This is a genomic window from Streptomyces sp. 142MFCol3.1, from assembly GCF_000424945.1.
Lineage (GTDB): Bacteria > Actinomycetota > Actinomycetes > Streptomycetales > Streptomycetaceae > Streptomyces > Streptomyces siamensis.
On record NZ_AUKV01000035.1, the window covers coordinates 1 to 57,671 of the forward strand.

The 57,671-nt window shown below is 69.6% G+C and carries 44 protein-coding genes; 18 read left to right on the forward strand and 26 right to left on the reverse strand.

Features of this window, described 5'->3' with window-relative positions; all coding sequences use genetic code 11:
- Positions 1-455, reverse strand: a 455-nt coding sequence (locus H305_RS48095; protein WP_234021373.1) for an AAA family ATPase, incomplete at its 3' end; no start/stop codon positions are given.
- A 206-nt stretch (positions 456-661) separates the two neighbouring features.
- On the opposite strand from H305_RS48095, the gene H305_RS0136335 reads away from it, so the two are divergent.
- Positions 662-1,669 carry a DNA polymerase Y family protein gene (locus H305_RS0136335; RefSeq protein WP_051371356.1) on the forward strand — a complete coding sequence of 336 codons (1,008 nt, stop codon included), beginning with the start codon at positions 662-664 and terminating at the stop codon, positions 1,667-1,669.
- 388 nt (positions 1,670-2,057) lie between these two features.
- Here the strand turns inward: H305_RS0136335 and H305_RS0136345 are convergent, their stop codons facing one another.
- Positions 2,058-2,957: an NADP-dependent oxidoreductase gene (locus H305_RS0136345; protein WP_051371359.1), complete on the reverse strand. Its 900-nt coding sequence runs from the start codon at positions 2,955-2,957 to the stop codon at positions 2,058-2,060.
- A 324-nt stretch (positions 2,958-3,281) separates the two neighbouring features.
- Here H305_RS0136345 and H305_RS53665 point away from each other — a divergent pair, with 324 nt between their 5' ends.
- The gene (locus H305_RS53665; RefSeq protein ID WP_158690643.1) at positions 3,282-3,428 is read left to right on the forward strand and encodes a hypothetical protein; all 147 of its coding nucleotides are present in this window, start codon (positions 3,282-3,284) and stop codon (positions 3,426-3,428) included.
- 228 nt (positions 3,429-3,656) lie between these two features.
- On the opposite strand, the gene H305_RS0136355 is transcribed toward H305_RS53665, so the two are convergent.
- The 3 genes from H305_RS0136355 to map all read right to left on the reverse strand — a co-directional run bounded on the left by H305_RS0136355 (position 3,657) and on the right by map (position 5,068).
- Positions 3,657-3,908: a type II toxin-antitoxin system RelE family toxin gene (locus tag H305_RS0136355; RefSeq protein ID WP_028804778.1), complete on the reverse strand. Its 252-nt coding sequence runs from the start codon at positions 3,906-3,908 to the stop codon at positions 3,657-3,659.
- Entirely contained in the window at positions 3,905-4,162 is a 258-nt protein-coding gene (locus H305_RS0136360; RefSeq protein WP_028804779.1) for a type II toxin-antitoxin system Phd/YefM family antitoxin, read from the reverse strand. The genes H305_RS0136355 and H305_RS0136360 overlap by 4 nt, the downstream gene beginning before the upstream one ends.
- Before the next feature lie 123 nt (positions 4,163-4,285).
- Positions 4,286-5,068, reverse strand: a complete 783-nt coding sequence (gene map / locus H305_RS0136365) for a type I methionyl aminopeptidase (RefSeq protein WP_028804780.1) — start codon at positions 5,066-5,068, stop codon at positions 4,286-4,288.
- Positions 5,069-5,134: 66 nt separating this feature from the next.
- Here map and H305_RS0136370 point away from each other — a divergent pair, with 66 nt between their 5' ends.
- Entirely contained in the window at positions 5,135-5,440 is a 306-nt protein-coding gene (locus tag H305_RS0136370) for a helix-turn-helix domain-containing protein (RefSeq protein ID WP_028804781.1), read from the forward strand.
- A 1,030-nt stretch (positions 5,441-6,470) separates the two neighbouring features.
- The gene (locus H305_RS0136375; protein ID WP_028804782.1) at positions 6,471-6,908 is read left to right on the forward strand and encodes a cupin domain-containing protein; all 438 of its coding nucleotides are present in this window, start codon (positions 6,471-6,473) and stop codon (positions 6,906-6,908) included.
- A 663-nt stretch (positions 6,909-7,571) separates the two neighbouring features.
- Here the strand turns inward: H305_RS0136375 and H305_RS0136380 are convergent.
- From H305_RS0136380 to H305_RS0136390, 3 genes are all read right to left on the reverse strand, one after another.
- Complete coding sequence (locus H305_RS0136380) at positions 7,572-8,159, reverse strand: hypothetical protein (RefSeq protein ID WP_028804783.1); 588 nt, start codon at positions 8,157-8,159, stop codon at positions 7,572-7,574.
- A 13-nt stretch (positions 8,160-8,172) separates the two neighbouring features.
- A complete protein-coding gene (locus tag H305_RS0136385; RefSeq protein ID WP_028804784.1) occupies positions 8,173-8,787 on the reverse strand; it encodes an RNA polymerase sigma factor in 615 nt (204 codons plus the stop codon).
- Between the two features lie 152 nt (positions 8,788-8,939).
- Positions 8,940-12,302, reverse strand: a complete 3,363-nt coding sequence (locus H305_RS0136390) for a CHAT domain-containing protein (RefSeq protein WP_028804785.1) — start codon at positions 12,300-12,302, stop codon at positions 8,940-8,942.
- 351 nt (positions 12,303-12,653) lie between these two features.
- Here H305_RS0136390 and H305_RS0136395 point away from each other — a divergent pair, with 351 nt between their 5' ends.
- Positions 12,654-13,937 (forward strand): S1 RNA-binding domain-containing protein, encoded by a 1,284-nt coding sequence (locus H305_RS0136395; protein ID WP_028804786.1) that lies wholly within the window; start codon positions 12,654-12,656, stop codon positions 13,935-13,937.
- Between the two features lie 268 nt (positions 13,938-14,205).
- On the opposite strand, the gene H305_RS0136400 is transcribed toward H305_RS0136395, so the two are convergent.
- Positions 14,206-14,637 (reverse strand): hypothetical protein, encoded by a 432-nt coding sequence (locus H305_RS0136400; protein WP_028804787.1) that lies wholly within the window; start codon positions 14,635-14,637, stop codon positions 14,206-14,208.
- A 1,039-nt stretch (positions 14,638-15,676) separates the two neighbouring features.
- Here H305_RS0136400 and H305_RS0136405 point away from each other — a divergent pair.
- Positions 15,677-16,021, forward strand: a complete 345-nt coding sequence (locus tag H305_RS0136405; protein WP_037766492.1) for a CU044_2847 family protein — start codon at positions 15,677-15,679, stop codon at positions 16,019-16,021.
- Positions 16,021-18,948 carry a S1 family peptidase gene (locus H305_RS0136410; protein ID WP_028804789.1) on the forward strand — a complete coding sequence of 976 codons (2,928 nt, stop codon included), beginning with the start codon at positions 16,021-16,023 and terminating at the stop codon, positions 18,946-18,948. Before H305_RS0136405 ends, H305_RS0136410 begins: the two co-directional genes overlap by 1 nt.
- Here H305_RS0136410 and glgX read toward each other — a convergent pair.
- The 6 genes from glgX to H305_RS0136440 form a co-directional block, all read right to left on the reverse strand.
- A complete protein-coding gene (gene glgX / locus H305_RS0136415) occupies positions 18,911-21,016 on the reverse strand; it encodes a glycogen debranching protein GlgX (protein WP_028804790.1) in 2,106 nt (701 codons plus the stop codon). The two genes, H305_RS0136410 and glgX, sit on opposite strands and share 38 nt — an antisense overlap.
- Before the next feature lie 379 nt (positions 21,017-21,395).
- Positions 21,396-22,328, reverse strand: coding sequence for a Gfo/Idh/MocA family protein (locus H305_RS0136420; protein ID WP_051371362.1), 933 nt, complete (start codon positions 22,326-22,328; stop codon positions 21,396-21,398).
- Positions 22,328-23,542 (reverse strand): ROK family transcriptional regulator, encoded by a 1,215-nt coding sequence (locus H305_RS0136425; protein WP_028804792.1) that lies wholly within the window; start codon positions 23,540-23,542, stop codon positions 22,328-22,330. Before H305_RS0136425 ends, H305_RS0136420 begins: the two co-directional genes overlap by 1 nt.
- A 3-nt stretch (positions 23,543-23,545) precedes the next feature.
- A complete protein-coding gene (locus H305_RS0136430) occupies positions 23,546-24,430 on the reverse strand; it encodes a carbohydrate ABC transporter permease (RefSeq protein WP_028804793.1) in 885 nt (294 codons plus the stop codon).
- Positions 24,427-25,446 (reverse strand): carbohydrate ABC transporter permease, encoded by a 1,020-nt coding sequence (locus tag H305_RS0136435; protein ID WP_028804794.1) that lies wholly within the window; start codon positions 25,444-25,446, stop codon positions 24,427-24,429. Before H305_RS0136435 ends, H305_RS0136430 begins: the two co-directional genes overlap by 4 nt.
- A 31-nt stretch (positions 25,447-25,477) precedes the next feature.
- Positions 25,478-26,881 (reverse strand): ABC transporter substrate-binding protein, encoded by a 1,404-nt coding sequence (locus tag H305_RS0136440; protein ID WP_028804795.1) that lies wholly within the window; start codon positions 26,879-26,881, stop codon positions 25,478-25,480.
- Between the two features lie 125 nt (positions 26,882-27,006).
- Here H305_RS0136440 and H305_RS0136445 point away from each other — a divergent pair, with 125 nt between their 5' ends.
- From H305_RS0136445 to H305_RS0136460, 4 genes are read left to right on the forward strand one after another with little or no spacing between them, the layout of a single operon-like run.
- On the forward strand, positions 27,007-28,053 hold the full coding sequence (locus tag H305_RS0136445; RefSeq protein WP_028804796.1) for a zinc-dependent alcohol dehydrogenase: 1,047 nt from the start codon (positions 27,007-27,009) through the stop codon (positions 28,051-28,053).
- Positions 28,054-28,064: 11 nt separating this feature from the next.
- A complete protein-coding gene (locus tag H305_RS0136450; protein WP_028804797.1) occupies positions 28,065-28,865 on the forward strand; it encodes a sugar phosphate isomerase/epimerase family protein in 801 nt (266 codons plus the stop codon).
- Complete coding sequence (locus tag H305_RS0136455; protein ID WP_037766496.1) at positions 28,862-30,226, forward strand: MGH1-like glycoside hydrolase domain-containing protein; 1,365 nt, start codon at positions 28,862-28,864, stop codon at positions 30,224-30,226. The genes H305_RS0136450 and H305_RS0136455 overlap by 4 nt, the downstream gene beginning before the upstream one ends.
- Entirely contained in the window at positions 30,223-32,172 is a 1,950-nt protein-coding gene (locus H305_RS0136460) for a glycogen debranching N-terminal domain-containing protein (RefSeq protein ID WP_028804799.1), read from the forward strand. The genes H305_RS0136455 and H305_RS0136460 overlap by 4 nt, the downstream gene beginning before the upstream one ends.
- 336 nt (positions 32,173-32,508) lie before the next feature.
- Here H305_RS0136460 and H305_RS0136465 read toward each other — a convergent pair whose 3' ends face one another.
- From H305_RS0136465 to H305_RS0136480, 4 genes are all read right to left on the reverse strand, one after another.
- Positions 32,509-33,429, reverse strand: a complete 921-nt coding sequence (locus H305_RS0136465; RefSeq protein ID WP_028804800.1) for an ABC transporter ATP-binding protein — start codon at positions 33,427-33,429, stop codon at positions 32,509-32,511.
- Positions 33,426-36,263, reverse strand: a complete 2,838-nt coding sequence (locus H305_RS0136470) for a hypothetical protein (RefSeq protein WP_028804801.1) — start codon at positions 36,261-36,263, stop codon at positions 33,426-33,428. Before H305_RS0136470 ends, H305_RS0136465 begins: the two co-directional genes overlap by 4 nt.
- Complete coding sequence (locus H305_RS0136475) at positions 36,260-39,598, reverse strand: ABC transporter permease (RefSeq protein WP_051371364.1); 3,339 nt, start codon at positions 39,596-39,598, stop codon at positions 36,260-36,262. The genes H305_RS0136470 and H305_RS0136475 overlap by 4 nt, the downstream gene beginning before the upstream one ends.
- A 539-nt stretch (positions 39,599-40,137) precedes the next feature.
- On the reverse strand, positions 40,138-41,166 hold the full coding sequence (locus tag H305_RS0136480; RefSeq protein ID WP_028804803.1) for a LacI family DNA-binding transcriptional regulator: 1,029 nt from the start codon (positions 41,164-41,166) through the stop codon (positions 40,138-40,140).
- 425 nt (positions 41,167-41,591) lie between these two features.
- On the opposite strand from H305_RS0136480, the gene H305_RS0136485 reads away from it, so the two are divergent.
- From H305_RS0136485 to H305_RS0136505, 4 genes are all read left to right on the forward strand, one after another.
- The gene (locus tag H305_RS0136485) at positions 41,592-42,926 is read left to right on the forward strand and encodes an extracellular solute-binding protein (RefSeq protein WP_028804804.1); all 1,335 of its coding nucleotides are present in this window, start codon (positions 41,592-41,594) and stop codon (positions 42,924-42,926) included.
- Positions 42,923-43,825 (forward strand): carbohydrate ABC transporter permease, encoded by a 903-nt coding sequence (locus tag H305_RS0136490; protein ID WP_028804805.1) that lies wholly within the window; start codon positions 42,923-42,925, stop codon positions 43,823-43,825. Before H305_RS0136485 ends, H305_RS0136490 begins: the two co-directional genes overlap by 4 nt.
- Before the next feature lies 1 nt (position 43,826).
- Positions 43,827-44,723, forward strand: a complete 897-nt coding sequence (locus H305_RS0136495) for a carbohydrate ABC transporter permease (RefSeq protein WP_028804806.1) — start codon at positions 43,827-43,829, stop codon at positions 44,721-44,723.
- A gap of 149 nt (positions 44,724-44,872) precedes the next feature.
- Positions 44,873-47,254: a glycoside hydrolase family 3 N-terminal domain-containing protein gene (locus tag H305_RS0136505; protein ID WP_028804807.1), complete on the forward strand. Its 2,382-nt coding sequence runs from the start codon at positions 44,873-44,875 to the stop codon at positions 47,252-47,254.
- Positions 47,255-47,560: 306 nt separating this feature from the next.
- Here the strand turns inward: H305_RS0136505 and H305_RS0136510 are convergent, their stop codons facing one another.
- Positions 47,561-48,409 (reverse strand): helix-turn-helix transcriptional regulator, encoded by an 849-nt coding sequence (locus H305_RS0136510; RefSeq protein WP_028804808.1) that lies wholly within the window; start codon positions 48,407-48,409, stop codon positions 47,561-47,563.
- 136 nt (positions 48,410-48,545) lie between these two features.
- Here H305_RS0136510 and H305_RS0136515 point away from each other — a divergent pair, with 136 nt between their 5' ends.
- Entirely contained in the window at positions 48,546-49,400 is an 855-nt protein-coding gene (locus H305_RS0136515; RefSeq protein ID WP_028804809.1) for an NAD-dependent epimerase/dehydratase family protein, read from the forward strand.
- A 475-nt stretch (positions 49,401-49,875) separates the two neighbouring features.
- Here the strand turns inward: H305_RS0136515 and H305_RS0136525 are convergent, their stop codons facing one another.
- Both H305_RS0136525 and H305_RS0136530 read right to left on the reverse strand, forming a co-directional pair.
- The gene (locus tag H305_RS0136525) at positions 49,876-51,063 is read right to left on the reverse strand and encodes a fumarylacetoacetate hydrolase family protein (protein WP_028804811.1); all 1,188 of its coding nucleotides are present in this window, start codon (positions 51,061-51,063) and stop codon (positions 49,876-49,878) included.
- Between the two features lie 47 nt (positions 51,064-51,110).
- Complete coding sequence (locus H305_RS0136530) at positions 51,111-52,847, reverse strand: IlvD/Edd family dehydratase (RefSeq protein WP_028804812.1); 1,737 nt, start codon at positions 52,845-52,847, stop codon at positions 51,111-51,113.
- A 103-nt stretch (positions 52,848-52,950) separates the two neighbouring features.
- Here H305_RS0136530 and H305_RS0136535 point away from each other — a divergent pair, with 103 nt between their 5' ends.
- The gene (locus tag H305_RS0136535; RefSeq protein WP_028804813.1) at positions 52,951-53,691 is read left to right on the forward strand and encodes a FadR/GntR family transcriptional regulator; all 741 of its coding nucleotides are present in this window, start codon (positions 52,951-52,953) and stop codon (positions 53,689-53,691) included.
- A 388-nt stretch (positions 53,692-54,079) separates the two neighbouring features.
- Here the strand turns inward: H305_RS0136535 and H305_RS0136540 are convergent, their stop codons facing one another.
- The 3 genes from H305_RS0136540 to H305_RS0136550 form a co-directional block, all read right to left on the reverse strand.
- Positions 54,080-54,457, reverse strand: coding sequence for a hypothetical protein (locus H305_RS0136540; RefSeq protein WP_028804814.1), 378 nt, complete (start codon positions 54,455-54,457; stop codon positions 54,080-54,082).
- Between the two features lie 4 nt (positions 54,458-54,461).
- Positions 54,462-54,713, reverse strand: coding sequence for a hypothetical protein (locus H305_RS0136545; protein ID WP_028804815.1), 252 nt, complete (start codon positions 54,711-54,713; stop codon positions 54,462-54,464).
- Positions 54,714-55,218: 505 nt separating this feature from the next.
- Positions 55,219-56,217: an SDR family NAD(P)-dependent oxidoreductase gene (locus H305_RS0136550; RefSeq protein WP_051371366.1), complete on the reverse strand. Its 999-nt coding sequence runs from the start codon at positions 56,215-56,217 to the stop codon at positions 55,219-55,221.
- Positions 56,218-56,301: 84 nt separating this feature from the next.
- On the opposite strand from H305_RS0136550, the gene H305_RS0136555 reads away from it, so the two are divergent.
- Complete coding sequence (locus H305_RS0136555) at positions 56,302-57,207, forward strand: AraC family transcriptional regulator (RefSeq protein WP_028804817.1); 906 nt, start codon at positions 56,302-56,304, stop codon at positions 57,205-57,207.
- A gap of 57 nt (positions 57,208-57,264) precedes the next feature.
- Here H305_RS0136555 and H305_RS48100 read toward each other — a convergent pair whose 3' ends face one another.
- Positions 57,265-57,669 (reverse strand): hypothetical protein, encoded by a 405-nt coding sequence (locus H305_RS48100; protein WP_199791509.1) that lies wholly within the window; start codon positions 57,667-57,669, stop codon positions 57,265-57,267.
- Between the last annotated feature and the right edge of the window lie 2 nt (positions 57,670-57,671).

The following is a 57,671-nucleotide window of genomic DNA, read 5'->3' on the forward strand; positions in this document are numbered from 1 at the left end:
GTGGCGAACACGAGGCCGAGGGGCTCCGCACCGACGCGGTGCGCCACGAACGTCAACGCCTGGGCCGAACCGGGATCGAGCCACTGGGCGTCGTCGATCACACAGATCAGCGGTTGGCGGGCCGCCGCCTCGGACAACAAGCCCAAGGTGGCCAGGCCCAGCATGAAGCGCTTGGGCGCCGCTCCCGTCCGCAGCCCGAATGCCGCAGCCAGGGCGTCCTGCTGCGGTCCGGGCAGGTGCTCCAGCGTGCCCAGAAACGGCGCGCAGACCTGGTGCAACACCCCGAACGGCAGCTCTGCCTCCGCTTCCACCCCGGCCGCGCGCACCACGCGGAAGCCGACCGCGGTCGAAGCCATGTGATCGAGCAGCGCGGACTTGCCGATACCGGCCTCACCGCGTACCACAAGAGCGCCACCTCGACCGGCCTTGACGGCATCCTGCCAGCGGTCGAACAACGCACATTCAGCACGCCGACCCAGGAAAACCGGGGGACGCCCCGACCACACCATGCTTCCAATCTAGCCGCGACATCCAGTCCACACCTCTGCGACCTGGGCTTCTCCCGTCGAACGCAGCCGGTGGCCGAGACGGGACGCGCGCGTGGCCGCTGCAAGCGTGTTCGATTTTTGTTCGATATCGTGTGGGGGGAGGTGAGCGCGGGATGAGCACGTGGTCGACAAGAGACCGGCAGGGCGTGGTGATGCATGTGCGCTGCCCGGACCGGCTGCCCGAGGACACCTACCGGCAGGTGCTGGAGCTGCTTGCGGAGCTCTCGCCGGTGGTGCAGGCCCTGCCGCCCACCGCGGCGCTGGTCGACCTGCGCGGCGCGCTGCGCTACCACGGCGCCGACGGCCGCCGCCTGGCAGAGGTGCTGCGCGTGCGGACGATCGCCCGGCTCGGCGTCGACATCCGGGTCGGCATCGGCCCGAGCATCACGGTCGCCGCGACCGCCTCCGCCCAGGTACCGCGCCCCGGCGGGGTACTCGCGATCGCCGCGGAACAGGCCACCGACTGGCTGGCGCGCCTGCCGGTGCAAGCCCTGCACGGCATCGGCCCCCGCCAGGCCGCCGTACTGACCGACTACGGCATCCACTCGGTCGGCCTGCTCTCCGCGATCGAGCCGGCCACCGTCCAGCGCCTGCTCGGCGGCAAGGCCGGCCGCCTCGCCACCGACCGGGCCCGCGGCATCGACCCCCGCCCCGTCGTCCCGCGCGCCCTGCCCCCGACCGCGACCGTGCGCTGCTCGTTCGACCGGCACACCCTGGACGGCGCCACCGTGCGTGCCGCCCTGCTGGACCTGGTGATGCAGCTCGGCACCCGGCTGCGCGGCCGCGGCCAGGCCGCCCGCGCCCTCACCCTGACGCTCAAGTTCGCCGGTGGCACCAGCTGGGACAAGACGCGTCGCCTGCGTGAGCCGTCGGCGCATGACGACGACCTGCGCCACCTCGCCTACCAACTGATCGACGCCGCAGGCCTGCAGCGCGGCCGCCTGACCGCACTCGCCCTGAAAGCCGAGGACCTCATCGCCGCCGACCAGGTCGCCGAACAGATCAGCCTCGATACCGCCCGCGAAGCCCGACTGGCCGCCGAAACGGCCATCGACCGGGTCCGCGACAAGTTCGGCCCCCGCGTCATCGGCCCCGCAGCCGTCTACCGCCGCGCCTGCTGAACGTGAGCGGCCCCCGATCCTCTGGCGCAGAGGCGCGGGCTCTTGCTGCTCGACCCGCCCCGGCCCCGCCCACCAGCTGCCGCACTGGCCCTACCTGCAGGCCGTCGATGCCGCCCTCACCGCTCGCAGCATCCCGCCCGCAGCGGTGCGCGCCGACCGCACCAGCCGCGAGCCGGGCGAGACCATGTACATGGTCCTCATCTGGGACGTCAGCCGCACGGCCGGCCAGCACGGTGTACGCCCCCGCTGGGTCGAGGGGGAAGGCTGGTCCTGTGCCCGCACCGGCGCCAACCCGCGCATCCGCACACCGCGCAGCCCTGCCCCGACGTATCGATCGCGCCTGGCGGGCACCGTGGCCCACATCGGGATCGGGCGGTGCCCGGGCGGGTCATCCTTGGGTGAGCACGATCTTCTTGCCGCCGGCCCCTCCGGTGACCACCCGGGCGAACGCAGCCGGTCCCTCGCTCAGTGGCAGGGGTTGCGGTGCGAGTTTCAAGGTTCCCGCGGCGGCCTGCTCCGCCAGCCGGGCCAGCTGCGCGGCGTTGGGTTCGACGTAGAGGTCCCAACTCGTGATGCCTCGTTCCTCCGCAGGCGCGTCCGAGGTCAGCGAGCACAGCCGGCCGCGGTCCCGCACCAAGGGCAGGGCGGCGTCCGCCGTGCCGGAGGCGATGATGAGGGCGGCGTCGAACCCGCCGCCTGCCTTGGCCGGCCAGTTCGGGTCGTGGTAGTCGACGACCTCCACCGCGCCCAGACCCAGCAGGCGCTCTGCGGCGCCGGCCGACGCGGTCGCGGTCACCTCGATGCCCTGGGCTGCGGCGAGCTGGATGGCCAGGGCACCGGTGGCCCCGCCCCCGTTGGTGACCAGGAGCCGCTGACCCCGGGCGAGGTCCAGCTTCTCCAGGGCCTGCACCGCGGTGAGTCCGTTGACCGGCAGCGCCGCCGCGCGCACAGCGTCCAGCCCGGGTGGGCAGGCTGCCGCGTGATCCGCGTTGATCAGGACGCGTTCGGCCCAGAAGCCGCTTCCCCCGGGCAGCGGGGCCTCGTGTGCGAGCACCCGGTCGCCTGCGGCAAACCCGCTGACATTTGCGCCGGCGGCCAGCACCTTGCCCGCGCCCTCCACTCCCAGCGCCGCCGGGGGGCGCAGCCCCACGTCCCAGCTACCGCCGTTGAGCAGTTCGTCCCACGGGCCGACACCGGCTGCCTCAACCGCCACCAGGATCTGACCGGGCCCGGGAGATGACGGCTCGGGCAACTCCAGCAGGCCGACTTCCTGCCCGGCCCCGGACACTCCACACGCCTTCACAGCAGATCCCCGTTCTCTCACGCAGTCCGGCCGACCAAGAGGCGCGGGCCGCAAACCCAAAGCAGACAGCAGCGTCGACCGCAGGATCCCCGACAGAGGCCGCTCGTGGTCCCAGCCGTATCGGTGCCGAGCCTATGCGGCAAGTGACTTGGACTTGTGGTCCATTTGAAGCGTGTCCACCTGGGCCAACTGCGCAATGGATCGGCACCTGGACCTTGGGGAGGGCCGGGGCGTACGGCGTCGTGTTCGAGTACGAAGCGTCGGCCATGCTGCAGGAGCGGCTCCAGTGCGTCCCGCAGCCCATCCGACATGCCCCCCGGAGACGTCCCTCTATCGAAGTGGACGCTCAACTCCCGCCCCAGACACGGCGATCAGCGCGAGCAGCTGCACGGCATGGTCGTGTATGGAGCCGACGCGCGCGCCCTGATCGTGAAGGCTGTCGACGCATTGCACTGACCCCGGATTGGCGCAGTGGCACGGCACTCAGCCTCCCCGGTGTGGCGCCGCCTGGGCTTCACCCATGCCATGCCCGCACGCGCGGGGATGGGTCCGGCCGGCAGAGCAATCCCGCCCAGGACCTGACTGCTCCCTGCAAGCACGGGGGGTGGTTCCTGGAGGGCCTCAGTCATATCTCCCGGGGGCTCTGCCCCTCCGGGACCTGCGGGATGGGTTGTGCCGGTGGGGTTAGGGGGTGCGGCCGATGTGGATGATGACGATGGTGATGGTGGTGTCGGTGATTTCGTACAGGACGCGGTAGCGGCCTACGTGCATGCGGCGCAGGTCGGGGGAGCCGTATGCAGTGTTGCCGTCGGGGCGGGGATTGTCGGCGAGCAGGTCGACGGCGTCCATGAGTTGGCGCAGGCCGTCGGGGTCGTCTTTGAGGAACCGGGCGGCCGTGTTGATGGCGGGCTCGTCCCAGGTGATCTTGTAGATCAAGAAGTCGACCCCAGTCCGAGGCGGGTGCGTACCTCGTCATGGGGGGTGGAGGACGTATGGCCTTCGGCCTGCCGGATCCGGTATTGAGCCAGAGCGAGGGCGTCCTCCAGGTCGGCGAGCTCCTGGGGGTTGATCAATACGGCAGCCGGCTGTCCGTGATCGGTGATGGTGATGCGTTCGCGTGCGTGGGAGGCCCGGCGTACCAGTTGGCCGAAGCGGGCCCGCGCCTCCGTGATCGGCAGCGTTTCGCTCATGTACAGAACTGTACACTTTCTGGGCGAGGGTGGGGGAGGAGTTGCGCACAGCCGGCCGACCTGCCCGACGGGAAGGTCCCGACCGCCGGGTACGGGTCGCTGGAGGCTGTCGCCTGCGCCCTCTTATGGCCGTGCCTGCGTGGGCAGGGTGAGAACTTCGGCTCCGTTGTCGGTGATGGCGATGGTGTGCTCGCTGTGCGCGGTCCGGCAGCCTGTCGCGCTGCGCAGCGTCCAACCGTCGGCGTCGGTGACGAGGGTGGCAGTGTCGGCCATGACCCAGGGCTCCAGGGCGAGCAGCAGTCCGGGGCGCAGCTTGTATCCGCGGCCGGGCCGCCCGGTGTTCGCGACGTGTGGGTCCTGGTGCATGGTCGAGCCGATGCCGTGGCCTCCGAACTCGGTGTTGATCGGATAGCCCGCCTTGCTGAGGACCGTGCCGATGGCGTGGGAGAGGTCGCCGATGCGCGCCCCGGGCTTGGCGGCGGCGATGCCGGCGGCGAGTGCACGTTCGGTCGTCTCGATCATCGCAACGCTCTTTGCCGGCCTGGCCTTGCCCACCAGAAAGCTGATCGCGGCGTCCGCTGCCACCCCGCCCCTGGCTACGGCGAGGTCGAGAGTCAGCAGATCCCCGTCTGCCAGCGTGTAGTTGTGAGGCCGCCCGTGGAGCACTCCGTCGTTGACGGCCGTGCAGATGTAGTGCCCGAACGGGCCGCGCCCGAAGGAAGGCGCGTAGTCGACGTAGCAGGACTGCGCTCCCGCCTCGGTGATCATCTCCTTGGCCCACTGGTCGATGTCGAGCAAGTTCGTCCCGACCGTGCTGCGCTGCTTCAGCGTGTGCAGGATGTTTCCGACCAGGGCGCCGGTGTCTCTCGCCCGCTCAAGCCGCGCGGAGTTCAGGATCTCAATCATGGGGGACCTCTCGTCTGCGTCCAATAACTATCCCGGTCTAACTGTACCGGTATTAGAATGGGGGTCATGGTCAGGTTGCCGCTCACCCCCGCCGAGGTAGAACGCGGACAGCGCCTTGGCGCCCTGCTCCGCCGAGCCCGGGGCTGCCGCTCGATGCTGGACGTGGCGCTCGCTTCGCACATCTCGCCGGAAACTCTGCGGAAGATCGAATCCGGCCGTGTGGCTACCCCCGCCTTCCCGACCATCGCAGCGATCGCCGACACCCTCGGCCTGTCTCTTGACGCCGTCTGGGCCGAGATTAGCCAGGCGGAGCGAACCGCCGAGGATCAGTCGGTCCTGCCTGTCACACGGCATCCATCGCTGGTTTCGTAACACCCACTCCACATCAAGTACGCATGAGCCAGTGAGCTTGTCCGCGGCCTCGTCAAGATCACCGGCGCAGAGCTACCGGCGAACGGCGATGTGCACGAGACCGGCCAGTGCGATCGCCACCGTGGCCCCTGGCGCGCAGGCCCTCGAAGCAGCTCCTCGACCTCCTGGCGAGCAAGCAGCCTCCGGAGGAGCGCTGACTCCTGCCGGCGATGAGCGCGGTGTGCCACCGGCTGCCGGGTCGCTCGCAGTCGCCCGCGGCTGGCCTTTCCTACAGCGGATGCTGTAACCGGTCGGTCGTGCCGCCCACGCGAGGGGATGGTCCCGTTCAGGGCGGGGCAGCAGGATGGCCGCGATCTGCTCCCCGCACGCGCGGGGATGGTCCCCTCAAGTACCGCGACAAGACCACCGTGGCCACCTGTTCCCCGCACGCGCAGGGATGCTGCTCAAGGCCATTGCCCCACGGTGGTCATCGCTGCTCGCGCTTCCTTCAACCAGCGCGGCCGCGACCCCTACGCCAGACTCGGCTACGAGTACGCCGCTGATTGCCTGGGTGCCGACCTGATGGTGACCCGATAGGAACCGGCCAGTGCCTCTGGCCGGTTCTGGCATGCGCAGCTCGCGTCGATCACTGTGCGCGAGCTGAGTTGCGGCGCCGGCAGCCCCCGATCACGTCTCGCCGCTCCAGCGCGCACCAGACGGCCACGTCCGCGGGTCGCGAGCAGGGCGAACGTTGCCTGGTGCGGCATGAGATGCCCGCCGAGGGCATAGTCCGACGCAGTCGACGTCGGCTCCCGGATTGTGACGCCCGCAGACGGGAGGCAGGGTGGTCTTGAGAGTGTTTGAGCGGGGCAGAAGGCGCACGGCCTGCCATGGATGCGGGCTGTGGCGTGTCCTCATCGCGAAGCACGTCGTGCGGGCCGGAAACCGGCGAACCTGGACACCGCCGAACAAGTGGGCCGGTACACCGGTCCGGAACGTGGTGGCCGACGCAAGATCGTCCATACCGGACAGGCCTACGGAGGTGTGGTTCATGTCAGAGAAGAACCCGGAGCACGGGAGGGCCGGCGAGGTCTCCTTGCCGCCCGAAGTCAAGTTGTTGCAGGAGGTCACTCCGCCTTTCTTTCCCGAAGGTGGTTCGGGAATGACCATCCTCGTCGAGTGGCCTCCCGGTCACCCCGGGCTCCCGCCGCACCGTCACACGGGCCCCTCGTTCGGCTACGTGATGGAGGGCGCCCTCCGGTTCGAGCTCGAGGGTGAGCCGGAGCGTGTCATCGAGGCCGGTGGGACGTTCTGGGAGCCGGGCGGTGACGTGATCCACTACCAGGACGGCAACGCCCTGTCGGACGCACCGACCAAGTTCGTGGTGACGATGGTGTGTGCGCCGGGTCAGCCGATGCTCACGTTGGTCGACGAGGAGGAGCTGAAGGAACGGGCGCACCTGCGCGCCCCGCGTCCCTCCGGAGGCTGACCTGCGCGCCCCGCGTCCCTCCGGAGGCTGAGCCGCGAGATCGGCAGGGGCGCGGAGTCCGGAACGCCGATCCCGGCGCGGGGCTTTGCACCGACCTCCGGCCTTCATCGCCATCGATCTCACCAACCTGCACCACAGCCCGTACCGGTCTCGGCGCGGCGTCAGGCCCGCTGGCCGGCACCGCTCCCGCATCACCGCCTGCACCCAGGACGCCAAAGGTCCCGGACGGCCGCCTGCTTCCACCCTCCCCGCCGCGTACCAGACCCCCTGGACCGCCTTGGGCAGCCGGCTGCTGCAGCCGCGGATCCAGCAACGCCTGCCGCGATCGTTTCCGCGAACACCACCATGTCCCTCCCGGCAATCGCCACGTCCCCTCACCCCACGACCTGCTCCAGCCTTGGCCCCCGCACCGCCTCGCGCGCCCAGAACTCGCAGTCCTCCCGCCACCCGCACACCACGCCCGCGCCAGCGCGAACACCTCGCCCGGCCCTACGCCGGCCTCCCGCACAGCCGCTTGCCGGGGGACCGCTCACGACGTCCCGTCCGTGCCCTGTGGCTGGGGTTGGGAGTGGTGCGCTTGTGCCCTGTTGCGCGTCGGCGGGTGCGGGTGCGGGACAGGTGTGGATGGTTTGCTCCCGCCGTGCGGGGACCACGAGGTGGGGGTCAGTGTGTTGTTTTCCGGGCTGGGATGAAGGTGATGGTGAGGTCGCGGGGGGTTGTTTCGCTGATGGGCACGGCTGTCAGTTTGGCCAGTCCGTAGGGTCCTACCTGGGCGGTTCTGGTGGTCCCGTCTCCGCTTGTGATCACTGCCTGGAGCGGTTGGGGATGGTCCCGTACGGGGCGCAGCACGAGTGTGATCTCGGCTTCGTGGTTGGTGCTGTCGACGTCCGCGTCGATCTCGACGGTGGGCTCGTAGCCGTAGTCCTCCAGTTCGGGGACGTACTTGTCGAGTGTGGGCATGGAAATGGGGCCGCGTACCCGCACGGCTGCCAGGGGGGCCTGGGCCAGCCAGGCTTCGACCTCGTCGGCCACGGACAGGCGTGCGATGGGGGCCAGTGGCGTGTCGCCGGGCGGAGCCGTCTGAGTGAGGACGGCGTGGGCCCGGGCGTGGGCCTCCTCCAGTTCGGACGGGGGGATGGTCTCCTCCGGCCTGGTGTCTGTCAGCGCATCGAGTTCCGTGAGGACCTCGAGCAACGAGACGAGGGAGGTGACGTCTCGCGGATCCGGGTCGGGGTGGTGGAACTCTGCCATGCGAGATCCTCTCTCAGTTCGCTGCGAGGCCAGGATGGCCCCGCAAAAGCTCCAAGGCCGCACGCAGCCGGGTTTTCGATGTGTTGGACGAGATGCGGAGCAAGGCCGCTATTTCGGCGTGGGTGTGGCCTTTGAGGACGAGGGTGACCACGTCGCGCAGGTGGCGGGGAAGCCGGCCAGTGGCCGCGTGCAGCCGTTCTTCCAGATCCATCTGGACTGCGGCTGTTTCGGGCCCGGCCGCGGTGCTGGCCGGCTCGTGGCCCGCTTCCCTGTTTTGTTCCAGCGACTCGATGAAGAGGTGTCCGCCTCGCTTGGCGGCACTGTCACGGCGCCGTCGCTGCAGCCATTGAGTCTGTGTGAGATGGCGCAGCCAGGCGGCGGGGTAGTCCACTGTCTGATGCAGGCGGCCGTTGCTGAGCAGGGTGTAGATGTGTTCCCACACGTCTTGGGCGAGGTCGTTGGCGGCTGCCGGGTCGTGTCTGCTCAGTGCACGAGCTTTCGCGTAGACGATCGGGACGGCTTCTTCGAAGCTGATACCCACCGTCTTCTCGAAGAGCTCGACGAGATCGGTCGGCGAGTCCTCACTGGGAGGGTGTGCTTCGGGCCCGGCGGAGGAGGAAACTCCCATAGATCGACGCTCCTCGCTTTCGGATGGCTGATGGCGGTGCGTGTGGTGGGCGCCCGCGCCGTGGAGCCGCGGATGCGTCATATCTGTTCGCTGTGTACTGATGCCGACTGCGCGCGCAGGGTTTGCCCGGGAGGGGTGATTTTTTTCGCGGGCTATCGGGCCCGCCGTCGCCGGCGTTTTTCGGCAGCACGGGCGGTGGAGGAACGCCCCGCTTTGCGAACCGGTCCGGCGGGAGGTGCTGGCAGGTGCAGGCCATTGCCCGTGTGCATGTAGGGCGCCCAGTCGCACGGGGGAGCACCGCGGTTAATGGCGTCCTGGCAGGTTTCTTGATATGCCGTCAGGCTGTCGCGGCCGGGCCACAACGAGTAGAACCTGCGGGCGAAGGAGCGTGCGGCATCGCTGGGCACCGGTCCCAGTGCGGAGACTTCCGTGACGGTTCCGCGAGCCCGTAAGGCCAGCGGAAAGCCGTTGAGGTCCCCGGCGTGCGGGGCATGACGGCCCACGTTGCAGGCGTTGACGAACACGAAGGTGGAGCGGCAGCCCGTGCTGAGCCATTCCCCTGCGGTGAGTGAGACGTTCTCCGAGAGCCTCAGACGTGAGTCGGTCGAGGCCGGCCACGGCTGGAACTCGCCGTGCGCGGCCACATGGGTGATGTCCCACTGACCCTGTGGTGTCAAAAAGTCGTTGCGTCCCTGCGCGGCCGTGCGCGGCCGTCGCACGTGGAAGCCCAGCGCGCGTAGCTGAGCCTGTACCTCGCGGCCTTCGTCCACCGCGCCGATCCGTGGGTCCCACCCGCCCACGAGGGCATTGTCCGCCCGCATCTTCGGCGTCTGCGGGGCGGCGCTGGGCAGGTAGGACACCCGCAATCGCTCGATCAGGTAGCCGTCGGGTCCTTGGGCCGCGTGCAGGGGGATTCCCGCGAAGCGGCGGTGCGGGATGACCGCGAGGTCGGTGGCAGGGGTGAGATGCATGGCGATGGGCTCCACGATCTCGTGGTGCAGTCTGGCCAGGGCGCCGGTTCCGCGGCGGCCCCGGCGGGAGTCACGCAGGTCGTGCCACAGGGCTTCGCGCAGCGCCATCAATGAGGCGGTGGTGGTCTTCAGCTTCACCGCCCAGTAGGAACAAGCCGTCTTTCCCGGTGAGCGCCCCAGCACCCACAGTCCTTGATTATGTGTCTCGATGAGCTGAACGAGCACGGTCGAAGAGCCGGCAGCTCCAGGTGCGCTGCGGGCGGACGGCACGACGACTTTCTTTCGGGGCGTGTCCAGGCGAGTGCGCATCAGCTCGAAGAGACGATTTCCGGCCTCCTCGGTGCGCCGTGAGAAATGCTCCGCGAGCAGGAACTCCTCTGCCAGGCCCGCATCGTCCAGGCACATGCGGTGCACGACTCCGATGCTCAGGTGGGCGGTCTCGAACGCCAGCTGGGGATGCCCGTGCGAGGCCAGCCATCCGGCCAGTCTCAGGGACGCTTTGGACACCTGGTGGGCGAGGTCGATCAGATCTGCTGTCCCGGTCGCCTCCGACAGCGAACGGCGCGCAATGTCGTGGATCTGCCGGACCGCCGTGTTGATGGCCTTCACGTCGCCCGCGTGCTCGGCGATGCCCAGCAGCGGCTGCAGCGCCCGCAGGGCTTGGCCCCAGCGGCCGCTGGTGACTGCTGCCTCGTACGCTTCACCGGCTATCTCCCGGCGGTCCGCGACCGAGAGGTCCTGTCCCGGGTAGCGGACCAGGCGGTTGAGGAGGTCGGCACGGAGCCAGGGCGTGTAGATGCAGGCGAACTCGTCGGCCAGTTCGAGTGCCGCCCTCACGGCCTGCTCAGCTGTGGTGCACGTGTCGAGAGGCGGCCGGCCCGGCCGCGGCCGGCGCCGAGGGGGCCGCCACTGCTCCACCAGATGCAGAACGCGTAGCTGCTCGTGCAGCGGATCCGTGCTGGCGGCCCACGTCATCAGGACCAGCACGATCCCCGGTATGTTCTGACGCCTGAGGGCATCCTGGAGCAAAACCGTCGGATCGGCGCCACCGCCGCGCTGCCGCGGGGCCTCGGCCACGGGCTTGGCTCCCACCACCGGGGTCTGCGCCGAGCCGACGGCGGAGAACTCTGCCTCGGCGAGATCTTCGTCCTCGCGCTCGTCAGCCAGATGGTCGGGCCCGTCAGCGGACGGCTGCCAAAGGTGCGCTTGACGCTTCCAGAACCAGGCTGCTGTCGATCGTTTCTCGCGGTAGAGGACGTCGCCCAGCTCATCAGCCGCCTGCGCCAGGCGGCGCATGGTCTTCTCCCGCTGCCAGTCGTTGAGGCCTTCCAGCTCCCCTTCGTGCGCGTAGCGGAACAGGGACTCCCAGTGGGCGATCTTGTCGGGGAGCTTGGGCTCGGACCTGGCCAATGTCAGCGCCGCATCCAGCACGTGGTGAAGCTGCGAGCTCAGTTCGAGGGCCTTGCGAGCCGATCGCATCGCCTGCGCGTGGTCACCGGTGGCATACAGGGCAGCCGCCGAATCCAGGTGCAACCGCACCTCGGCATCACGAAGCCGCGCCGGCAGGCGACTTCTGGCATGACCGTCGTCGCGGTCAGCGAGGATCGCCTCGGGCGGAAGCGATCCCCACATGTCCTGCTCCGCCTCCTGCAAAGCGGCAAGACGCTGTGTCTCGCCGTCAATCCAGCCGACCCGCCCCCGTCGGCGCAGCATGTACCAACTCTGTGCCTTGGACAGCCCTAAGTTCAGCAGAGCGGAGGCCACGTCCTCCGAGGGGGAGTGCTGTACTAGCAGTTCGCGTGCCTGCTCCAGACGCCGTGCGGCCTCCGCGACGCGCCCGTCCCACTCCTCGTCCCACGGCGCGGGCAGATGGCACACCGTCGACATGTACATGGTTGCCATGTGCCCCACAGCCTTGGCCGTGCCCACACGCCCCGGCGCCAGCTCACCCACGTGCGGCCACGCCTCTTCCAGCAGCCTGTACGAGTCGGCGAGCCGCCTGGCCCGGAACATGGCCGTGCCGGCCTGCGTCAGCAGATACGGCCACCCGCGCCTGGACCCCACCATCGCCCTGCCCTGGCCGACCATGGGCCGCAGCAACTCAACTAACCGGTCCCACACACGTGCCTGAACGCCAGCATCCGCAACGTCCTTGGCCAGGAGCTGCTTCACCTGGACCGAGAAGTCAGGCACCAGGCCCTGCTGATCGCACAGCGGCACGAGCGCCATCACACTGATCGCCGCCTCCAAGTCGCCGCGCACCGAGCCGCGCTCTGCGCGAAGCCGCCGGGCGGCCACGTCCATCAGGACGGCCCGGGTGGCGGGCTGTCGGCGCAACGACTCGAACAGCGCCGGATCATGGCTCAGCGCCCAGCGGCACACCTCCGGCAGAGCATCACCGAACTCACCGGACCAGAGCTCAAATCGATCACCGTTGCCCACCACCAGCCGGCACTGCGCCAGCACCGCCGTAACGGCTTCTTCGCTACCGCCGAAAGACCCCGGCCCGTTCCCCTCCTGAAAATGAACGTCGATAGACGCCACGCTGCCCCCCCCCGAAAACGTCCTTTGTACGTGGAGACCCCATACCACCTGCCGGCGACTCTCACACCGTAGGGCCACCTCTCTATCAGGGCCCATGGCCGCCTCGAACAGCCACGTGATGGCGGGTGCCGGCCAAAGCCGCCGATCTTCCGGCAGTGCAAAGCCCGGTCGCGGTCGTCACCGTTTCCTCAGGCGCAACAGCAGTCAACTCCGTTGCAGGGGCACCATTCTGCGTCGAAGTTCACGGGCCTTCGGGCGAAGGTGAAAACTCTCCGCACGTCGACCGCATCCTTCCTCCCATCCCCGATTCAGTGCCGGGACGATGCATCCCGGCAGATGGAAGGAAATGCCATGAGTACGCTGTTCAAGCCGGTCAGGACAATGGGCGCCCAACCGGGCAACGTCTTCTTCGCGATGCCGTTCGGCACCAAGACCCTGACCAACGGAACATCGTTCGATTTCGACGGCTTCTACGCCGACGTCTGCGTCCCCCTCGTGAGCGACGAATGCGGCATGGAACCTGTACGCGTCGACGGCATCTACGGCTCGCAGGGCGTCCTGGAGACCGTGTGGCGTGCCATGCAGCAGGCCCACATCGTGGTCGCTGACCTCACCGCCCGTTCCGTCAACGTCAGTTTCGAACTGGGCTGGGCGCTTCTGCTCGGCAAGCGGACGGTGCTGCTGACCCAGGAAGCCGACGACGTCCCCACGGACATCAAGGGCTTGTTCCGCTACATCCCCTACAGTCCCAACTACGCGGACATGCAGCGGATGCGCAACGAGCTCGCCCTCGAACTGCGGGCACTGAGCGAAGCACCCGCCGAGGAGATGGCGCCGATGCCCATGCCCGGCGGAAGCCGCAGTTCGATGCCCGCTCGTGTGATCTCCGTGTCCCAGGATTACGTGGTCGTCCAGGACGAACGCGGCCGCCGCGGCGTCATGGGCAACGGCGACGTCGAATACTCCCGCCTCATCAAGGACATGCGGCGCCGCTTCGAGGTCGACCAGCGCATCGACGGGGCGTTCGTCATCGACCCGATGCGCAGCGAGATGCGCTACACACTCCTCGGAGCGGAGACCAACCCCTGGCCGTTGCTGGAAAGCCGCTACCCCGCGGGCACCACGGTGAAGGGACGCGTGCACAGCGTCGTCGAACAAGTCGGCGCCTTCGTCACAGTGGACCTGAACGTCAACGGCCTCATCCCATGGACCCAACTGCCCTCGGCGGCTCCCCGGCAGGGCGATGAGGTGGAGGTGACCGTCACGCGCGTCGACAGCGCGCAGCGCCGTATCGGCCTGAAGCTGAAGCGGCCTCTGACCGCGGTACCGTCCCCGGCGCAGGAGCCGTTCGCCGCCGTCGGCTGGCGAGGCTACTGCGAGGTGGTACGCACTGCCCCGGAGCACAACGGGCGCGGCGGATTCATCCTGCTGGCACGTGATCGCGGCAGCCGTCCGGCCATGCTCCTTGCCAAGCACATGAGCACGGATCTGCGCGCCGATCTCAACGACGGTCAGGTCGAGATCGGCGAAGAGATCTACGTCGAGGTACTCAGCGTGGACACGGCCCGAGCCCGGACCCTGCTGCGCGAGATCCCCGACGACAGTGACTCCGCGAAGCTGGACAGGGCAGGCTGACAACTCCGCCTGTCGCCCAGGGCCGGTACCGGCCAGAGCCCCCGCCCGGTCATCCATGGTGACCGGGCGGACGGCGTGTTGAGGCTGGGCAGCGCCTGGGACGGCCACACAGCGGCCAACGCGGGGTCCAAGACCGGAGGCTTCCGCACGGCGATGTCAAGAGATCCTGGTTCGACCCGCCCTGAGGAGAGTTGGATCTTCGACGAGTTCGACGACCTGGCTCTCCCACCGAGGCTCAGCCCACCGCGATCGCCCCCCTGCCCCCTCGTCAGGCGTTCCCGTCGTCGTGCGGCAGCACGCCGTCCGCTCTCGGGATGGGAACGCAGCCGCCGTCGGCTCGAATTTTCGCGACGAGCTTTTCGAGTTCGACCAGGGTGTCCTCGTCGAGCAGCGAAGGGTTCGCCTCGAGCATCAACGCGACGTGTTCCCCGATGCGTTGAGGAGTGAGATCGTCCGTCGCCCCCAACTCCACCGGACCGTCCTCGCCCTCGTCCACGACCCGGGCGTTGCGCACCAGTCGTAGCTGCCCATCGCTGTAGATCCTGGCCACCACAGCCGCAGCGAACCGCTTCCGCGCCTCTGCGCCGCTCATGGTCGCCCGCTGATCGTCTGAAACGGTGACGACTTCCTGCAGATCCTCCGCCGCCTCAGCCCGGCGCTCACTTGTGGAGCCGACGCGCGCCCTGGTCGTGAAGGCCATCGAAGCATTGCACTGACCCCGGACATGACGCAGTGGAGCGGCACTCAGCCCCCGGCGCGGCGCCGCCTAGGCAGAGCACCGAGCGCTGCTGGAACCCGCCGAACCGGCCGCAGCGCCCACACCAAATCAACGCCTTCAGTGCCTCAAGGCGCGAGCAGCACAAGCACGAGCGTCAACGCCTTCCACTCGACGGCGCTGCTGCACTCGGAGGTGCCGTGGACGTCACGGAAGCCTCGGGCTGTCGCGGAGTGCTCTCGGGCAGCTTTTCGTCACCCACTCCGAACAGGAACCCGAACACCAGCAGAGCTGTCGCAAGCGCAGTGAAGCCCAGCGCACGGTCCTCTGCAGTGGGCGGGCCCGCATGGCTGTCCCGGCAACGCCGGTACACGCCGAACCCGATGAGGCAACTGATCACGACCAACAAGCCGTTGACAGTGGGGATCTGCAGGCTGATCACGATAGGGCCCTTTGTCTCAGTGGGCGCGAGTGCGGCATCACGACGCCGACGGGCCCATTCGATATGAGGGGTAGCCATCAAGCTAGCGGTGTGCATGTCACCAAGTTCCAGCGGTGAATATGCCGCATCGGATGGCTTTTTTTTAAAGGGGGCCCACCCCTCACTCGCCGACAGCCTGCATGCCGCGAGTTACAGCAAGGATATTCCTTGAAATGAGCGCTGAACAGGCTTGCCGAACTCCACATCCGCGCCACAAGCCGTACCTTGTCCGCGCCCAGAACCGCAGCCCCTCAACGCGCGAGCACCACAGGACACCCGACAGCCACCCACGCCACGATCCGCCCTCTGCGGCCACAAGGAGTCCTCGGCTTAATTGCTACGGAGCATCAAGCCCCCCGGCGGTCGGCCCCTTCCGCTACAGAGGAGCCCCATATTCCGCGGCAGTTGGAACTGCGGGGCAGCAGAAGCCCGTGCACTGAGCGTCACCCCCCGGCCCGCCAACGGCACCTCTGGCGTCGCCGCGCCGTCGCGGATCCCGCAACTCCACCCCTGCGACGCCTTTCCGCATGCCACCATGGTCCGGTGCCGGAGCTAGTGCGCATTCCGCTGGCGGACGGGGACTTCCTCGTTGCCGAGATCGACCGGATGGACATCCCCGGTGACTCCGTCGTCCTGGCCGCTCCCGAGCCGGGGCGGGCCATCGCTCAGTCGGCCCGGACCCTGGAGTCGAGCCTCGCCTCGCTCCGCCCCGCCCTGGCGGGCATCACCGAGGCGCTCAAGGCCCTCGGACCGCACGAAGTGCGGATGGAGTTCGGAGTCAAGCTCGGCGGCGAGACCGGCGTGATCCTCGCCAAGGGCACCGCCGAGGTGCACTTCACTGTCAGCCTGACCTGGAACCGTTCCGGACCAGCAGCCGAAGAGACCTGATGGAGGCGGCGGGCACTGCCGTCGTCCGGTTCCGGACGGCGGACGCCGGCGAGATCGTCGGGCACGGCGTCCTCGTCGACGACGAGCACGTGGTCACCTGCGCGCACGTCGTCAACGCCGTCCTGGGCCGCGACCTGCGCAGCCGGGAGTCAGCCGAGGGGCAGCTGCTTCGGCTGGAGTTCCCACTGCTGGCGGAGCTCGCCGCGTACGTGCCCGAGCGCCGGGCCCGGGTGGATGCATGGGCGGCGCCCGGGGACGCCTTCGACGGGCTCGACGTGGCGGGCCTCACCCTGGTCGGCGAGGGCCGGCCGGTGGGCGCCGTACCGCTGCCGCTTGCCGTGCGGCCCGCCGTGGCGGGCGACGTGCTGATGTTCGGGCCCGCCCCGGGACGTCCCGGTGGCTGGGTGCCGGGACGGCTGCGCCCGCAGGTCACGCGCTACCGCCAGCAGGTCGACCAGGCCGGGCAGGGCGCCCTGGTGGCACAGCCCCGCTACAGCGGCACGCCCCTGCTGGATCCAGAAGCCGGTCAGGTGCTCGGCATCCTGGTGGCGACCGCGGTGGGCCGGGACGCCATGGACGTGTACGCGGTGCCGGTGCCCGGCATCACCGCGGCGTGGCCGGCGGTCTTCGCGCCGCTGCCGCCGTCGCCGTACAAGGGCCTGGAGGCGTTCGGCCAGGAGGACGCCCACCTCTACTTCGGCCGCGCGGCGCTCGCGGACCGGATCGCGACAGCCGTCGAGGAGCGGAGCCTGGTGCCGATCGTGGGCGCCTCGGGGGTCGGGAAGTCGTCGTTTGCCCACGCCGGCCTGCTGCCCCGGCTGGCCGCCGGGCGGACGAGGTGGACGTTCGTCTCCGTACGGCCGCGGCCGCATCTGGAGGCCGCACTGGCCGCGGGGTTCGCCCGGGCCGCAGGCGCCGCCCACCCGGTGCCGCTGTCAGAACTCGAAGCCTGGCAGCAGAGGCTGACCCGGGACGGCCTGGCTGCGACCGGCGAGCTGATCCTGGCATCGACCGGAACGGACCGGCTGCTGCTGGTGATCGACCAGTTCGAGGAGGCGGTGGACGGCTCGGAGAGGACCGTCCGGCTGCTCGCCGACCTCGGTGGCCTCGCCCACCGGGCGCCCTCCCCGGTCGCGGCCGTGCTGACACTGCGTGAGGACGCCTTCGGGGAACTGTTCGTCGCCCAGGGCGAGTTCGGCGAGCTGCTCCGGCAGACGGCGGTGGCCCTGCCCGGCATGGACCCAGGCGGGCTGCGCGAGGTGATCACGGCCCCCGCAGCGCTGCACGGGATCACACTCAACGAGGCACTGGTACGGGAGCTCGGCGCGGCCGTCGGCGGCCGGCCGGGCGCGCTGCCGCTGCTGGAGTTCACACTGGACCGGATGTGGGCGACGCTGGCCCGCGGCCAGACGATGCTCTCGTACGACGCGTACCAGGAGATCGGCCGGCTGGACGGGGCGTTGGCGGAGTATGCGGACGGCGTGCTGGCGGGCCTTGGCGACGCGGAGCGGGATACCGTACGGCAGCTGTTCCTCCACCACCTGGTGTCGCTGGAGCAGACCGACACCCGACGGGTGGCCCGGCGCCAGGACATGACTCCAGGTCAGTGGTCGGTGGCGGTGCGGCTGGCGAACGAGCGCCTGCTGACGGTGGGCCGCAGCCCCGACGGGGCCGAGACCGTTGAGGTGGTGCACGAGGCACTGCTGCGCGCCTGGGACACCCTGCAGGCATGGCTGGCGGAGGAGGAGCCGTTTCGCCACTGGCGTCAACTCGTCGGGTACGCAAGGAGATCCGGCGGGGACGCCACCGAGGGCGAGTCGGCCCGCGGGATGCTGACCGGCCCGCTGCTCGCCGACTCCGAGCGGTGGCTGGCGACCCGCCCGGCGGACGTCACCGCGGAGGAGCGGGCGTTCATCGAGGCCAGCCGGTCACGGCAGGAGCAGGAGGAAAGCCGTTACCGGACCCTGTTCCAGCAGTCGCTGGCACACACGCTGAGCCAGGCGGCCGAGCGGGCGGCGGACCCCGTGGTGGCGCTGCTGCTCGCCGTGGAGTCCCTGGAACGCGCCGCGGACCCCGCCGTGGAGGTGCAGGTGCGGGCCGCCCTGGCACGGCTCGGCGGGGACGAGTCGGTGCGAGTGGAACGGGCCGGGTACGAGGCGGAGTTCGACCGCATGGCCCGACGGGTGGGGCTGTTGGAACGGGGGCCGGTCTACTTCCGGTCGCGCACCGAGCCGCTGTATGCGGGCGGCGGGCGGGAGCTGTGGCTCTCCGACAGGCACGAGCTCTCGGTGCGCCGGGACACCGCGCCTGCGGCAACCCTGCGGATGCCCATGCCAGTGGCGGTCGCTGCCTGGTCGGCGGATCTGACCGCGGCCTGCCTCGCCACGGAGTACGGGGAGCTGCGGTTCTTCGCGATCGACGAAGGTGCCGTGACCCGATGGCGCGTACGGCTGCCCGCGGCAGCCACCTGCCTGTCGCTTGACCATGAGGCAACCCGGATCGCGGCCGCCTGCGACGACGGGGTCACCCGCCTCCTCGACGCGGCGGATGGGGGACGCGAGGCCGCGGCCTTCGACACGCCCGGTCAGGTGCGCGACATCGACTTCGGTCCGGACGGCGAGAGCCTGGCGATACTCCACCAGGGCTCCGCCGTCATCTGGGATCTGCGGACCTCGCAGGTGATGCACAAAGCCCGCTGCTCCAGGGGCAGCCTGGCAATCACGGGATCCGGCACCGGTATCGTGCTTCCGAGCCTGGAGGGCGAGGAAATCACCCGGCTCATCCCGCTGGAGCCGCAGCGACTCCTCGATCTGGCCCGCCGCGCCGCCGGTCGCGACCTCACCGCCCTTGAGTGGCAGGAGCACGTGGGAACCGGCCCGGAGGGTGACCTCACCGGCTTTGCAGAACCAGCAGCGAACGGTGGATGAGCCGGACCCGTTCGCCGGCACGCACCGGCGCTCTGCGCTTTTCAGCCGATGCCGTGGCCGTGTCGACCACCACCTCCCATCCGCCGGGGCGCGACAGCGGCACGGCGAACTCCATGTCGCAGTCGTCGGCGTTGAGCAGCACCAGGAACGAGTCGTCGACCAGCCGCTCGCCCCGTGGTCCCGGCTCGCTGATGGCTTCGCCGTTGAGGAACAGCGCCATCGCCCGCATCGGCTTGTCGAGGCCCTCGTCAGTCAGCTCCTCGCCGTCGGGGCTGAACCAGGCGACGTCGCGAAGTTCGTCGTACGTGCCCGCGACCGGGCGACCGTGGAGAAACCGCCGCCGTCGCAGCGCCGGGTGCTCGCGGCGCAGCAGCACGAGGTCCCGAACGAAGGTGAGCAGGCCGCCGTCGTCCTCGTCGTCGGGCCACCGCACCCAGGAGATCTCGTTGTCCTGGCAGTACGCGTTGTTGTTGCCGAACTGGGTGCGGCCGAGCTCGTCGCCGTGGCCGAGCAGCGGCACCCCCTGGGAGAGCAGCAGCGTGGCGATCAGATTGCGTTGCTGGCGGGCGCGCAGGCGCAGCACCTCGGGGTCATCGCTCTCGCCCTCCACGCCGCAGTTCCACGAGCGGTTGACGTCCGGTCCGTCCCAGTTGCCGTCGCCGTTGGCCTCGTTGTGCTTGCCGTCGTACGACACCAGGTCGCGCAGCGTGAAACCGTCGTGGGCGGCGATCTGGTTGATCGAGGCGATGGGAGCGCGGCCGTCGTCCTGGTAGAGGTCGGGTGAGCCGGTCAGCCGGTCGGCGAGTTCGGTGCCGCGCACGGGGGCGCCGCGCCAGAAGTCGCGCACGCTCTCCCGGTAGCGCATGTTCCATTCGGTCCACAGCGGGGGGAACTGACCGACGGCGTAGCCGCCTTGTCCGATGTCCCACGGCTCCGCAATCAACTTGACCTGGCTGACGACGGGGTCCTGCGCCACCAGGCTGAAGAACGCGGACAGCCGGTCCACCTCGTGGAAGGTGCGCGCCAGGGTGGCCGCCCGGTCGAAACGGAAGCCGTCGACGTGCATCTCGGTGACCCAGTAGCGCAGCGAGTCGAGGATCATCTGCAGGACGTACGGGGACCGCATGAGCAGAGAGTTCCCGGTGCCCGTGGTGTCCACGTACAAGTCGGCGCGTTCGTCTCGCAGCCGGTAGTACATGGGGTTGTCCAGGCCACGGAAGCACAGCGTCGGCCCGAGGGTGCCGCCTTCGCCCGTATGGCTGTAGGAGACGTCCAGAATCACCTCGAGGCCCGCCTCGTGCAGAGCCCTGACCATCGACTTGAACTCCATGACCTGCTGGCCCCGGTCACCCCAGGACGCATACGCATTGTGCGGGGCGAAGAAACCAATGGTGCTGTACCCCCAGTACTGGGTGAGCCCCATGTCCTCCAGCCGCGGGTCCGATACGAACTGATGGACCGGCATCAGCTCCACCGCGGTGACACCGAGCCGCACCAGGTGCTCCAGGATGGCGGGGTGCGCCAGCGCCGCGTAACTGCCCCGCAGCTCCTCCGGGATGTCCGAGTGCAGCATGGTCAGACCCTTCACATGGGCCTCGTAGATCACCGTGTCCGCATAGGAGGTGCGTGGCTGGCGGTCGTCGCCCCAGTCGAAGTACGGATTCACCACCACCGAGGACATGGTGTACGGACCGCTGTCCAGGTCGTTGCGGCGGTCGGGGGCCTCGGGAGGGCGGGTGTAGACCGCGTCTCCCCAATGGACCTGGCCGCTGATCGCCTTGGCGTAGGGATCAAGGAGCAGCTTGGCCGAGTTGCAGAGCAGGCCCCTCGCAGGGACGTAGGGGCCGTGCGCGCGATATCCGTAACGCTGCCCCGGCATCACTCCGGGGAGATACGCGTGCCGGACGAAAGCGTTCGCCTCGCGGAGCTCGACCGCCGTCTCGGAGCCGTCGTCGTGCAGCAGGCACAGCTCGACCCGGTCCGCCGCTTCCGACGCCACAGCGAAGTTCGTGCCCGCCCCGTCGTAGGTCGCCCCCAACGGGTGCGATTCCCCCGGCCACACCTGCATGCTCCGAGGCTACGCGCCGAGGTCACAGCTCTCAGCAGTTCCGGATCACCGCCCGCTGGCAGGCGCGGGCTCGGCTGCCGGCGCGAACTCCCGGTGAGCCCCGCGCATAGTGAGACGTGCAGGTGAGGTAGGGCCGGCGTGCGGTGCTCGTGCTGGTGGGCGGCGGGGGCCCATGTTGAAGATCATCTGTACTGGCGGCTACGGTTCTCGGCCGCCAACTTCACGATGCACACTGTGCGGTGCGGACGGGCCGCGTGTGCGCCTCGACCAGTGCCGTTCGTCTGGCCTGACACGGCAGTTCGAAGTCTCCGACGACGCCCAGTGAAACCCACAGGTCAGACAGCGAAATCCTGCTGGAGTACTCATGGATCCTGGAGTTTTATGAGGGCTCTGCCCGGTTGTGCATGGCTTGGTCCATGAGCGCCTGCAGGTAGAGGCCTCGCTGGGCATCGAGTGGGCTCGGGGTGTTTGTCCGCACAGCAGTGGCGAACTCCCGTCGCAGGACTGGCCAGCATTCCTCGTGATCGATCTCTGCCGTGTCGTAGGACAACGTGGTTTCGGGCCCGAACAGCTCGATGCGGGTACGGGCCCGGGGGAGGGCGACGGTTCCGGACATGGAGGCTTGACTGACCGCTCCGTTGGCGTGTTCGCAGGTGAGCTCGATCCACCGGCGCGGGTCTCCGGAGCTGCGGATGGTGGTGATGGGGCTGATGGCCGCGTCCAGCAGGTCGATGAGGTGCGGGCCCAGGTCCAGGAGGGCGCCGTGTTCCAATCGCCAGCCGGTTGCGAAGTCCCCGCTGAGGAAGCCCCCGTGCAGATAACAGGAGCGTGCTCCGGCCACGTCGATGCTGCGGGCATCGGCTATGAAGGCGCGGGTGACGGGGTGGTAGCGCTTGGTCAGGACGAGCTGTGACACGACGTCGGCTTCGGCGACCGCATCCGCGACGCGTCGGGCGCTTGGCAGGTCGGGGCCGAGCGGTTTCTCCAGCAGTACGGCTTTGCCTCGTTTGGCAGCCAGGGGGGCCAGTTCGGCCTGGACGAGCGGTGGCACGGCGAACGCAACGGCCTCGCAGTGGTCAAGAAGCTCATCGAAGGAGGCGGCGACGTGTGCCCCGTAAGGTTCTGCGGCCAGCTGCGCGGCTTCCGCCCTGCGGGCCCACACCGCGGCGAGCCGCGTCTCGGGGCCCTCGGCGAGAATGCGTGCGTGCATGGTCCGGGCCCAAGGTCCGGCGCCCACGAGTCCGATCTCGACAGGCCGATGGATCCAGGGGGAGGAGTCGTTGATCACGGTGTTCCTGTTCTGCTCGCCCATCACGATGCGAGCCGGTTGAGGCGGGCGTCGGCGCGGGCAGGAGAGTAGAGGACGTCCACCACCATGGCCGCGGCGCCGATGAGGCCGGCGCGGGAGCCGAGTCGGGAGGTGACGATCTGGAGGTTCGCTGTGTTGCGGGGCATCGCACGCTGGTAGATGAGTTCACGTACGCCCGTCACGAACGGAGCACCGGAGAGGTCGCCGGCGAGCATCAGCACCCCAGGATTCAGCAAGGTCACGACCGTCACCAGGACCTCGCCCACCCGCCGTCCGGCCTCGCGTGCCAGATGGATCGCGTCGGGGTGGCCTTCTGCCAGTAGATGCTTGACATCCGAGCCCGAGCTCGTCTGATGCCCTGTGGCAGCAAGTTGCTTCGCAAGGGCCCGTCCGCTGGCGACTGCGGCCAGGCAGCCGTGGGAGCCGCACATGCACACGGCGTCGGGCTGGTCGTGCAGGCGGATGTGGCCGATGTCGCCCGCTCCGCCGTCGATACCGCGGTACACGGCGTTGTTGATCACGACGCCCGCGCCGATACCCGTGGACACCTTGACCAGGACGAAGGCCGTGCAGTCGCGGTGGTTGGCTTGCTGTTCGGCCAGGGCCATGAGGTTCGCGTCGTTGTCGACGAACACGGGGATCGGGCCTGATTCCAGGTGGGGGCCCACGTGCTCGGCGTACGCCTGCTGCAGGCGATCACGGATTGGGTACTGATCCCAGCCGGGCATGATGGGCGGTTCGACGACGCGACCGACTTCCCAGTCCACGGGCCCTGGCACGGACAGACCGATGCCGCAGACACCGCGCGGTTCGATGCCCGCGGAGGCGATCAGGTCGGGGAACCAGCGGGCCAGTTGGTCCAGCACCTTGTCGGGCCCGTCGGTGATGTCCAGGGCGGCGGTCGTCTCGGAGAGGATGGCGCCGGACAGATCGAGCACTGCTGCTCGGGCGTGCCGGGTCTCAAGGTCCACTGCAATGACCGAGGCGTGCGCACGGTCGAAGTCGATGTGGTGGGAAGGCCGGCCGCCGGTCGACGTGCCGGCTGAGTGACGCAACCATCCAGCCTGGTTGAGAAGGTCGAGGCGCTGCCCGACGGTCGAGCGGGACAGGCCGGTGACGCGTTGCAGTTCAGCGCGGGTGTTGGCGCGGCCGCTGCGGATGAGCTGGAGCAAGTCGCCCGCGCTGACCTGGTTCGGCGTGATCAAGGTTTCCCCCATGGCTTAGCTCTTGTCCGCGCCGCTGGTGAGGCCTTCGGTGAGCAGACGCTCGGCGGCGAAGAACAGAAGTACCACGGGAATCGTCAGCACCACGGAGCCCGCCATGAGAACTGTCTTGGGCACTTCGACGCCGTCGGACAGCTGCGCGAGCCCCAGCGAGACGGTCCAGTTGCCGGGATCGGCGGCGAGGAAGAGCAGCGCGAAGAGGAACTCGTTCCAGGCGATCATGAACACGTACAGGCCTGTCGCCATCAGCGAGGGCAGGGCGAGCGGCAGGATCACCTTGCGGACGGTCTGGAGCCGGCTGCAGCCGTCGAGGGCGGCTGCCTCCTCGATCGATTGGGGGATGGTGACGAGGTAGTTCTTGAGCATGTAGATCGACACGGGCACGGTCTGGGCGACATAGACGATGGCGAGTCCGATGAGGCTGGAGGACAGTCCGAGTTTGGCGAAGATGACGAACAGCGGGACGGCCAGCAGTGTCGAGGGGAAGAGGTAGAGGGCAAGGAAGAGCGCGCTGATCTGACGGTGTCCGAAGAACTTCAGGCGGCTGACGGCGTAGGCGCCGGGTACTGCGGCCAGGAGGGTGAGAACGACCGTGCCGAGCGACACGAGCGCGGAGTTGACGAGAAACTTGAGGAATCCCTGGCCGCCGCTGTCGGTGGATCGCAGCACGTCGCGGTAGGTCGACAGTGTGAGGTCCTTAGTGGATACCCACAGGGAGCCGGGGTCGAGCAGGAGCGCGTCGATGGGCTTCAGCGACAGCAGCACCATGTAGTAGAAGGGGACGATGGTGATCACCGCGAGGAATGCGATGACGATCCAGCGCAGCACGCCGAACACGTGGTCCTCGAACTGGGCCCTGGTCAGGGCGGCCTTGCGGGTCACGATTCCTCCTGGACCTTGTTGCCGAAGAACTTGAAGTAGAAGCCCAGCAGGATGGCCAGCGACGCAGCCAGGACAAGGGCTTGAGCGGCAGCAGCACCCACGTCGTAGCGGGCGGTGAGGAAGTCGTAGACCCGGACGGCGGCGACATCGGTCCCGGCTCCGCCGCCGGTCAGCAGGTAGACATCGTCGAACTTGTTGAAGGTGAGTATGAACCGCAGAACGCAGAGCAAGGCGATGACGGGCATCAGCTGGGGCAGCAGTATGTAGCGGAAGCGCTGAGTGGTGGTGGCTCCGTCGACCTTGGCGGCTTCCTCGAGACCCCCAGGAAGTGCCTGGAGGCGGGCCAGGATGAACAGGAAGGCAAAGGGGAAGTAGCGCCAGCACTCGAAGGCGATGACGGTGAGCAGGGCCAGTGGGATGTCGAAGTGGAGGCCCAGCAGGTGCACCTCGTATTGCCGGGTGGAGAGGAAGGCGATGGGGTCATCCCAGCCGAAGAGTCGGCGGCCCCAGTCGTTGACGATGCCGTACTGGGGACTCAGCGCGACCTCCCAGACGAAAGCCACGGCTACGACCGGTGCGCAGTACGGCAGCAGCATCGCTGCGCGCAGCAGGCCGCGCCCGCGGAAGGGCTTGCGCAGTGCCAGGGCTGCGATCAGCCCCAGGACAACGGATCCGAGAGTGGCACCGACGGTGTAGAGCAGCGTGGTGGTCAGGCTGGACCAGAAGCCCGCGGAGTCGAAGACCTGGGCGAAGTTGTCCAGTGACCATTTGCCGAACACCCCCATGTCCTGGATGTCGACGAGCTTGGCGTGCTGGAAGGCGAGCAGCACCGTCCACAGGATGGGCAGGATGACCACCACGAGTACGACGATGAAGGTGGGGGAGACGAAGGCGAGTCCTGCGCGGTTGGCGCGGCGGCTCGCCGTCATCGGGCGGCGTGTGCGAGGGGCGCGGGGGTCTGAGGGCAGGTGCGGGTGTTGCTGGCGCTGTGTGGTGCCGGGAGGTGCTGTAGTCATGGCGAGACCTTCGTGAGGTGCAGATGGGCGGCTACTGCAGGGACTTCTGGAGGGCCGCGACCTCGTCGTCGGCTTCATGAGCGGCCTCGGAGGGGGAGATCTGTCCTCCGGTCATGGCCCCGACGGCCTTGGGCACGGGGAGCTCGCCATTGGTGGCGCCGACGAGCGCTCCGTCACCCTGCGTGATGCCCCAGCGCCGCATGTTGCTGACTCCGTCGGCCAGCTGATTGAGCACGTCGGCCGGGTAGACCTGGTCGAACGGCTTCTTGGTGTCGATCCCGATGTTGCTGTGCCGCCAGGCGCTGATGTAGCGGTCGGGCTGCGCGGCGGTGCCGTGGCGGACGGGGATCTTGCCCTCGGGCGACATTCCGAACCATGACTCGTAGCCCGTGCCCATCATGTACTCGATGAACTCGCGGGACGCGGCCGTCTCGGCGGTCTTGGTGGTCACCCAGGAGGTGATCTCGCCGAACTGGGCTGCCTTCGCTGCGTCCGGGCCCTTCAGCGCGGTGACGATGCCGCTGTTGCTGGACAGGTAGGCGGAGTCCTTCTTGCACTGCGGGCAGCTGGGCAGGGCGTCCTTGCGCAGACCGGCGAGCTCGTCCAGCAGGAACGAGGACCAGATGATCATTGAAGAGCGTCCGGCGAAGTAGGTGGCCCGGGTGGAGTCCACGCTCTGCGTGCCGGGGGCTCCGTACTCGCGCGCCAGGGCGTCGTAGGTGCGGAAGGCTGTTTGGCACTGGGGCGATTCGAGGGCCACGTCGTGGTGGTCGTCGACGAGCTGGCAGTCGTTGGCCAGTGCCACGCTCTCGAAGCTCTGCGACGTGAAGACGTCCCCGGGGTCGGTGGCTGCCGAGATGCCGTCCAGGCCCTTGGTGGTGAGTGCTTTTGCCGCGGTGAGTGTGCGTTCATAGGTGGCCGGTGCGGCGAGGTGCTTCTGGTCGAATGCGTCCTTGCGGTAGACGAGCAGCTGGAGCCACGCGTCGGAGGGCACGCCGAGGCTGGTGTTGCCGTCGGATGTGAGGGCAAGGGCGTTCGCGTTGAAGGTCTTGCGGCCGAGCTTTTCGATGATCTGGCGGGGTGTGGTGGTGTTCAGCAGGCCGTTCGTATACATCTGCCAGACCTGGCCCATGGGGGCGGCGCCGATGACATCGGGCAGCTTGCCCGAGGCCGCGGCCGACATGATCAGCTGAGGCATCTGCCCCTCGTCGACTCCGACGAGATGGACCTTTATGCCAGTTTTGTCCTCGAATCCGTCGATGATCTTCTGCGTCGCCGCAACGCGGTCGGGCAGGTTCTCCTGGGACCAGACGGTGATCTCGCGGTCCGGTGTGCCGGGCCCGGTGCTCCCGGAACAACCTGTGAGCAGCCCGAATCCCAAAGCTGCCGAGATGCCGACCGCGGTCGCTTGGGACCGCCGGGGCTTCGTACGCATCGTGTCCTCGTTCCGACTTACGTCTACTGAGCAGGCATCTCAGCACTACTTTTGCTTGTTGACAAGACGTAACTTCCAGATATCGTCGACGTAACCGCTGACCGTGCAACTATCCGGAGCCACCCGTGGAACGCGTCGTCCAATTCACTGGCCCCCGTCAGGTGGAGCTTGCCGAGCAATCTCCCGCCGAACTGCCCCCCGGCCACCTGAGGGTCCGCACCCGCTACTCGGGCATCTCCGCAGGCACAGAGCTGACCGCCTACCGCGGTACCAACCCCTATCTGACCCGCACCTGGGACCCCCAGGCCCGGCTGTTCCACGACGGCGCGGCCGGCATCGAGTACCCGGTGGCCGGATGGGGCTACTCCGAGGTCGGGGAAGTGCTGGAGGTGTCCCCCGAACTGGCCGGCACCCAGGACATACCGCAGGTGGGCGACACGGTGTGGGGCATCTGGGGGCACCGCAGCGAAGGCATCGTGCCCGCCGAACGCATGGTCGGCCACACCCTGCCCGCCGGACTGGAACCCCTGGCCGGCGCCTTCGCACGCGTGGGCGCCATTGCATACAACGCTGTCCTGGCCGGCGACATCCACCTCGGCGAAGACGTAGCCATTTTCGGCCAAGGCGTCATCGGACTGCTGACCACCCGCCTCGCACAGCTGAACGGCGCCCGCGTCACCGCGGTCGACGCCCTCGACGGCCGGCTGGAGACCGCCAAGCGCTACGGCGCCCACCACACACTCAACGCCCGCACCGATGCCGTGGCCGAACACATCCGCGCCGCGACCGCAGGGCGCGGCGCCGACCTCGCCATCGAGATCAGCGGCGTCTACCCAGCCCTGCACGATGCCGTGCGCTCCGTCACCGTCGGCGGCCGCGTGGTGGCCTCCGGGTTCTACCAGGGCGACGGCATCGGCCTGCGTCTGGGCGACGAGTTCCACCACAACCGCGTCCAGCTCATCTGCTCGCAGATCGGCGGCGTACCCCCGCAGCTGTCCGGGCGCTGGACCGTGGAGCGACTTCAGCAGACCTTCCTGCGACTGGTCGCCGAAGGACAGGTCGACGTGACCTCGCTCGTCAGCCATGTCGTCCCGGCCGCGGACGCCGCCGACGCCTACACGCTGCTGGACGAGCGGCCCGCCGAGGCCCTTCAGGTCGTCCTGGAATTCTGAAAGGCCCTCGCATGCTCAGCATCGCTGCTCAAGAACAACTGCTGCCCGGAGACACCCTGCAGGCGAAGTGGGACTTCGCGCAGGAAGCCGGCTACGCCGCCATCGAACTGCGCGCCAAGGGCGACTTCCACTTCGCCTCCCGTCTTGACGAACTCAAGCAAGCCAAGAAGGACGGCGTGGTCATGCCGACCGTGTGCGTCGAGATGCTTCACTTCTTCGGCGCCTTCGACGACGACCAGCGCTGCGACGCTATCGACCAGATGAAGTCGCAGCTCACCGTGATCGCCGAGATAGGCGGCCTCGGCGCTCAGACGCCGGCGTCGTACGGCATGTTCTCCCGTCGCCTCCCTCCTTTCGAGCCCCCGCGCACCGAGGAGGAAGACCGCGACATCCTCCTGACAGGCCTGACAGAACTGGGAGAGCACGCCCGAAAAGAAGGCGTGACGCTCTTCCTCGAGCCGCTCAACCGCTACGAGGACCACATGGTCAACCGGCTGGAACAGGCCGCCGATCTGATCCGCACCACAGGCCTCGACTCGGTCAAGATCGGCATCGACAGCTACCACATGAACATCGAGGAGAGCGACCCCGCCGCCGCGATCGTCGCCTACGCCGACTGCATCGGCCACGCACAAGTCTCCGACTCCAACCGGTTCCAACCCGGCGCCGGACACCTCGACTGGCCCGCCTGGCTGGGCGCCCTGCACACCATCGGCTACGACGGTCACCTCGCCGCAGAATGCCGCCTCACCGGAGACCCCGTCGAGGCTGTCCGCTCCATCCCGGCCTTCCTGCGGAGGTCCGGAGCGTGAAGGCCCTGCTTGACCGACCCGTGCCCACCACGACCGCAGCCCTGACCCTGCGACGTGGTGCGGCACGGGTCCTCATCGACAACTGGACCGGCACCTCCACCGTGCCCTCCCGCACCCTCTACCCCCACCAATGGAGCTGGGACTCCGCGTTCATCGCCATCGGACTGCGGCACCTCTCCGTACGCAGAGCCCAACAGGAACTGGAGTCCTTGCTGGCAGCGCAATGGGCCGACGGGCGCATCCCGCACATCGTCTTCAACGCTGCCGTCCCCCACGACGCCTACTTCCCAAGCCCCGACTTCTGGCAGTCCTCCAGCGCCGGGCGTGCCATCGGCGCACCGACGGCACTCGAGACCTCCGGCATCGTCCAGCCACCGGTACACGCACTCGCCGCCTGGCTCGTCCACGAAGCCGACCCGGCCGAGTCCGCACGCCGTGGATTCCTCCACCGCCTCTACCCCCGACTGGCCGCCTGGCACGACTACCTCCATGCTCGCCGAGCACTCGGAGACGGCGCACTGATCGCAGTCGTGCACCCGTGGGAGCCCGGCATGGACAACAGCCCGTGCTGGGACAAAGCCCTCCAACGCGTCGAACCCGCCCCACCCGACGCATTCCGCCGCGCAGACCTCAACCACGGCCACCCCTCTGACCGTCCCACCGACGTCGACTACGGCCGATACGTCCGCCTGGCCACCGACTACCGCGAGGCCGGCTACGACGACCGCACAGCTCCCCATCGATTCGCCGTCGAGGACCCGGCCTTCAACACCCTGCTCATCGTCAGCGAGCTCGCCCTGGGCAAGATGGCCCAGGAACTGGGCTTGGCGAACGGACCACACCTGGCGCGCGCCGACGAACTGACCCGGCAATTGATCGGCCGGCTCTGGGATGACAAAGCAGGCATCTTCCGAGTCCGCGACCTCACCGACAGCACGCTGGTCGACGAGAGCAGCGTCACCGGGCTCATCCCACTCATGATCCCCCAGCTGCCGAACGACATCGCCGATCAGCTGTGCCAAACACTGGCCGGCCCACGATTCAACGCCTCAGCAACGCAGTTGGTACCCAGCTACGACCTCAACGGGCCGGCATTCGCACCGCACCGCTACTGGCGAGGACCCGCCTGGTTCAACACCAGCTGGCTAATCGAGCGCGGACTGCGCTCGCACGGCAAGCACACCTGCGCCGCTCGCCTTCGCCAGGGCTTCCTCGCCGATGCCGGACGATCCGACTTCGCCGAGTACATCGACCCCTCCACCGGCGCAGCCCGCGGCGCGCGCAACTTCTCCTGGACTGCCGCCCTCACTCTCGACCTGCTGTGCACCGACGGCGCCGACACCAAGGAGCTCTCACCATGACCGCGGCCGGCACACGCGTACAACTGGTCCGCGACGCCACCTTCGCTTTCCTCGCCGCCAATGGCGACATCAACGGCAGCACCTCCAGCACCACGCCTGACGGACTGTTCGTGCACGACGCTCGGCACCTCAGCCGCTGGCAGCTCACCGTGGCAGGCACCCGTCTCGACCCCCTCGTGCCGGCAGAGACAGCAGACGACCATTCGTCCACCTGTACCCTCACACCGCAAGGCACCAGGGACCATCCGGCCGCCTTCACCGTCTTCCGCCACCTAGACATCGGCGCAGGCGCCCTCACCGAGCGCATACGCCTGGTCAACAACCTGCCTGAGCCCCTCACAGCCCAGCTGGAACTCACGGTCGACGCCGACTTCGCCGACCTGTTCGAGTTGCGCGCCGACGACCGCCAATACCCGAAACCGAACAACACACGGCACATCCAAGCCACGAAGGGCGGACTGCTCTTCGACTACCGCCGCGAGGACTGGCACGCACAGACCACGCTCACATGCCAGCCCGAACCCCACACGGTCGAACCCACCAACGGCACAAGCCTGTCCACAGCGCGAACCCTCCGCTGGCAGCTCCGACTTGATGCGCACGGGGAGACCGAGCTTCACCTCAGCGCCCACGCCCATCCCCACGGCCTGACACCGCGCCCAACCCTCCTGCACCACACCAGGCACGAAACCACCGAACCGACCGACGACCTGGACCGCGCCTGCCAGCGCGGACTCGCTGACCTCGACCTCCTGACCATTCCAGTCACCGGCGTAGACGGCGAAGAGGTACACGTCCCCGCCGCGGGCCTGCCCTGGTTCATGACCCTCTTCGGCCGCGACTCCCTGCTGACCTCGTACTTCCTGCTGCCCTATCGGCCCCAGACAGCAGCAGCCACGCTGAGCGCCCTGGCCGCGACCCAAGGCAACCGCTACGACACCTACAGCGGCGAACAGCCCGGACGCATCGTCCATGAAACACGCCACGGTGAGCTCGCACACTTCCGTCAGGTTCCCTATGGCCGCTACTACGGCGCTGTCGACGCCACCCCGCTCTTCCTCGTGCTCCTCCAGGCCCACTGCGAAGCCACCGGCGATGACACCCTCGCGCAACGGCTGGAGACGCACGCCCGGCGGGCAGTCCAATGGATGCTCACCGACGGAGGCTTGGAGACGCACGGATACCTCGTCTACACGCCCGACACGAAGGGATTGGTCAACCAGAACTGGAAAGACTCTGCGGGCGCGATCTGTTTCACAGACGGCACCCAGGCCACAGGTCACATCGCAGTGTCCGAAGCCCAGGGCTATGCCTACGACGCACTCATGCGCACCGCCACGCTCGCGCACAGCGTCTGGAAGGACGAAACGTACGCACACCAGTTGCTGGAAAAAGCCGCCCAACTACGCGACCGGTTCCATACAGACTTCTGGATGTCCGAAGCCGAATTTCCGGCACTCGCGCTCGACGGCGAGGGACGCCAAGTCAACGCCCTGGCCTCCGACGCCGGCCACCTCCTGTGGTCAGGAATCCTGGACACAGACCGCGCTCACCGAGTGGGGCGGCGCCTGCTAGCACGGGACTTCTTCTCAGGGTGGGCAATCCGCACCCTGGCATCCGGCCAGAAGCCCTACCACCCGCTGTCCTACCACCGCGGCAGCGCCTGGCCGCACGACAACGCCATCATCGCCCTGGGCCTGGCCCGCTACGGGCTCACTGACGAACTCGCCACCGTGACACAAGGCCTCATCGCAGCGGCAACCCACCATGGACAGCGCCTACCAGAGGTCATTGCAGGATATGACCGTTCCGCAACCGGCAGACCCGTTCCCTACCCCCATAGTTGCTCTCCCCAGGCCTGGGCAGCCGCAACACCCCTCGCCCTGCGGACCGCCCAGCTGAGCGCCGTTCCCCGCGCGTCGTCAGGGAATCTGCAGGCAGATTGATCAGTCGGCGGGGGGTATGGAGCCGGTGCTGAGCGTGGCTGCGATGGCCGGCCTGCTGGGCGCCCCGACCATCCCGGAGCGCCCGCCGGGTTCGACCGTCCGGTCTTTCCCTCTACTCATCGCTTTGCCCTGCTGCGGCCCGGCGCGTTCGGTGTGCGGCACGGGGCGACGGTGCCGGGCTGCTGGACCTTCCCCTGGGCACGGCCGGCCTGGTCGTCGCGTGATCGCGCTGCGCAAGCCGGTCGAGGGCAACGACGCCGACCTCGCCAGCATGTTCTCCGCCACGACCGTGGCACGATGCCGACGGCCTACAGGTTGCCTGCGCCGCTCACCGTGTCAATCCCGCTCTCCCCGAGGCCGCTGCGGTGCCTGCTGCGGCCATACCCCGATGTGATCGTCCTCCAGCGCCAGCCGCACCCGGTCCTTCATGCGAAGCGCGTCGGTGAAGGCGCGTGGCAGCTGCATCCGGCCGTTCTTGTCCAACACGGCGTACTCTTGCGTCGATTGGGCTTCGTGGTCGCGCAACACCTCCAAGGACGTCCGCCCGTTGCGGATGCCGACGGTGCGGCGCACATGCTCGGAGACCATCGGGTCATGGGTGACCACGACGACGGTGGTGCCCAGTTCCGCGTTGGCCTGCCGCAGGGCGGCCAGGACCTGGGCGCCGGTCTCGGTGTCGAGTTCACCGGTCGGCTCGTCGGCGAACAGCACGCGCGGGTCGTTCGCGACGGCGGTGGCGATCGCGACACGCTGCTGCTCCCCACCGGACATCGTGTCCGGGCGGCGGTCACGCGCGTACCCGATGCCGAAGAGGTCGAGCAGCTCACCCGCGCGGGCCTTGCGGGCCTGCGCCCGCATGCCCGTGTACGTCATGGGCGCCATCACGTTCTCCAGCGCCGTCAGATACGGGAAGAGGTTGCGCGCCGTCTGCTGCCAGACGAAACCCACAGTGTGCCGGCGAAAGGCGGTGCGCTCCCGGCGCTTCATGGTGCGCAGGTCGAGCCCGTCGACCCGAGCGGTGCCGGCGGTCGGCACGTCGAGACCCGACAGGATGCCCAGCAAGGTGGACTTGCCGGACCCAGAGGCACCCACGACCGCCAGCAGCTCGCCCGGCGGCACGTGCAGGTCCAGGCCTTGCAGCGCCTGGACCTCGACCTTGTCCGCCCAGAAGATCCGGACCAGGTTCTCGCACAGGATGAGCGGCTCTTGGCCGCGTGCCGAGGCCGCTGCCTCGTCGTTCTCGAGTGCCTCGATCATGCGGTCTCTCCCACTCTCAGTACGGAGCCCAGGCCCCGCTTCCTGCCCTGGACCGTCTCCGCGACGACGACGGCGACGACGAGCGCGGCCAGGGAGCACGCGAGGACCGCGGTGAGGCCGTAGTCGGTGACGAGCCGGGCTTGGGGGTCCCCGGTGAAAGCGCGCAGCGCGAGCGCGGGCCCCAGGACGGCGGGCAGCGCCAGCCCCAGAGCGACACCGCCGACCGTGGCCGCCGCCACCATCGGCAGCAGCTCCAGAACGTGCACGGCCGCGGCGGGCCGCCGGCCAAGGCCCAGGGTGTGCAGGTACGAGGCGGTGCGGCGGCGCTGCGGGGCGGACAGCAGCAGTTCGCATACGACGGCGAGCAGGGCGAGGAGCACGGCGATCGCGCTGCCCGCGCGGTAGGTGAGCAGCACGGAACGCAGCAGTCCGTCGTGGCGCAGGGCGCCCAGCTCCTCGTCGTACACACGGATCCGGGCGTCGGGGCCGAGCGAGGTCAGCGCCGTGTTGCCGACCGCCACCGGGTCGATGTGCGGGCCGTAGAGAAGGATTGCGGCGGCTTTGACGTCGGACGGGGCGACCTGCGCCATCGCGGCTGCGTCGACCAGCAGCAGACTGCGGGGCGCGCTCGGCCCGCAGACCGGGCCGAGCGCCGGGTCCACGCTCGCCGCGGCGTCCAGGGTGGCGACGATCCGGACAGACAGGGGCTTGCCGTGGAGGCCGTCCAGCGTCAGGGTCCGGCCCACGTAGGCGGCTGGGGGACCGGCGGCGAGCGCCGGCAGCACGGTCGAGTGGTCGTGCTCTTGCGGCGGTTGGAGCCGGGCGTCGAGCAGGGCAGCGGCCGCCGGGGACCGGGGGGCGGCGGCACGCAGCTGTTGCGGGTCGAGGCCCATCAGGCTCGTCGTGTCCCGCACCTGCCCGTCGGTGGCGGTGCCGAGCCCGACGTCAGCGCGCCGCACGGCCAGAGCGTGCCCGACACCCCGCAGGTGCGTGAACTGCCCGGCCGTCCGCGGACCCGCCTGCGGGGCGACGACCGCGGCCTGACCGCCCGCGTTCCAGGCGGCGGCACGTTCGCGGCCCTGGGCGGCGCTGGAGGAGACCAGACCGCCGAACACCGCGATGGCCAGCGTCAGAACGAGCACCAGCAGCACCAGGAGCCGGCCTCCCGCGCCCCGCCCCGCGCGGGCCAGCGCGACAAAGAAGACGGCGCCGCGTGCGGCATGGGCCCGGTCGGCGAGGAACCGCACCGGCAGCGGATACAGCCGCATCAGCACCACGACGCTGCTCGTCGCCAACAAGAGGGGAAGTGAGGCAAGTTGGGGGTCGACGCCCGACGCCCCGCCGCTCGCCCCACCGCCACGTACCCGCATCGCGGCGACCAGTGCGACGGTCAGCAGGAGCACCGCGGCCTCCACCAGCAGCCGCCGGACCGGGATTGTCCCGCGATCGCCGCCGCGCCGGCCCGGTGTGGCCGTCCGCTCCCGTACCGAGAACCAGGTGAGCGCCGGCGACGCGCCGGCGGCGAGCGCGACGACGACAACGACCCCATACAACCCGCTGTCGGCGTCCGCGCCGAGTACCGCCCGCGTGCCCGCGTACCCGGCAGCGGCGCCCAACAGCACGGCGGGAGCGGTCTGCAGCAGCCGGGCCAGCGCCACCTGCGCGGCGGTGGCGCCTCGGCAACGCTGCAGCCGGTCGGCGAACCGGCCGTGCCGCACCGCGAGTTGCGCGGTGACGACGACGGTGGCCAGCGCCACGGCGAGCAGACCGGCGACGGCGAAAGCGGACAGCGCTCTGGCCTGCGCGCCGTCATGCTCAAAGCCGCTGATGACGCCGGTCAGCTCATTGCCGGTGGCGGGCTGACGCAGCTGCCGACCGGCGACGTAACACGGCTGGCCACCCACGGTGTCCGGGCACAGCCCCGCAAAAGCGTCGCTGTGGAATTGGCCGAGGGCGCGTTTCAGCGCGGCGCCGCCGTCGGCGGTGGCGATGGCCTGGGCCTGCTCCTGGCCGAGCACCACCCGGGTCCGCCACTCCACCTGCACGTTGAGGTCGTGGCGCTGCTGGACCACCTCGAGGCCGGTGCCGCCCAGCACGGCCACGGCCTGCCGCATCCCGGCACCGTCGCCCTGGGACTGCGTCACCGGCGCGGCCAGTGCGGGCTGGCGGCGAAACAGAGGTGAGGCGGCGAGTTGTTCGCTCACCCGGAAGAACCCGGACAGCACCACCCGGTCGCCGATACCGCCCGCCAGGTCCAGTCGCTGGCCGAGCTTCAGTGCGAAGGCGTCCCGTACCCGGGTGGAGACCGCCACCGGGACCGGGCGGCCGTCCTTCAGCGCCGTGCGCGGCAGCCGGGGCGGGGGAGTGCCCTCGACGTAGTCGAAGGACGCCGGCGCGTCATCCGCGTACAGCAGCGACAGCTGCGCCCGCACACTCCCGGGGACCCCGCCGCGGATGTCGGCTGCATCGAGGTGGGCCCGCAGCGAACCGTGCCGCAGCAGCGCGCGCGCCGGCCGGTGCGCGGCCGCCCGGATCTGCTGTCCGGCCTTGTCCAGGGCCGGCGCCAGCACACCGAACGCGGGCTGCTCGACGGTGGCGGCCGAACCGAAGCCGACCTTCTGGTACGACGACATCGTCGCCGTCGTCGCCAGCGCCTCGCCCTGTGACTGCGCCGCGGCCACCCGGTCGGCGAGCGCCTCGCCCGCCAGCCGGCCCATCAGCACCGGTCCGGCCAGCGCGATCGAGCCGAGGACGGCCGTCAGCACGAACAGACAGACCAGCAGCGGTACCTGGCCCTTGAGGTCGCGGGCCGCCCACCGCGCGTTGACCCTCACCGTTCCCCCGCCCGCATCACTCGTGCGAGATCCACCCGGGCCAGCATCCGGGACATCACGATCACCATCAAGGTGATGAACACGGCGGTGCCGGCGCTCGTCAGCGCCACCCGCCCCCAGGGCACGGTCGTGAGCACCGTGGGGTAGACGGGGTGGCCCTGCTCGTCGACGGTCACCAGCGGCACGATCAGCCCGGCCAGCGCGGTGCCCAGCGCCGCGCCGAGCACGACCGAGACCATCGCGATCAGCAGCTGCTCGGTCAACAGCAGCCCCGTGAACTGACGTTTGCGTACGCCCAAGGCCCGCAGCAGGGCGAATTCGGGCCGGCGTTCGCGGGTGGAGAGCACGGCATGCATGGTGAAGCCGATGACAGCGAAGGCCGGGGCGAGGAGCAGGCACAGTGTGAGCACCCCGCGGGTGCCGTGCTGCAGCGGATCACCGCGCAGCGTCTTCTCGGCCTGCGGGGTGTCCAGGGCGGTGCCGACGCCGTCCGCGTCGCGTATCGCGGCCACCGCGGGCGCGGGGTCGCCGCCGCGGGCGGACAGCCACCAGAAGTCCTCCTGAGGAGGCAGCGCCCCGCGCGCAACCAGCGATGCGGCCAGCGCCCGGCTGTCGAGGAGCAGGCGTCCTCCTTCACGCGGGAAACCGGGGACCCCGCCGATACGGCCGATCACCTTGACGGCGAACGTCGTTCCGTCGTTCGTCTGGACCGCGAGCTCCTTGCCGACCCGGGCCCGGCGGGAGTTGAGCAGTGCGTCATCGGCGAGGGCCGGGACCGCGGGGATGCCGCCGAAGCGGACCGGGCCGAACTCGACCAGCGTGTCGGACTGTGGATCGGCCCCGGAGGGGCCCAGCAGCCGCGTCTTGACCCCGTTCGGCGGCTGCTCCTTGGCCATGTCGCACACTCCGGCGCTGCTGACGCTCGCCGCGACGGGAGCACCGCAGCCCAGGTCGGCAGGGGTGGGCGGCTCGGGATCCACGTCCTGCCAGCCGGCGCCCCCGGGCCCCAAAGCCACCGACTTGGCCGAGCCGGAACCGAAGTGGTCGACGGTCAACTCGTAATGGCGCCGCACCGGTTCGCGTTCGAAGTCCACGCCGATACGGATGACGGTGAGGGGATAGTCCCGGGCCAGGCCGCCGCCGCCCGGCACGGCGAGCGGAAAGGTGATGGTGTGTCGCCTGCCGTCCGCCTCCGGCAGCCGCGCGGCGACGGTGTCCGTGAGACCGGAGGCGTCCTGCACCGTCAGGACGAGCCGGGGAACCTGCGCAGAGCCGCCGCCGTCCGCCTTCAACGTCACCGCCGCGTCTATCGACCGCGGCCTGCCGGGCAGCACCGCACCGGCGCGCGGCATGTTTTGCCCCAACGCGGCGAGCTGCTGCGGAAGATGCCGGTCGCCCAGATCCGCGCGCAGCGCCGGCATGGGCCCCGAGGCCGCCCCCGGCCGGACCGTGGGCGCCGCCTCGGCCGTGTCGACGGCAGTGACGCCCGCCACGTCGCCGTCGATCTGCACCGGCAGATCGGTGACCGGCGTGGCCGCCGCGATGCCGGGCAGCAGCCGGTAGGCGCTGTGCCGCACCGCGCCCGGCAGCGACCGCGCACCGAACTCGTCCGGGGTGAGCCGCACATCGGCACCGATGGCGTACTGGGCACGGTCGTGAGCACTGCGGTCGACCATGGTGAGGGCGAAGGTCGTGAGCGCGCCCACCGCGAGCGCCAGCACCATCAGCAGTGCAGGACCCGCATGGCGGGTCGCCCGCCGACTCACCTGCCAGCCGCCCAGCGGCAGCACCAGGCCGGCACTGTGCCGCGCCAGCCACACCGCACCGCGCTCGGCGAGCGGCAGCAGCCGCAACGTCAAAAGCGTCGCCGCGACAGCGATGACGACCGGCACCAGCACCAGCACCGGGTCGACCGACGCCCCCGAGTGCCCGCCCGCAACCGGCGACCGGTACCGCGTCAACTGCAGCCACCCCAGCACCGCCACCGCGGCCAGCACCACATCCGCGCCGGCCTTCTGCAGCACCGCGACCCGGGCCCCGCGCCGGCGCAACCGCGAGATGGCCCGCCCGTCCCGCGCCGCCCGCACCACCGGCAGCAGCACCGCACCCCCGTGCACCGCCAGCACCAGCAGCGCCGCCACCCACCCGGCAGACGACAACGCGGAACGCGGCACCTCCCCGGGCAGCAGCCCGGCATCGCCCAGTACACCGAGCAGGGGGCCGGCCAGGAACGGAGCGGCCACCGCGGCAGGCACCGCCACCAGCGCCCACTCGGCGCCCGCCGCGGCCAGGATCCGCGATGTGCCCGCTCCCCGGGCACCGAGGAGCGCCGTGTCCGCACGCCGGTGCTCGGCAAGCTGGCGAGCCGTCAAAACGAGCGCCGCCACGGCCAGCGCGGCCAGCAGCGACGCCGGGATGTACATGCCGGAGCGAGCCACCACCATGGGGGTCTGCAGACCATCCACCGTGTCGACCAGCGGCGCCTCGACGACGACACCCCTCACGCCGGCGGGCCGGCCGTGGAAGACGGTGCGCTCCGGGTCACCGGCCGCCATGGCGGCGAGACGCTCACGCAGCGACCCCAGCCCGGCCACCGGCATCCGGTCGGTGACGGGAAGACCGAGCCACACGGCGAGGGCGTCACCGCAGAGCGCAGGGCTGGCCTCGAACGCCGCAACGGACACCACCGCCAGAGTGTCGGGACCGCCGAAGCTGCTGGTCAACCCATGCAGCAGCCCGGGTTCCCGGCCGGTGTCCCGCCACAGCCCGGTCACTTCCAGCCGCACCTTGCGCACCGTGTCCCCCCGGGAGGCGGACAACGCCACCGTGTCGCCGACCACGACGTGCAGTCGGCGTGCCAGTGCGATGTGGAGGGCCGCCTCCAGCGTGTCGGGCGCGCCTCCCGCCGCCCCCTTCGGCCACGCGCCGGCGCTCAACCGGGCGTCCCCGCGCATCGAATCCACGGCGACGACCCCGACCTTGTCAGCCGGCGGCCGTGGCCTGCCCGCCGCCTCGGTCACCGGCAGGTCGTACGACCGCGCGGCCGGGGCGCGCAGCGCGGTGTGCACGCTCACCGGGACGGGGCCGAACGCCTCACGCAGCGCACCCCGCACCCGGCCGTCGGCAGCCGGGACACCGCTCGCCCGGTAATGCGCCGTGATCCGCACGATGCCCTGCGGGTCGGACGCGATCCTCGCCTGCGCACCTCGGTCCACGGCCGATCCGGCGAGAACCCCGAGGGCGGCGAGCGCGGTGCCGGCGACCAGTACGGTCAGGGCGGCGGCCACCAACACGAGGCCGTGCTGGGCGCAACTGCGGATGATCCGCGGCAACACCGGCCCGCGGGCTCCCCCTGCAGGCATCCTCCCGGGGGGCGTTTCGAGCGATCCGGCCACGAGCCTGCCTTCCCCCCTTGTTCGGACCTGCTGCGCGTGGCATCCGGCGCGGCGCGGCCTATGAACTGGAGCAGACCTCCAACCTGACCGGAGCGTGAGGTCATTGGATCCCGCCCCGTCGCATGCGTCCGGTCACTTGATCTATTCGTTACGGGGCAACGGGGCAACGGGGCGACGGGGCGACGGGGCGACGGGGAGATGTGGCGACGTGCGGTCCGCAGCCGCACTGCGGTGACCATCCCGAGCTCACGGCGCCCCCTGGGCACCGGACGTCCGCTTGCCCTCGCGGCGTGGGAGCAGCAGCGGGGTGGCCCGGAGGAGGACTCCGGCGGTTGCGAGTCACCCGCAGCGACTCTGCCCTGCCCGGCCTGGCCCGCTGGCCATCGACACCCTTGGCCAACGGGGTCGGGCCCGGTCTGCGTGGCTGCGGAGACCGGACCTCCCGCGCTGCCCGCAGGCGGGGCGCCTTCGGGCGGGAATCACTTACGTTGCGAGGTGACTGCCCCGGGCGGTGCCGTCGAGGCGCGTACCACCAGTTCGGTGGCGAGTTCGATGTGGTGGGACTCGACCTTGTCGCCGTTGGCCAGTCGCAGGGCGGTGCGCAGGGCGGCGCCGCCCATCTCCCTCAGTGGCTGGCGCACGGTGGTCAGCGGCGGTGAGGCCATGTGAGCGAGGTCCGTGTCGTCGAAGCCGACCACGCTCAGATCCTCGGGGATGCGCAGGCCCCGGGCGCGGGCGGTCTCGATGACACCGAGGGCGATCTCGTCGTTGCCCGTGAAGATCGCCGTCGGTGGCTCTTTCAGGTCCAGCAGCGCCGCGGCGCCGAGCAAGCCCGTTTCGTACGTGAATTCTCCGGGCCGGACGTAGGCGTCGGGTACCGGCGCTCCTTCCGCCTCCATGGCGGCGCGATAGCCGTGCATGCGTGCCTGGTTGCACACGGCCATGGCCGGGCCGCCGAGATAGGCCACGCGGCGGTGGCCGAGGGAGAGCAGGTGCCGGGTCGCCGTCAGGCCACCGGAGAAGTTGGTCGCCCCGACGCTGTGGACCCGGCTGTCCGGCAGGTGCAGCGGGTCCAGCACGACCAGCGGCAGCCCGACCCGGGCCAGCTCCTTGAGGTGTGCGGCGGTGTACACGCTGGTGACCGCGATGAGGGCGCGGCGCCCGGCTGAGACCAGATCCCGTGCCCAGTGCGGGGCGCGGGGCGCCTTGCTGATCACCACCGAGGCTCCTGCTTCGGCGGCGGAGTCGATGATGCCTTCCAGGGCCTTGGCCACGTACGACTTGAGGCCGCCCTGGAACTGCACCTCGATGGTCGGGCATTCCACGGCCTCGGCGGTGCGGAACACGGGCGCGAGGTAGTCGTGCTGGCGCAGCAGTTCCTGCACCCGGGCGCGGGTCTGCGGCGCCACGTCACCGCGGCCGTTGACCACCTTGGACACGGTCGCGACGGAGACCCCAGCCGCTTGCGCGATGTCCGCCAAAGTGGTGCGCCTGGCGTTCGGTGGCATCGGTTCCTCTCAGCTGTACGTCCACCGGTCTCACGAGCCGCCGGTCCGCGCCGGCGACGTGGGTGGAATCGGTCAACTCTATGGCAACCGGCAGGGAACCCGGAGGGCTGGGAGCTGCACGTGCAGCCTGCCCGCGGGCCTGATCCGGCGCCGGCAGGGAAGCAGCCGCAGCCATCGCACCCTCACTCTCCCCTGCCATCACCCTCAGCGTTTCGAAATGTTTCGATCCTCGGGCCAGGGCTTCTCGGGTGCCGTCGCGCCCGACATTACGCAGGTGACGGGTTCCCAGCAACGTGCTTGCACATGCCTTGACACGGCATCGGCCTGAAACCTAATTTGCACGCACGAAACCTGAGCCGGTGGTTTCGAAATGTTTTCACCATGACTCACGAGAAGTTGGTGGCTCTCGAGTGCGGAGAACAAACATGGAGATCCCTCTCTCTCGACGTACCTTGTCTCGGCGTACCCTCCTGGGTATGGCCGCCGCTGTGCCGGCCTCCGCGGCGCTGACTGCCTGCGGCGGCTCGTCCGGTCCCGGCAAGAGCAACGCCGGAGCCACGTACTGGTACCTGAACGGCCAGCCGCAGGAAGGCGTCAGGGCGGGTGCGGTGGACGCGTTCAACAAGGCCCACCCCAAGAAGCAGATCAAAGACACCACGTTCCAGAACGACGCGTACAAGACGAAGATCAAGACCGCCATCGGTGCCGGGCAGGCGCCCACCATCATCTGGGGCTGGGGCGGCGGAACGCTGCGCACCTACGCCGAGGCGGGCCAGGTCGAGGACCTCACCTCGTGGTTCGACGAGAACGCCGAGGTCAAGAAGAAGCTGTTCCCGTCCTCGTTCGGCGCTGCGACCGTCGACGGCAAGATCTACGCGATGCCCGTCGAGACCGTGCAGCCGATCATCCTGTACTACAACAAGAAGCTCTTCGACCAGGTCGGCGTGAACCCGCCGCAGTCCTGGGACGACATCATGGCCCTGGTCCCCAAGTTCAACGCGAAGAACATCGCACCGTTCTCACTGGGTGGCCAGTCCCGGTGGACGAACATGATGTGGCTGGAGTTCCTGTTCGACCGCATCGGCGGTCCCGAGGTGTTCCAGGCCGTCATCGAGGGCGAGAAGAACGCCTGGTCCAACCCGGCCGCCATCACCGCGCTGACCAAGGTGCAGGAGCTGGTCAAGGCCAACGGTTTCATCAAGGGCTTCTCCTCGATCACCGCGGACTCCAACGCCGACCAGGCGCTGCTGTACACCGGCAAGGCCGCGATGATGCTGCACGGCGCCTGGGCGTACGGCGGCCTGTCGACCGACGGCGGGGACTTCGTCTCCAGCGGCGGGCTGGGCTACATGAACTTCCCGCCCGTCGACGGCGGCAAGGGCGACCCGAGCAACACGGTCGGCAACCCCGCCCAGTACCTGTCCATCTCCTCGAAGGCCTCCGCCGAGGAGAAGAAGATAGCCAAGGACTTCTTCGCCACCGGTGTCCTGCAGGACGCCGAGGTGAAGGCATGGATCGACAACGGGTCGGTGCCGATCCGGCTGGGCATCGACAAGCAGCTGGCGTCCTCCAAGAGCGCCGACTTCCTCCAGGTCAACTACGGCATCGCCAGCAAGGCCAAGTCGTTCGGCCAGTCCTGGGACCAGGCGCTCAGCCCCGCGGCCGCCGCGACACTGCTGGACAACATCGCCAAGCTGTTCCAGCTGTCCCTCTCGCCGCAGAAGTTCGCCGCCAACATGAATGCGGTCATCGGCACATGAGTTCCCTCACCAGCCACCCGCCGCGTCGCAAGCCACGGAGCATTCTGCCGTGGCTGGCGATGCCGGCGTTGGTGATGTTCCTCTGTTTCGCCGTGGCTCCGCTCATCGGTGTCTTCGTACTGAGCTTCACCACGTGGGACGGGATCGGCGCCATCCACCCGTCCGGACTGCGCAGCTGGCGCACGATCCTCACCAGCCCCGGGCTGCCGCACGCCCTGTGGGTGACCTTCCTCGTGATGGTCGTGTCCTGGGCCGTCCAGACTCCGCTCAGCATTCTGCTGGGCACGTTCATGGCCGGCCGCCAGCGCTACCGTGCGGTGCTGGGCGTGGTGTACTTCGTCCCGCTGCTGCTCAGCTCCGCCGCGATCGCGATCGCGTACAAGGCTCTGCTGGACCCCAACTTCGGGCTCGGTGCCGGGCTGAAGATCGACGCGCTCGTCAAGGACTGGCTGGGACGCCCCTGGCTCGCGTTCGGCGTCGTCGTCTTCGTCGTCTCCTGGCAGTTCATCCCGCTGCACTCGCTGATCTACCAGGGCGGCGTCCAGCAGATTCCGAAGTCCATGTACGAGGCCGCGCAGTTGGACGGCGCCGGGCGAATCCGGCAGTTCTTCAGCATCACGCTGCCCCAGCTGAAGTACACCATCATCACGTCGTCCACACTGATGGTGGTCGGGTCGCTGACCTTCTTCGACCTGATCTTCATCCTGACCGAGGGCGGCCCGGCGGACGCCACCCGGGTCCTCGCACTGGACATGTACAAACGGGGATGGCAGGCCAGCCAGATGGGACCGGCCAGCGCCATCGCGGTCGTCCTGGTCCTGGTGGGCCTCGCGCTCGCACTGCTGCTGCGCCGGCTCGCAGGCCCAGACGCCGGGGCGAGCCAACTCGAGGGGGCCTGACATGACCACCATGCTCACCAAGGCGCAGACACCGAAGAAGGCCGTCCGGCCCCGCTACGGGCACACCTCCCGCCCGGCCTCCAGCCGGCCCAACTGGCTCGGCGGCCTGGCCGGATGGATCTGGCTCGTCATCGTCGTCGTACCGCTGTACTGGATCGTCATCACGAGCCTCAAGCCCCAGAGCGGCTACTACTCGAGCAACCCTCTGGTGCCCACGGGCGACCCCACGCTCGACAACTACAAGCTGGTCATCGAGTCCGACTTCATCGGCTACTTCGTGAACAGCGTCGTGGTCACCTTCGGGGCCATGGTGCCGGCGGTCGCGTTCTCCTTCATGGCCGCCTACGCGATCGTGCGCGGCTGGCACATGCGGGGCCTGCGTGCGATCAACGGGCTGTTCCTGATGGGCCTGGCCATCCCGCTGCAGGCGACGATCATCCCGGTCTACCTGATCATCATCAGGCTGAAACTGTACGACAGCCTGCTGGGGATGATCCTCCCGTCGATCGCCTTCGCCATCCCGCTGTCCGTGCTGGTGCTCTCCAACTTCATCCGTGATGTGCCCAAGGAGCTGTTCGACTCGATGCGGGTCGACGGCGCCACCGAGTGGACGACGCTGTGGAAGCTGGCGGCGCCGCTCACCCGGCCGGCCATCCTCACCGTGTCCATCTTCAACGGACTGACCATCTGGAACGGATTCCTGCTGCCCCTGGTCCTCACCCAGAGCCCGGGCCGGCGGACCCTCCCGCTCGCACTGTGGAATTTCCAGGGCCAGTACGGCATCAACATCCCCGCCGTCCTCGCCTCCGTCGTCCTCACGACCCTGCCCGTCCTGGTCCTGTACGCATTCGGCCGCCGTCAGCTGCTCAGCGGTCTGACCGCCGGATTCAGCAAGTGACCGACCCGACGCCGTGACCAGGGGCGGATCGGCACCATGGACGGCATCCGGATCTGCCGGGAGCCGTGGTGCCCTCTGACGCCCGCCCTGCTCGTCTACCTGTTCGCCCCTCTCGTCCTGCTCCAGGGCCTGATGGGCGTGGGAGGAAAGTGAACGCCACCGTGGCCGTAGAGACCACCCCCAAAACCCCCCTCTGGAACGACTCCGCCCTCCCCGTCACCACCAGGGTCGACGCCCTGATCGACGCGATGACCCTTCAGGAGAAGACAGCCCAGCTGTACGGCGTGTGGGTCGGCGCCTCCGACCAGGGCGGCGAAGTGGCCCCCCACCAGCACGACATGGAGGAGGCCATCGACCTCGAGGCGCTGCTGCCCACCGGACTGGGTCAGTTGACCCGTCCGTTCGGCACCGTGCCCGTCGACCCCGCGCTCGGCGCCCTCTCCCTGGCCCGCACCCAGGCCCGCATCGCCTCGGCCAACCGCTTCGGCATACCCGCACTCGCGCACGACGAGTGCCTGGCCGGGTTCGCCGCATGGGGCGCCACCGCCTACCCCGTACCGCTGTCCTGGGGCGCCACCTTCGACCCGGACACGGTGCGCCGCATGGCCGCAGCCATCGGCCGCGACATGCGGTCCGTCGGCGTCCACCAGGGCCTCGCGCCCGTCCTCGACGTCGTACGCGACGCCCGCTGGGGCCGGGTGGAGGAGACCATCGGCGAGGACCCCTACCTCGTCGGCAGCATCGGGACGGCATACGTGCAGGGCCTCGAGTCCGCCGGCATCGTCGCCACCCTCAAGCACTTCGTCGGCTACTCGGCCTCCCGCGCCGGCCGTAACCTCGCCCCCTCCTCCGTGGGCCCGCGTGAGCGAGCCGACGTTTTGCTGCCTCCCTTCGAGATGGCCATCCGCGAAGGGGGCGCACGGTCGGTGATGAACGCCTACACCGACACCGACGGCATACCCTCCGCGGCCGACGCGGACCTGCTGACCGGACTGCTGCGCGACACATGGGGCTTCGACGGCACCGTCGTCGCCGACTACTTCGCCATCGCCTTCCTCAAGACCCTGCACGGCATCGCGGCCGACTGGGGCGATGCCGCCGGCAGCGCACTCGCGGCCGGCATCGACGTCGAACTGCCCAACGTCAAGACGTACGGCGAACCCCTCGTGCAGGCCGTCACCGAGGGCCGCATACCCGAAGAGCTCATCGACCGTGCCCTGCGCCACGTCCTCACCCAGAAGGCGATGCTGGGCCTGCTCGACCCCGACTGGAACCCGATGCCGACGGCCCTCGACGGCGCGGACACCGACACCCCGCAGGCCCTGCGCGGCACGGTCGACCTGGACCGGCCCGAGAACCGTCAACTGGCCCGCGAGATCGCCGAGAAGGCGGTCGTCCTGCTCACCAACGACGGCACCCTGCCGCTCACCCGGCCGCGTCGCATCGCCCTGATCGGTCCCAACGCGACCGAGCCCACGGCGGTACTGGGCTGCTACTCCTTCCCGCAGCACATCGGCGTCCGCCACCCCGGCACCCCGCTCGGCATCGCGCTGCCCACGCTCGGCGACACGCTCGCCGCGGAATTCCCCGACGCCGAGTTCACGCTCGCCCGCGGCACCGGAATCGACGACGGAGACCTCTCCCACCTCCCCGAGGCCCTCCAGGCGGCACGCGAGGCCGACATCGCCGTGGTGGTGCTCGGCGACCGTGCCGGGCTCTTCGGGCGGGGTACCAGCGGCGAGGGCTGCGACGCCGAGGCGCTCGTCCTGCCCGGCGCACAGCAGGAACTGCTCGACGCCCTGCTCGATCTGGACACACCCGTGATCACCGTGCTGCTCGCAGGACGGCCGTACGCTCTGGGCCGCGCCGCGGACGAGTCCGCCGCGATCGTGCAGTCCTTCTTCCCCGGGGAGGAGGGCACGCACGCGATCGCCGGCGTTTTCAGCGGCCGTGTCAATCCCTCCGGACGTCTGCCGGTCAGCGTGCCGCGGCGGCCGGGCTCCCAGCCGACCACATACCTCGGCGCGCGCCTCGCGCACACCAGCGAGGTGTCCAACATCGACCCGACCCCGGCGTTCGCCTTCGGCCACGGACTGTCCTATACGGAGTTCGACTGGAGCGATCTGAGCGTGGAGGCCCAGCAGGCCCCGACGGACGGCGAGTTCACCCTCGCCTGCACCGTGCGCAACACCGGCGAACGCTCCGGCACCGAGGTCGTTCAGCTCTACCTGCACGACCCGGTCGCCTCCGTCGTCCAGCCGGTGCAGCGCCTCGTCGGCTACACCCGCCTGGAGCTGGAGCCGGGCGAGGCCCGTCGGGTCCGTGTCACGGTCCCGGCCGACCTCGCTTCCTTCACCGGGCGCGACGGCCGGCGCATCGTCGAACCGGGCGAGCTGGAAGTGCGGCTGGCCGCATCCAGCGCGGATGCCCGCCTGACGGCCAGGCTCACGCTGACCGGAGCCGAGCGCCACGTGGACCACACGCGGCGCCTGCATGCCACGTTCAGCCGGGAGCCGGTGGCCAAGGACTGAGCAGGGTGTGCGCAGCGCACGTCGCCACAGCGGCAGGCGCTGCGCACACAAAACCCCGTCATCGCCGCAGGCAATAGGAGGGCGTGGGGTCACTGGCGGGGCTGCGGTGGGTTGGCGATCGCCTCGGCCGGCTGCTCGGCGTGGCCGTTGGGCAGGGGCCTGACTGCTCGGTAGTAGGGGAGGCCGTCTGCCTGTGCCTGTGGCTGTGGCAGGCGTTGTGCCGCTGCCGGCGCCAGATGGCGCAGAGTTCGGGACCGCGGGCGATGTGCGGTGGGCAGGAAGCGAACGTGAAAGACGCGCAGACGTTCAGGAGCTCGTCGCCGTCATGTCCTGCAAGCCCACCACCCGCAGCAACTGCAAGCGCTCGTAGGACTCCGTGCCCGGGCGGGCCGTGTGGATGACGAGCTGCTGGTTGTGGCCCGAGTTGACAAGGACCTCGCAGTCGAGTTCGAGGATGCCGATCGCAGGGTGCCGGAAGCGTTTCGTGGCGGCGCGGCGTACGGCGACCTCGTGTTCGTCCCAGAGGCGGGCGAACTCCTCGCTCGCGGCGCGTAGTTCGGCGACCAGGGCGGCGGGTTCCGGGTCCGCGGGGCGGGCCGAGGCCACCGCTCGCAGGCCGGCGACCTGCTCGCGGGCGCGCTCGGGGCGGTCCTCGGGCGGGAACAGCTCCTGGGCCGCCGGGTCCAGGAAGAAGCGGCGGATCATGTTGCGTCCCTGGGGCGGACGGGCCAGGACGTCTCCGCTCAGCGCCCGTGACAGCGCGTTCTGGGCCAAGACCTCACCGTAGTCGGTCACGACCATCGCCGGGGTGTCGTGCAGCCGGTCCAGCACCAGGAGCAGGCTTGGGCGTACGTGCGTGCTGGTCGCCTCCCGGCGCGGCGGCTGTGCACCGGTGAGGTGGAAGAGGTGATCGCGTTCGTCCTCCGTCAGGCGCAGCGCGCGGGCCAGCGCGGTGAGCATCTGGCGGGACGGGCTCGGGCCCCGGGACTGTTCCAGCCGCGTGTAGTAGTCCACCGACATGCCGGCCAACTGGGCCACCTCCTCGCGGCGCAGCCCCGGCGTACGGCGGCGGGCGCCGGCCGTGAGGCCCACGTCGGAGGGGTCCAGGCGGGCGCGAGCGCGGCGCAGGAAGTCGGCGAGTTCGCTTCGGTTCACCTCTCCAGCGTGCGGGAGGCCGGCCGGTTTATCCAGGCACTGCCGATCCCCTGATGAAGAGGTCTCTGCCGATCGCTCCCGCATCCGCCGAGGCTGGTCGTCAACGACAGGCGACACCGTGCGTGAGGAGCACATCATGCTGACTTTGGTGACCGGTACGACGGGACAGGTCGGACGCCGCTTCGTGCCGAGGCTGCTGGCCCAGCGGCAGCCGGGCGAGCAGGTGCGGGTCCTGGTACGGGATGCGACCCGCGGCGAGCGCTTCGCGGAACTGGGCGCCCAGGTCGCCGTGGGAGACATGCGCGACGAGGAGACACTCGGCAAGGCGCTCGCCGGCGTGGACGCCGTCGTGAACGTCGCCGCCTCCTTTCGCGGAGTGCCGGACGAGGAGGCGTGGGCCGTCAACCGGGACGCAGCGGTGGCCCTGGGCCGCGCCGCGCAGGCCTCCGGCGTGGAGCGGTTCGTGCAGGTCAGCACGGGCAATGTGTACGGCGTCGGACGGGGCCGCCCGCTGACGGAGCAGGACGAGAGCCGGCCGGGCGGCGAGATGTGGGGCGCCTACCCCGAGTCCAAGGCCGAGGCCGAGCGTGAACTGCTCGCGCTCAAGGGCCTGGACGTACGCATCGGGCGGCTCCCGTTCGTCTACGGCGAGGGCGACCCGCACCTCGCCAACTCCCTGCACTGGGCCGCCCGTTGGGCGCCGCACCAGCGCCTGCAGATGGCCCACCACGCGGACGTCGCCCAGGGTCTGATGCGTCTGCTGTACACGCCGGGCATCGCCGGCCGGATCTACAACATCGCCGATGACGCCCCTGTCACGACGGTCGAGCTGTACCAGCTCAACGGCGTCGAGGTGCCCGCCGGGCTCCACGAGCTCACGGACCCCGACCCGTGGTTCGGGATCATGTCCAACCAGCGCATCCGCCGGGAGCTCGGCTTCCGGCCGATCTATCCGAGCGTCTGGACGGCCCGCGACGCCGGAGCCCTGTGACGGTCACTGCGCGAGGTCGGTCCACCCTCTGATCCGGGCAGCGCGTCGAGCGCCGCGCTGTCGCGGCTGAACACCATGGTGCGGCCCGGCAACGTCGAGCACCTCTGCGGCGTCGAGGCGTGGACCTGATCGTCGTCGGCCGCCGTGAGGACCGCCTCAGGTAGTTCGCTGATACGCACCCCGATGTCGCGGTCGAGGCCGTCGCCGCCGACCTGTGCACCGACAGCGGCATCGAAGCCCGTGACCGCACTGCTCGCCGCCACCATCGAGCGCTGAGCACACGACGCAGGCGACCTCGCCGGTGGTGGGGGGTGACACCCGGGAGAGCTCGCCCGGGTGCCACGCCCGCCCGCTGCGTCCTGAACGACGACCGGGCATCCGGCGGCTCAAGACGCAGTGGGCTGTGGCGGCCGGGCCGAGCCAGGGTGATGGCCGTGCAGAACCCGCCTGGTGCCGGCGACGCCCGCGGCCGGGCTCACAGCAGGCCACGCCGGGCGAGGTTGTGCATCAACTCCCGTACGCCGAACGTCCACGGCGGGGCCTGCTCACTGGGGACGACGGTGTTGACGAGCGCACCGAGCCGGGGGCTGGAGATCCGTACGATGTCGCCGTGCTCGTGGGTGAAGCCCGCGCCGGGTGCCTGTCGGTCCTCGGTGGGGGCGAACAGCGTTCCGGTGAACAGCACGAAGCCGTCCGGGTATTGATGGTGCGGACCGTGGGTGGCGGCCACCAGGTCCAGTACGTCGCGGCTGATCTCGCGCATGGAGCTGCGGCCGTGCAGGACGTAGCCGTGCGTGCCGTCGATCCGCAGGTCGATGTCGAGCCCGCGTACGGTGTCGAGGTCGAAGCCGTCGTCGAGCAGGCGGATGAACGGGCCGATCGCGCAGGAGGCGTTGTTGTCCTTGGCGCGGGACAGCAGCAGCGCGCTGCGTCCCTCGATGTCGCGGAGGTTGACGTCGTTGCCGAGCGTCGCGCCGCGTACCCGGCCGCGCGAGTCCACGACGAGGACGGCCTCGGGCTCGGGGTTGTTCCACACCGAGGCGCCGAGCACACCGATGTCGGCCCCGGTGCCGACCGCGGACAGCACCGGGGCCTTGGTGAACACCTCCGGGTCCGGCCCGATGCCGACCTCCAGATACTGCGACCACAGCCCTTCGGCGACCAGGAGTTCCTTGGCCCTGTCCGCTTCCGGTGATCCGGGGCGGATGCCGTCGAGCGCGCCGCCCACCACCTGCCCGACGCGCTCGCGCACCCGTGCGGCCTGTGCCGGATCGCCGCCCGTGCGCTCCTCGATGACGCGCTCCAGCAGACTTTGGGCGAAGGTGACGCCCGCGGCCTTGATCACCTGCAGGTCGATGGGGGCCAGCAGATGCGCAACGTCACGGCGCCCGGCCGGCGCCTGCAGCAGTTCGTCCAGGTGCCAGGTGCTCTCGCCCTCGGCCTCGCGGACAACCGTGGCCGCGTCGTCGCGTTCCAGCAGGTCGCAGACGGTGGGTGCGATGGCGGTCAGGTCGACGACCTGCTCGCCGCGGACCGCGGCCACGCACGGTCCGTCCCACTTTGGATGGTGGACGCGCGCGACAAGGGCGGCTTGGCCGGCGTCCTGCGGCAGGACGGAGGCGGCGGTGAGGACAGGGCGAGGACGCGCTGCTGCCGATTCCACGATCGATGCTCTCCTGGATTCGAGGGGCTGGGTCACCGGGGGCAAAGTCAGTGGGAGTCGCGGGGGACTTCGTGGCCGCGGCTTCCGCGCAGGAAACCGAAGTCGGCGCCCCGGTCGGCCTGTTCCACGTTCTGGGTGTAGAGCCAGGCGTAGCCGCTGGTGTGCTGCTCGCCGGGTGCCTTCCAGGCCTGCCGGCGCCGGGTGAGCTCGGCGGCTTCCACGTCCAGGTTCAGGGTGCGGTTCGGGACGTCGAGGACGACGACGTCGCCGTCGCGCACCAGGGCGAGGGGCCCGCCCACGGCGGCCTCGGGTGCCACGTGCAGGACGACGGTCCCGTACCCGGTGCCGCTCATCCGGCCGTCGCAGATGCGCACCATGTCCGTGACGCCGGCCTTCAGCAGCTTGGCGGGCAAGGGCACGTTGGAGACCTCGGGCATGCCGGGGTAGCCCTTGGGGCCGGCGTTGCGGATGACGATGACGGTGTTCTCGTCGACGTCGAGGTCCGGGTCGTCGGCGACCTGGTGGTAGGCCTCGGGGGAGTCGAAGACGCGTGCCGGGCCGCGGTGGGTGAGCAGGTGCGGGGAGGCGGCGGACTGCTTGATGACGGCGCCGTCGGGGCACAGGTTGCCGCGCAGGACGGCGATACCGGTGCCGGCCGGCTGGAAGGGGGCCTCAAGGCCGGTGATGACGTCGGTGTTGTCGTTCTCGGCGCTTTCGACGTTCTCGGCGACGCCGCGTCCCGTGACGGTGATCTGCTCGCCGTGCAGCAGCTCACCGCGGAGCAGCTCGGCCATGACGGCGGGCAGCCCGCCCGCGTAGCAGAAGTCCTCCATGAGGTACTTGCCGCTGGGCATCAGGTTGACCAGGGTCGGCACCGCGCGGACCAGCTCGTCGAAGTCCTCGAGGCCCAGGTCGACGCCGACGCGTCCGGCGATGGCGGTGAGATGGATGATGGCGTTGGTGGAGCCGCCGATGGCCGCGTTGACCCTGATGGCGTTCTCGAACGCCTCCCGGGTAAGGATCCGCGAGGGGCGCAGCTCCTCCTCCACCATCCGCACGATGCGCTGCCCCGCCGACTGCGCGGTCTCCATCCGCCGGGAGTCGACCGCGGGCCAGGCCGCCGAGCCGGGCAGCTGCATGCCGAGCGCCTCGGCCATGCAGGCCATCGTGGAGGCGGTGCCCATGGTCATGCAGTGGCCGTCGGAGCGGGCCATGCAGCCCTCGGCGAAGAAGCACTCCTCCTCGGTCATCCGGCCGGTCTTCAGATCCTCCTCGAACTTCCACACATGGGTGCCGGATCCCACGTCCTGGCCGCGGTACTTGCCGTTGAGCATCGGCCCGCCGGTGACCATGACGGCGGGCAGGTCCACGCTGGCGGCGCCCATCAGCATGGCGGGGGTCGTCTTGTCGCAGCCGGACAGCAGCACGACGCCGTCGAGCGGGTTGGCCCGGATCAGCTCCTCGACCTCCATGGCCATGAGGTTGCGGTACAGCATGGCGGTGGGGCGCATCAGGGTCTCGCCGGTGGCCATGGTGGGGAACTGGAGCGGGAAGCCGCCCGCCTGCCACACACCACGCTTGACGGCTTCGGCGACACGTGTCAGATGGGCGTTGCACGGGGCGAGTTCGGAAGCGCTGGTCGCGATGCCGATGACGGGGCGGCCGTCGAAGACCTCATGCCCGAACCCCTGGTTGCGCATCCAGGAGCGGTACAGCATCCCGCCGCGGCCGCTCGCACCGAACCACGCCTGGCTGCGACGGCTCGTCTTGTTCCCGTCGGTCATGTAAGTACTCCCGTGGCTCTCGCGCCGGTGGTTCACGGTGGGGCGGTGCCGGTGGAGACACCGCAGGCAGTAGCCTGGGAGCAATCATTAAATGATTCGATGAATGACGTCCAGAGGTGAACAGACAGTGGTGCACTTGCCGACCATGCACGAGCGAGTGGTCGACGAGCTCGGCCGGCGCATCGTGGGCGGAGTGTGGCAACCGGGGCACGCGCTGCCGGTCGAGGACCTGCTCGCGACCGAGATCGGCGTCAGCCGGGGCGTGGTGCGGGAGGCGGTGAAGGCTCTGGTGGCCAAGGGGATGCTGCGTGTACGCCCCCGCACCGGCACACGCGTACTGCCCCCGGAGCACTGGAACCACCTCGACCGTGACGTACTGCGCTGGAAACAGGCCGGGGACGCCGCGGCTCTGCTGCGCGACACCAGTGAACTGCGCAGGATCGTCGAGCCCGAGGCAGCCCGGCTCGCCGCCGGCCGGGCCGGCCCCGACGACGTACGCGCCCTGTACGACGCCCTGGCCGCCATGGAGGCCGCAGCGGCGGAACCCGGCCGCAGCGGCTACATCGAGGCCGACATCGCCTTCCACCGGGCCCTGCTCGACGCCGGCGGCAACCGGCTGCTCGGCTCACTGGGCCGTGCCATCGACATCGCGCTGGAACACAGCTTCCTCGTCAGCACCCAGACCCCGGGCGCGGTGGAAGCCTCGCTGCCCGGCCACCGCGCCATCGTGGAAGCGGTGGCGGCCGGCGATCCCGCGGCTGCGGCGGCCGCCGTACTGGCCGTCGTCGAAGCCGCCGGGCAAGAGATCGCCCGGTCACCCGGGCTGCCTCGCGAGGACGTATGAGCCGTCACGGCTGCGGCACCGCAGTGCCTGCGGTGTCCGTCGCCGCAGGGAGCAGGGCCTCATCCGCACCGGCTACGGCGGCATGTCCGTGCTGGACATGCCCGGCCCGCAGGCGGTCGCGCGCCCCTAGCGCGCTCCTCGGAAGCCGACTGCGCCAGTGAGGCTCGATGGCTGGTTCTGCCGCAGCGCGCAGGACCGCTGCGCAGCCGACACTCACCACCCCACACCACGACAAGAACCTCGCCCAGTTGGGTCTTCCGGTTCGGGCTGTTCGCAGGCATGTTGGGTGTGTGGGGGAGTGAGCGCCGGATCACCCCGTGTCGGCGGGCAGGACATTCGCCGCCGGCGGGCCAGCGGACCAGCCGGTGGGCTGGTCGACGGCGGTCTGTCAGATGCGCCAGGAACGGATCCTGTTGGCGGCACCGAACACGTTGTCCTTGCCGGAGATGAGGTCCTTGCATAGTTCGACCAGTTCCCCGTAGGGGGTGTCGAGGCCTTCGCCGCTGGCGTGCATGTAGGAGATGGTGACGGCGCACGCGAAGCGGACGTTGAGGGAGGGCAGCGGCCGCAGCAGGAGCAGTGTGTGCAACAACGCGGCCGCCCGCCAGGACGCGTCCGGGTCCACGCCGAGGCGGGGCGGGTTGACCCGGTGCCGCGCCACGGCGGCGACCAGGGCCGAGAAGTCCGCGATGTGGGGCTGGTCGGGCAGGGCCGTCTCGTGCTGCTGCAGAAGCCAGCGCACATCGATGTGGAGGGCGGGTGCCATGGCTTCAGGCGACCCTGCCCGTAGTGCTCGGCACTGGACCGTCGTCGATGCCTGCCGCGACTATGGCCTCGCCCAGCGCGGGGTCCGCGAAGACCCGCTGGAACTCCGCTGCCGCTTCCTTCAGAGCCCGCTGGTGAGCGATCGCATCGGCGGTGGAGGCCCGCACGAACGCCTTCAGCGTCATGCCGTGCTCCCGGGCGACCGCACGGAGGTCTTCAAGCTCCGCGTCAGAGAATTCCACGTTGAGTGCTCCCATGCCCCCAGGGTACTGCCCGGGTACCTGGAGCTCAATCATTGCAGGTCAGAGCAATCAGCTCGGGTACCTGCGAGGTACCTCCGGCCCATCACGGTCAGCCCGTCCTGTCGGGGCACGCCGCCCGGCGGACGTCCGACGTACCGGGCCTAGTGGCTTCCGAGACGTCCCCTCCGCGCAAACCACCGGGCACGTCGCCTCTCCGTGGCAGACGGGCGTGCTCCACACGATCAGGCGGGGCCGGACATGCATGCCCGGCAGGCGGCACCGTGTGCGGCGCCTGCATCACGACGTGAGCAGGTATTCACGGTTGCTCGGCCGCTCCCGGTCGAGCCTTCGGTCCCGGCCAGTGAATTCGTCCTCATCCCGCCAACCCGGCCAGGCCAGGGCAGTTGTGACCTGACTCGTTCAAGGCCGTCTGAAGGTCATGGGCGGCTCGCTCCCGGGCAACTGCATCGAGCACCTGAACGCCGCCCCCACCACGGGCTTCTGCCGCGGCGGCAGGCGGTCATGCAGTGCGGAGGGCGTCAATGCCGTACTCCCAGAGCCGGTCTGCTGCCTCCGGGTCGAGTGCGTGGGCGGCTACGCCACCGGGCTGATCCTCCCCACCCCGGACGGTCCGGGCCTCCTGATTGTCTTCGAAGTAGCGGCCGGTGACTCCGCTCAGGACAGGAGAAGCGGCCAGCAGGACGGAGGTGGCGGCCCCCTGCTCAGGCGTCTTGTAGTACGGCAGCGGCTTCACGTTGCCCTGGTCGTCCATCACGCCGAACGCACGCATGGTCTCGTCGTCGACGTGCCGCTGCAGACGGGTGAGGATATAGCCGGGGTTGAGCGCGTTGGCCGTGATCCCGTCGGCCGCCCAGCGGCGGGCACCCACCGTGAACAGGACGTCGGCGGACTTGGACTGCCCGTAGGCCGCCCAGGGGTCGTACGGCCGCCGCGCGAAATGAGGATCTTCGAAGTCGAAGGGCGCACCCCGGTGGGCGCCGGAGCTGACGACCACGATGCGGGCGGAGCCGGCATCCCGCAGGGCCGCATGCAGGCCGGTGGCCAGAGCGAAGTGGCCGAGATAGTTGGTGGCAAGTTGCATTTCCCAGTCGTCCGGGGTGAGGGTGCGCGTGGGAAGGGCCATGATCCCGGCGTTCGCGACGAGGATGTCGAGAGGCCCGCGCCATGCTCGCGCGAAGGCGTCGACCGAGGCCAAATCGGACAGATCGAGGGCCTCCGCGTGCACCCGGCCCGCTCCGCCGACGGCGGCCAGCTCCTGGACGAGCGGCTCGGCGGACTGCGGGCGGCGCGTGGCAATGGTGACCTCCGCTCCGGCGGCAGCCAGGGCCCGGACGGTTTCGGCGCCAAGACCCGAGGCGCCGCCAGTGACCACGGCACGTCGGCCGGTGAGATCCACGCCGTCGATCACCTCCTGCGCACGGGCGTGAGAGGCGAAGGGAGTAGTCAGGAGGGCGGAGTGGTCTCGCGAGTGCCTGTCGGCCCGGGGGTTCGTTGTCATGCGTCCACGCTACGATCAGTCGACTGGACGCTCTATGACTGAGAGTCCTTCCTTCTTTAGCAATCGTCCAGATTGGAGGTGGGTGTGGACCCTCTTGAGGATGTGCTGACCCTGCTGAAGACCCGCAGCCATCTCTCAGCGAGCCTGGCCGCGGGAGGACGCTGGGCCGTGCGGTTCGACGCCCCCCGCACGGTGAAGTTCAATGCCGTTCGGCGCGGCTCCTGCCAGCTGCAGGTGGGCGGGATCGACGAGCCGATCGACCTGGCCGAGGGCGACTGCTATCTCCTGACACGTCCACGCTCCTTCACACTCCGCAGCGATCCGGAGGCAGCTCCTGTCGAGGGCCGCGCCGTGTTCGCACAGGCCGAGGGCGGCATCGCCAGAGCGGGCCAGGGCGACGACGTGTTCCTCATCGGCGGCGGCTTCTCCTTCGGTACCCGCGCCCAAGAGCTGCTGCTCGACAGGCTGCCCCCGATCGTCCATGTGCCCGCCGACACCCCGCACGCGGAGACGGTGCAGTGGGCACTGACCGCCATCGACCAGGAACTGACACATCGGCCGATGGCCTTCACGCTGATGGCGGAGCATCTGGCCGTCGTCATGCTCGTTCATGTGCTGCGTCTGCACCTGGGACGCGCGCCGCATGCGGTGTCGGGATGGCTGGCCGGCCTCGCAGATCCCGTGGTCGCCACAGCGCTGACCTCCTTGCACCGCGATCCGGCACGCTCCTGGACCGTGGCCGAGCTGGCCAGCGCCGCCGCGGTGTCCCGGTCCACCCTGGCCGCCCGCTTCAAAACCACGGTCGGCCAGGGGCCCTTGGAATACCTCACGCGATGGCGGATCGAGCTCGCAGCCCGGCAGCTACGGGAAGGCAGCGCAACACTCGCCTCCATCGCCCACTCCGTGGGATACGGATCCGAAAGCGCCCTCAGCGTCGCCTTCAAAAGAGTCTTGGGAATCCCTCCCGGCGACTACCGCAGACATCCCTGATGCCTTGATGCCTTGATGCCTTGATGCCGTCGAGGAGACGTGTTAGCACGATCGCTCTCACGAAGAAGTGCGGGCGCGTCTCTTCCACACGGCGGTCGCCGTTGCTGCGACGGCGGTGGCGAGGGCCGAGGCGGCGACGGGATGGCGGGCCAGTGAGGCCTCGAAGGACCGGCTGTGGGACGCCGTGTCGAAGACGCCGTGGGCGCCATGGTCCGTGCCTTTGGCCTCGTCGACCGGTTCGTAGAGGTTGTTCTCGCCGCTCGGCGGCCGCTGGTTGGTCTGCTGGGCATCGATACCGGTGCGGGCCAGGTAGCGGTCGAGCAGGGCGGGAGCCAGGCGGTTGACCCAGATCGTCGCCACCGTGGTGGCGCCGACGTAGTACTGCTTACGGCGCGGATGAGGGAATGCGGGCGCACTAAGGGTTCCGCTCGCCGCATTTATGGAATTCCGATATCGCCTCATAG

Coding starts and splice junctions, on each gene's coding strand:
- H305_RS0136515 (WP_028804809.1), top strand. CDS start 48,546: ATGCTGACTTTGGTGACCGGTACGACGGGACAGGTCGGACGCCGCTTC.
- H305_RS0136490 (WP_028804805.1), top strand. CDS start 42,923: ATGAGTTCCCTCACCAGCCACCCGCCGCGTCGCAAGCCACGGAGCATT.
- H305_RS0136545 (WP_028804815.1), bottom strand. CDS start 54,713: ATGGGAGCACTCAACGTGGAATTCTCTGACGCGGAGCTTGAAGACCTC.
- H305_RS0136465 (WP_028804800.1), bottom strand. CDS start 33,429: ATGATCGAGGCACTCGAGAACGACGAGGCAGCGGCCTCGGCACGCGGC.
- H305_RS0136410 (WP_028804789.1), top strand. CDS start 16,021: ATGGAGGCGGCGGGCACTGCCGTCGTCCGGTTCCGGACGGCGGACGCC.
- H305_RS0136385 (WP_028804784.1), bottom strand. CDS start 8,787: ATGGGAGTTTCCTCCTCCGCCGGGCCCGAAGCACACCCTCCCAGTGAG.
- H305_RS0136425 (WP_028804792.1), bottom strand. CDS start 23,542: ATGGGGGAAACCTTGATCACGCCGAACCAGGTCAGCGCGGGCGACTTG.
- H305_RS53665 (WP_158690643.1), top strand. CDS start 3,282: ATGCCCCCCGGAGACGTCCCTCTATCGAAGTGGACGCTCAACTCCCGC.
- H305_RS0136420 (WP_051371362.1), bottom strand. CDS start 22,328: ATGGGCGAGCAGAACAGGAACACCGTGATCAACGACTCCTCCCCCTGG.
- H305_RS0136450 (WP_028804797.1), top strand. CDS start 28,065: ATGCTCAGCATCGCTGCTCAAGAACAACTGCTGCCCGGAGACACCCTG.
- map (WP_028804780.1), bottom strand. CDS start 5,068: ATGATTGAGATCCTGAACTCCGCGCGGCTTGAGCGGGCGAGAGACACC.
- H305_RS0136335 (WP_051371356.1), top strand. CDS start 662: ATGAGCACGTGGTCGACAAGAGACCGGCAGGGCGTGGTGATGCATGTG.
- H305_RS48100 (WP_199791509.1), bottom strand. CDS start 57,669: ATGAGGCGATATCGGAATTCCATAAATGCGGCGAGCGGAACCCTTAGT.
- H305_RS0136435 (WP_028804794.1), bottom strand. CDS start 25,446: ATGACTACAGCACCTCCCGGCACCACACAGCGCCAGCAACACCCGCAC.
- H305_RS0136480 (WP_028804803.1), bottom strand. CDS start 41,166: ATGCCACCGAACGCCAGGCGCACCACTTTGGCGGACATCGCGCAAGCG.
- H305_RS0136395 (WP_028804786.1), top strand. CDS start 12,654: ATGAGTACGCTGTTCAAGCCGGTCAGGACAATGGGCGCCCAACCGGGC.
- H305_RS0136360 (WP_028804779.1), bottom strand. CDS start 4,162: ATGAGCGAAACGCTGCCGATCACGGAGGCGCGGGCCCGCTTCGGCCAA.
- H305_RS0136530 (WP_028804812.1), bottom strand. CDS start 52,847: ATGACCGACGGGAACAAGACGAGCCGTCGCAGCCAGGCGTGGTTCGGT.
- H305_RS0136540 (WP_028804814.1), bottom strand. CDS start 54,457: ATGGCACCCGCCCTCCACATCGATGTGCGCTGGCTTCTGCAGCAGCAC.
- H305_RS0136460 (WP_028804799.1), top strand. CDS start 30,223: ATGACCGCGGCCGGCACACGCGTACAACTGGTCCGCGACGCCACCTTC.
- H305_RS0136535 (WP_028804813.1), top strand. CDS start 52,951: ATGACGTCCAGAGGTGAACAGACAGTGGTGCACTTGCCGACCATGCAC.
- H305_RS0136495 (WP_028804806.1), top strand. CDS start 43,827: ATGACCACCATGCTCACCAAGGCGCAGACACCGAAGAAGGCCGTCCGG.
- H305_RS0136375 (WP_028804782.1), top strand. CDS start 6,471: ATGTCAGAGAAGAACCCGGAGCACGGGAGGGCCGGCGAGGTCTCCTTG.
- H305_RS0136370 (WP_028804781.1), top strand. CDS start 5,135: ATGGTCAGGTTGCCGCTCACCCCCGCCGAGGTAGAACGCGGACAGCGC.
- H305_RS0136380 (WP_028804783.1), bottom strand. CDS start 8,159: ATGGCAGAGTTCCACCACCCCGACCCGGATCCGCGAGACGTCACCTCC.
- H305_RS0136550 (WP_051371366.1), bottom strand. CDS start 56,217: ATGACAACGAACCCCCGGGCCGACAGGCACTCGCGAGACCACTCCGCC.
- glgX (WP_028804790.1), bottom strand. CDS start 21,016: ATGCAGGTGTGGCCGGGGGAATCGCACCCGTTGGGGGCGACCTACGAC.
- H305_RS0136440 (WP_028804795.1), bottom strand. CDS start 26,881: ATGCGTACGAAGCCCCGGCGGTCCCAAGCGACCGCGGTCGGCATCTCG.
- H305_RS0136485 (WP_028804804.1), top strand. CDS start 41,592: ATGGAGATCCCTCTCTCTCGACGTACCTTGTCTCGGCGTACCCTCCTG.
- H305_RS0136400 (WP_028804787.1), bottom strand. CDS start 14,637: ATGGCCTTCACGACCAGGGCGCGCGTCGGCTCCACAAGTGAGCGCCGG.